Origin of the sequence: Pedobacter steynii (genome assembly GCF_900103665.1) — a bacterium.
Classification (GTDB): domain Bacteria; phylum Bacteroidota; class Bacteroidia; order Sphingobacteriales; family Sphingobacteriaceae; genus Pedobacter; species Pedobacter steynii.
Window position 1 is genome coordinate 230,685 of record NZ_FNGY01000008.1, and the last position, 57,671, is coordinate 288,355.

Annotated in this window: 49 protein-coding genes (1 of these 49 only partly in view); 21 read left to right on the plus strand and 28 right to left on the minus strand. The window is 42.0% G+C overall.

Going from position 1 to position 57,671, the window contains the following annotated elements:
* The 8 genes from BLQ87_RS22365 to BLQ87_RS22400 form a co-directional block, all read left to right on the plus strand.
* Positions 1-4,074, plus strand: the 3' portion of a protein-coding gene (locus tag BLQ87_RS22365) for an efflux RND transporter permease subunit (RefSeq protein WP_074611144.1). 390 nt of this gene lie to the left of the window's left edge; the window shows 4,074 of its 4,464 coding nt (coding positions 391-4,464); its start codon lies beyond the left edge, outside the window; its stop codon occupies positions 4,072-4,074.
* A 97-nt stretch (positions 4,075-4,171) separates the two neighbouring features.
* Positions 4,172-5,227, plus strand: coding sequence for a sensor histidine kinase (locus tag BLQ87_RS22370; RefSeq protein WP_074611145.1), 1,056 nt, complete (start codon positions 4,172-4,174; stop codon positions 5,225-5,227).
* A complete protein-coding gene (locus BLQ87_RS22375) occupies positions 5,214-5,975 on the plus strand; it encodes a LytR/AlgR family response regulator transcription factor (protein WP_074611146.1) in 762 nt (253 codons plus the stop codon). The genes BLQ87_RS22370 and BLQ87_RS22375 overlap by 14 nt, the downstream gene beginning before the upstream one ends.
* A 59-nt stretch (positions 5,976-6,034) precedes the next feature.
* The gene (locus tag BLQ87_RS22380; RefSeq protein WP_074611147.1) at positions 6,035-6,709 is read left to right on the plus strand and encodes a hypothetical protein; all 675 of its coding nucleotides are present in this window, start codon (positions 6,035-6,037) and stop codon (positions 6,707-6,709) included.
* Positions 6,710-6,785: 76 nt separating this feature from the next.
* On the plus strand, positions 6,786-7,352 hold the full coding sequence (locus BLQ87_RS22385) for a Crp/Fnr family transcriptional regulator (RefSeq protein WP_074611148.1): 567 nt from the start codon (positions 6,786-6,788) through the stop codon (positions 7,350-7,352).
* 68 nt (positions 7,353-7,420) lie between these two features.
* Positions 7,421-7,999 carry an NAD(P)H-dependent oxidoreductase gene (locus BLQ87_RS22390; protein WP_074611149.1) on the plus strand — a complete coding sequence of 193 codons (579 nt, stop codon included), beginning with the start codon at positions 7,421-7,423 and terminating at the stop codon, positions 7,997-7,999.
* Positions 8,000-8,028: 29 nt separating this feature from the next.
* The gene (locus tag BLQ87_RS22395; RefSeq protein WP_074611150.1) at positions 8,029-8,640 is read left to right on the plus strand and encodes an ExbD/TolR family protein; all 612 of its coding nucleotides are present in this window, start codon (positions 8,029-8,031) and stop codon (positions 8,638-8,640) included.
* Between the two features lie 177 nt (positions 8,641-8,817).
* Positions 8,818-9,129, plus strand: coding sequence for a hypothetical protein (locus BLQ87_RS22400; protein WP_074611151.1), 312 nt, complete (start codon positions 8,818-8,820; stop codon positions 9,127-9,129).
* A gap of 64 nt (positions 9,130-9,193) precedes the next feature.
* On the opposite strand, the gene BLQ87_RS22405 is transcribed toward BLQ87_RS22400, so the two are convergent.
* A complete protein-coding gene (locus BLQ87_RS22405; protein ID WP_245723905.1) occupies positions 9,194-9,595 on the minus strand; it encodes a GNAT family N-acetyltransferase in 402 nt (133 codons plus the stop codon).
* Between the two features lie 36 nt (positions 9,596-9,631).
* Here BLQ87_RS22405 and BLQ87_RS22410 point away from each other — a divergent pair, with 36 nt between their 5' ends.
* The 4 genes from BLQ87_RS22410 to BLQ87_RS22425 all read left to right on the plus strand — a co-directional run bounded on the left by BLQ87_RS22410 (position 9,632) and on the right by BLQ87_RS22425 (position 13,220).
* A complete protein-coding gene (locus BLQ87_RS22410; RefSeq protein ID WP_245723906.1) occupies positions 9,632-11,155 on the plus strand; it encodes an aminotransferase-like domain-containing protein in 1,524 nt (507 codons plus the stop codon).
* Positions 11,156-11,184: 29 nt separating this feature from the next.
* Positions 11,185-11,658: a hypothetical protein gene (locus BLQ87_RS22415; RefSeq protein ID WP_074611152.1), complete on the plus strand. Its 474-nt coding sequence runs from the start codon at positions 11,185-11,187 to the stop codon at positions 11,656-11,658.
* Positions 11,659-11,830: 172 nt separating this feature from the next.
* Positions 11,831-12,631 carry a metallophosphoesterase family protein gene (locus tag BLQ87_RS22420; RefSeq protein ID WP_074611153.1) on the plus strand — a complete coding sequence of 267 codons (801 nt, stop codon included), beginning with the start codon at positions 11,831-11,833 and terminating at the stop codon, positions 12,629-12,631.
* Positions 12,612-13,220: a hypothetical protein gene (locus BLQ87_RS22425; RefSeq protein WP_245723907.1), complete on the plus strand. Its 609-nt coding sequence runs from the start codon at positions 12,612-12,614 to the stop codon at positions 13,218-13,220. The genes BLQ87_RS22420 and BLQ87_RS22425 overlap by 20 nt, the downstream gene beginning before the upstream one ends.
* Before the next feature lie 40 nt (positions 13,221-13,260).
* On the opposite strand, the gene BLQ87_RS22430 is transcribed toward BLQ87_RS22425, so the two are convergent.
* From BLQ87_RS22430 to BLQ87_RS22445, 4 genes are read right to left on the minus strand one after another with little or no spacing between them, the layout of a single operon-like run.
* Positions 13,261-14,766, minus strand: a complete 1,506-nt coding sequence (locus tag BLQ87_RS22430; protein ID WP_074611154.1) for a helix-hairpin-helix domain-containing protein — start codon at positions 14,764-14,766, stop codon at positions 13,261-13,263.
* A gap of 8 nt (positions 14,767-14,774) precedes the next feature.
* Complete coding sequence (locus tag BLQ87_RS22435) at positions 14,775-16,016, minus strand: PP2C family serine/threonine-protein phosphatase (RefSeq protein ID WP_074611155.1); 1,242 nt, start codon at positions 16,014-16,016, stop codon at positions 14,775-14,777.
* Positions 16,017-16,024: 8 nt separating this feature from the next.
* Positions 16,025-17,077: a TerY-C metal binding domain-containing protein gene (locus BLQ87_RS22440; protein ID WP_074611156.1), complete on the minus strand. Its 1,053-nt coding sequence runs from the start codon at positions 17,075-17,077 to the stop codon at positions 16,025-16,027.
* 14 nt (positions 17,078-17,091) lie between these two features.
* Positions 17,092-17,727, minus strand: coding sequence for a vWA domain-containing protein (locus tag BLQ87_RS22445; protein ID WP_074611157.1), 636 nt, complete (start codon positions 17,725-17,727; stop codon positions 17,092-17,094).
* 199 nt (positions 17,728-17,926) lie between these two features.
* Between BLQ87_RS22445 and BLQ87_RS22450 the strand changes: the two genes are divergently transcribed.
* Positions 17,927-20,545: a sensor histidine kinase gene (locus BLQ87_RS22450; protein ID WP_074611158.1), complete on the plus strand. Its 2,619-nt coding sequence runs from the start codon at positions 17,927-17,929 to the stop codon at positions 20,543-20,545.
* A gap of 7 nt (positions 20,546-20,552) precedes the next feature.
* Here the strand turns inward: BLQ87_RS22450 and BLQ87_RS22455 are convergent, their stop codons facing one another.
* Complete coding sequence (locus BLQ87_RS22455) at positions 20,553-21,128, minus strand: TerD family protein (RefSeq protein WP_074611159.1); 576 nt, start codon at positions 21,126-21,128, stop codon at positions 20,553-20,555.
* An 86-nt stretch (positions 21,129-21,214) separates the two neighbouring features.
* Between BLQ87_RS22455 and BLQ87_RS22460 the strand changes: the two genes are divergently transcribed.
* Positions 21,215-21,940: a class I SAM-dependent methyltransferase gene (locus tag BLQ87_RS22460; protein WP_074611248.1), complete on the plus strand. Its 726-nt coding sequence runs from the start codon at positions 21,215-21,217 to the stop codon at positions 21,938-21,940.
* A 3-nt stretch (positions 21,941-21,943) separates the two neighbouring features.
* Positions 21,944-23,149: an MFS transporter gene (locus BLQ87_RS22465; protein ID WP_074611160.1), complete on the plus strand. Its 1,206-nt coding sequence runs from the start codon at positions 21,944-21,946 to the stop codon at positions 23,147-23,149.
* Positions 23,150-23,155: 6 nt separating this feature from the next.
* On the opposite strand, the gene BLQ87_RS22470 is transcribed toward BLQ87_RS22465, so the two are convergent.
* Complete coding sequence (locus BLQ87_RS22470) at positions 23,156-23,494, minus strand: cupin domain-containing protein (protein WP_074611249.1); 339 nt, start codon at positions 23,492-23,494, stop codon at positions 23,156-23,158.
* 81 nt (positions 23,495-23,575) lie between these two features.
* Complete coding sequence (locus BLQ87_RS22475) at positions 23,576-24,145, minus strand: porin family protein (RefSeq protein ID WP_074611161.1); 570 nt, start codon at positions 24,143-24,145, stop codon at positions 23,576-23,578.
* Positions 24,146-24,795: 650 nt separating this feature from the next.
* On the opposite strand from BLQ87_RS22475, the gene BLQ87_RS22480 reads away from it, so the two are divergent.
* Positions 24,796-25,542 carry a LytR/AlgR family response regulator transcription factor gene (locus BLQ87_RS22480; RefSeq protein ID WP_074611162.1) on the plus strand — a complete coding sequence of 249 codons (747 nt, stop codon included), beginning with the start codon at positions 24,796-24,798 and terminating at the stop codon, positions 25,540-25,542.
* A 22-nt stretch (positions 25,543-25,564) separates the two neighbouring features.
* On the opposite strand, the gene BLQ87_RS33865 is transcribed toward BLQ87_RS22480, so the two are convergent.
* The gene (locus BLQ87_RS33865; protein ID WP_172664944.1) at positions 25,565-25,735 is read right to left on the minus strand and encodes a hypothetical protein; all 171 of its coding nucleotides are present in this window, start codon (positions 25,733-25,735) and stop codon (positions 25,565-25,567) included.
* 81 nt (positions 25,736-25,816) lie between these two features.
* Here BLQ87_RS33865 and BLQ87_RS22485 point away from each other — a divergent pair, with 81 nt between their 5' ends.
* Complete coding sequence (locus BLQ87_RS22485) at positions 25,817-26,911, plus strand: sensor histidine kinase (RefSeq protein ID WP_074611163.1); 1,095 nt, start codon at positions 25,817-25,819, stop codon at positions 26,909-26,911.
* Here the strand turns inward: BLQ87_RS22485 and BLQ87_RS22490 are convergent.
* Positions 26,885-29,689 (minus strand): lantibiotic dehydratase, encoded by a 2,805-nt coding sequence (locus tag BLQ87_RS22490; RefSeq protein ID WP_074611164.1) that lies wholly within the window; start codon positions 29,687-29,689, stop codon positions 26,885-26,887. The genes BLQ87_RS22485 and BLQ87_RS22490 overlap by 27 nt on opposite strands.
* A 377-nt stretch (positions 29,690-30,066) precedes the next feature.
* Here BLQ87_RS22490 and BLQ87_RS22495 point away from each other — a divergent pair, with 377 nt between their 5' ends.
* Together BLQ87_RS22495 and BLQ87_RS22500 are read left to right on the plus strand one after the other, a co-directional pair.
* Complete coding sequence (locus BLQ87_RS22495; RefSeq protein WP_074611165.1) at positions 30,067-30,858, plus strand: murein L,D-transpeptidase catalytic domain family protein; 792 nt, start codon at positions 30,067-30,069, stop codon at positions 30,856-30,858.
* A gap of 297 nt (positions 30,859-31,155) precedes the next feature.
* Positions 31,156-31,602 carry a carboxymuconolactone decarboxylase family protein gene (locus BLQ87_RS22500; protein WP_074611166.1) on the plus strand — a complete coding sequence of 149 codons (447 nt, stop codon included), beginning with the start codon at positions 31,156-31,158 and terminating at the stop codon, positions 31,600-31,602.
* Between the two features lie 68 nt (positions 31,603-31,670).
* On the opposite strand, the gene BLQ87_RS22505 is transcribed toward BLQ87_RS22500, so the two are convergent.
* From BLQ87_RS22505 to BLQ87_RS22565, 13 genes are all read right to left on the minus strand, one after another.
* Positions 31,671-34,208 (minus strand): zinc-dependent metalloprotease, encoded by a 2,538-nt coding sequence (locus BLQ87_RS22505; RefSeq protein ID WP_074611167.1) that lies wholly within the window; start codon positions 34,206-34,208, stop codon positions 31,671-31,673.
* A gap of 145 nt (positions 34,209-34,353) precedes the next feature.
* Positions 34,354-36,039, minus strand: coding sequence for a protein-disulfide reductase DsbD family protein (locus BLQ87_RS22510; protein WP_074611168.1), 1,686 nt, complete (start codon positions 36,037-36,039; stop codon positions 34,354-34,356).
* 7 nt (positions 36,040-36,046) lie between these two features.
* Positions 36,047-36,493, minus strand: a complete 447-nt coding sequence (locus tag BLQ87_RS22515; protein WP_074611169.1) for a protein-disulfide reductase DsbD N-terminal domain-containing protein — start codon at positions 36,491-36,493, stop codon at positions 36,047-36,049.
* A 73-nt stretch (positions 36,494-36,566) separates the two neighbouring features.
* The gene (locus tag BLQ87_RS22520; RefSeq protein ID WP_074611170.1) at positions 36,567-37,766 is read right to left on the minus strand and encodes a FecR family protein; all 1,200 of its coding nucleotides are present in this window, start codon (positions 37,764-37,766) and stop codon (positions 36,567-36,569) included.
* Between the two features lie 57 nt (positions 37,767-37,823).
* Positions 37,824-38,423: an RNA polymerase sigma factor gene (locus BLQ87_RS22525; protein ID WP_074611171.1), complete on the minus strand. Its 600-nt coding sequence runs from the start codon at positions 38,421-38,423 to the stop codon at positions 37,824-37,826.
* Between the two features lie 99 nt (positions 38,424-38,522).
* Positions 38,523-39,932: a TolC family protein gene (locus BLQ87_RS22530; protein WP_074611250.1), complete on the minus strand. Its 1,410-nt coding sequence runs from the start codon at positions 39,930-39,932 to the stop codon at positions 38,523-38,525.
* A gap of 71 nt (positions 39,933-40,003) precedes the next feature.
* Positions 40,004-43,195 (minus strand): efflux RND transporter permease subunit, encoded by a 3,192-nt coding sequence (locus BLQ87_RS22535; protein ID WP_074611172.1) that lies wholly within the window; start codon positions 43,193-43,195, stop codon positions 40,004-40,006.
* Positions 43,196-43,203: 8 nt separating this feature from the next.
* Positions 43,204-44,346, minus strand: coding sequence for an efflux RND transporter periplasmic adaptor subunit (locus BLQ87_RS22540; protein WP_083362012.1), 1,143 nt, complete (start codon positions 44,344-44,346; stop codon positions 43,204-43,206).
* Positions 44,347-44,511: 165 nt separating this feature from the next.
* Positions 44,512-45,111: a TetR/AcrR family transcriptional regulator gene (locus BLQ87_RS22545; RefSeq protein WP_074611174.1), complete on the minus strand. Its 600-nt coding sequence runs from the start codon at positions 45,109-45,111 to the stop codon at positions 44,512-44,514.
* A gap of 148 nt (positions 45,112-45,259) precedes the next feature.
* Positions 45,260-46,588 (minus strand): hypothetical protein, encoded by a 1,329-nt coding sequence (locus BLQ87_RS22550; protein WP_074611175.1) that lies wholly within the window; start codon positions 46,586-46,588, stop codon positions 45,260-45,262.
* Between the two features lie 99 nt (positions 46,589-46,687).
* Positions 46,688-48,742 (minus strand): hypothetical protein, encoded by a 2,055-nt coding sequence (locus tag BLQ87_RS22555; RefSeq protein WP_074611176.1) that lies wholly within the window; start codon positions 48,740-48,742, stop codon positions 46,688-46,690.
* A 37-nt stretch (positions 48,743-48,779) separates the two neighbouring features.
* A complete protein-coding gene (locus tag BLQ87_RS22560) occupies positions 48,780-49,457 on the minus strand; it encodes a hypothetical protein (protein WP_074611177.1) in 678 nt (225 codons plus the stop codon).
* Positions 49,458-49,564: 107 nt separating this feature from the next.
* Entirely contained in the window at positions 49,565-50,677 is a 1,113-nt protein-coding gene (locus BLQ87_RS22565; protein WP_245723908.1) for a glycoside hydrolase family 18 protein, read from the minus strand.
* 301 nt (positions 50,678-50,978) lie between these two features.
* On the opposite strand from BLQ87_RS22565, the gene BLQ87_RS22570 reads away from it, so the two are divergent.
* Positions 50,979-52,013: a LacI family DNA-binding transcriptional regulator gene (locus BLQ87_RS22570; RefSeq protein ID WP_074611178.1), complete on the plus strand. Its 1,035-nt coding sequence runs from the start codon at positions 50,979-50,981 to the stop codon at positions 52,011-52,013.
* Here the strand turns inward: BLQ87_RS22570 and uxuA are convergent.
* The 4 genes from uxuA to BLQ87_RS22595 form a co-directional block, all read right to left on the minus strand.
* Positions 52,010-53,185 (minus strand): mannonate dehydratase, encoded by a 1,176-nt coding sequence (uxuA, locus tag BLQ87_RS22575; RefSeq protein WP_074611252.1) that lies wholly within the window; start codon positions 53,183-53,185, stop codon positions 52,010-52,012. The genes BLQ87_RS22570 and uxuA overlap by 4 nt on opposite strands.
* A gap of 4 nt (positions 53,186-53,189) precedes the next feature.
* The gene (locus BLQ87_RS22580; protein WP_074611179.1) at positions 53,190-54,011 is read right to left on the minus strand and encodes an SDR family oxidoreductase; all 822 of its coding nucleotides are present in this window, start codon (positions 54,009-54,011) and stop codon (positions 53,190-53,192) included.
* Between the two features lie 266 nt (positions 54,012-54,277).
* A complete protein-coding gene (locus BLQ87_RS33585; RefSeq protein WP_143010524.1) occupies positions 54,278-54,391 on the minus strand; it encodes a response regulator transcription factor in 114 nt (37 codons plus the stop codon).
* Between the two features lie 600 nt (positions 54,392-54,991).
* Positions 54,992-55,330 carry a helix-turn-helix domain-containing protein gene (locus BLQ87_RS22595; protein WP_069381434.1) on the minus strand — a complete coding sequence of 113 codons (339 nt, stop codon included), beginning with the start codon at positions 55,328-55,330 and terminating at the stop codon, positions 54,992-54,994.
* Between the two features lie 259 nt (positions 55,331-55,589).
* Between BLQ87_RS22595 and BLQ87_RS22600 the strand changes: the two genes are divergently transcribed.
* Complete coding sequence (locus tag BLQ87_RS22600) at positions 55,590-55,850, plus strand: hypothetical protein (RefSeq protein WP_074611182.1); 261 nt, start codon at positions 55,590-55,592, stop codon at positions 55,848-55,850.
* 157 nt (positions 55,851-56,007) lie between these two features.
* Here BLQ87_RS22600 and BLQ87_RS22605 read toward each other — a convergent pair whose 3' ends face one another.
* Positions 56,008-57,360, minus strand: coding sequence for a Gfo/Idh/MocA family protein (locus tag BLQ87_RS22605; protein ID WP_074611183.1), 1,353 nt, complete (start codon positions 57,358-57,360; stop codon positions 56,008-56,010).
* Positions 57,361-57,671: the final 311 nt, after the last annotated feature.

The following is a 57,671-nucleotide window of genomic DNA, read 5'->3' on the forward strand; positions in this document are numbered from 1 at the left end:
TTTAACATCAACGACCTTCCCGTCCTCCGCCTTGGGATTACCGCAAATATCACGTCCACGGCTTTATATGAGCTGCTTAAGGACAAAATAAAACCGCGTCTTGCACAGCTAAAAAGTGCAGGCAGGATCAGCATACTTGGCGGCGAACAGAAAGAGGTGAAGATTTGGATTGATCCGGATAAAATGGCAAGTTATCAAATTTCCAATGCGGAGCTGGTAGAGACCATCCGGAAGAATAACAATGATTTTCCACTTGGGAATATTAAAGATACTGATGCCGAACTGAGCATCAGAATGGCAGGAAAGATCAGCGATCCTGCGCAGGTTGCAGCATTGCCAATCCGTGTTTTTCCGGATGGCAGCGCGATTCGCGTTAAAGATGTCGCCCGTGTAGAAAATGCGGCTAAAAGTATTGAGGTGGTCAACCGTTTGGACAGAGCCCCCTCTATAGGTTTATTTATCAATAAGCAATCAGGTGCCAATGCGGTTGATGTTTCTGAAAAAGTAAGTGCAGAACTGAAGGTGCTGGAAGAAGAATACAAAAACATTCAGCTGAAATTCGACATCGCCCAGGACAGTAGCGAGTTTACTTTAAATGCGGCCAAAGCTGTTTATACCGATTTCTTTATTGCCATTCTACTGGTTGCACTGGTGATGTTGGTGTTTTTGCATAGTCTCCGGAACGCGGCAATTGTGTTGATTGCCATTCCCACCTCTCTGGTAACGGCCTTTATCATGATGTATCTGATGGATTACTCACTAAACCTGATGACCCTCCTGGCGATGAGCCTGGTGATCGGGATTCTGGTAGACGACAGTATTGTGGTGTTGGAAAACATCTATCGCCATATGGAAATGGGAAAGGGAAAAGTACAGGCTGCTTTGGACGGCAGGAATGAGATTAGTTTTACCGCCCTGTCCATCACCCTGGTAGATGTGGTGGTGTTCTTACCCATGGCACTGGTTCCCGGCCTGGTTGGCAGTCTGGTTAAACAGTTCTCCCTCGTGATTGTCGTCTCTACGCTGACCAGCTTATTTGTTTGTTTTACGCTGACACCCATGCTGGCTTCAAGATTTGCAAAATTAGAACATTTAAGCAGTGCTTCTTTTTTTGGGAAAACCGGACTTTTCTTTGAGCAGCGGATCAATGCCCTGATTCGTTGGTACACTGAGGCACTTAAAGTGTCTTTACAACATAAAATGGCCACGATATTGATTACGGTTGGCTTGTTAATCGCTTCCTTAAGTCTGGTGTTTACCGGAATTGTAGGCGCTGAATTTACACCGGCTACCGATAAAGGAGAGCTTTCCCTATTGATCGATATGCAACCCGGGACGAAACTATTCACTACCGATGAAGCGGTAAAAGCGATTGAAGAAAAATTAAAAGCAGTTCCGGAAATCACTAAAGTATTTACCAATGTCGGTTATCAGTCTGATGGTTTTGGTGAAAACACAAGTGGAAACGTAGCGGCCATAAATATCTCCCTGAAGCCAGCAAAGCAACGGACAAAATCCCTTAACGACCTGAGTCGGGAAATCCGCGCATTGGCGATGGAAGTGGGCGGTGTAAAGGCCCGGGTATCTCCTATCGGATTGTTTGGTGCGAACGACGCGCCGATTCAGATCCTGCTATCCGGAAATGAGCGGGATAGTGTTTTGGTGGCAGCCGGACAGCTCATGGGAATCATGCGTGCAACTGCCGGTGTAGTCAGTCCACGTATGTCCTCTGAGCAAGGGAAGCCTGAAATTGAAATTGAGATCGATCCTGAAAAGGCCGCATTATTGGGGCTGGACATCGGCATAGTCGGTGCGAATATGAGAAGTGCGATTAATGGTTACGATGAACTGAAGTTTAGAGGTACCACAGAGGATACACCTGTACGGATTCAGTTACAGGAAGATCAAAACAACCATACCAGCAGTTTGTCGAAATACAGTTTTACTAATCATCAGGGAGCACTTGTTTACCTGAATCAGTTTGCTAAGGTCGTGCTGAAATCCAGTGCCACCATTCTTCAGAGAAGAGCGAAACAAGCAAGCCTGGTTTTGTTGTCGCAAGTAACAGGAAGACCTGTTGGTGATGTTGGTGAAGACATCAAAACTGCGGTTGCAAAGCTAAAATTCCCCCCGGGGGTTCAGATTTCTTATGAGGGTGATCTGGAAATGCAGGATGATGCCTTTACTCAGCTTGGATTGGCTTTATTGGCCTCTTTCAGCCTGGTTTATCTGATCATGGTGGCTTTGTATAACAATTGGGTATATCCTTTTGTAGTTTTGTTTTCTATTCCGGTAGCTGCTGTAGGCGCGCTTTTAGCACTAGCCTTAACCGCAAAGAGTCTCAATGTCTTTTCTATTCTAGGTCTCATTATGATGATGGGACTGGTGGCTAAAAATGCCATTCTGCTTGTCGACAGAACGAACGAAGCCAGAGCTGAAGGCAAATCACTGACGGATGCCCTGCTCGATGCCGGAAGCACCCGTTTAAGGCCCATTTTGATGACGACACTGGCGATGGTGATTGGGATGCTGCCTCTGGCACTCGCAAAAGGTGCTGCTGCAGAAATGAACAGTGGCCTGGCTTGGGTACTCATTGGCGGATTGAGCAGTTCCATGTTCCTGACCTTATTTGTTGTTCCCGTAATCTACGACCTGATTACGCGTTTCCTGGAAAAATCAGTTGCGGGAAAAGCAGAGAAAAGCAAAGGCGTTGCTGCGCTATCGGGAATGGCTAAAGTAACCGGGGTATTTTTGCTGATGGTGTTTGCGGGGCAGTCTGCGGTGGCGCAGACGCAAAAACTCAGCCTTCAGGAGGCGTTAAATAAAGGTTTGTCTGAAAATATCCAGATTAAGCAAGCAGAACTGGAAGAACTGAAAGCAAAACATTTCCGGGCAGAAAGCAAGGGAAACTTATACCCTAATATTTCTGCCTCCGGAGAATATTACAGGAATGTCAAATCACCGGTGATGTTTTTTCCAACCGTAGGTTTTGATTCAAAAGGCAGCTTATTACTGGACGATAAGAACCTGATGCCCGTAAATGCTGCGGCTAAAAACTCCTATTCCCTGACCGGAACTTTAAGCATGCCTGTTTTCAACAGAGAAATTTATAAAGAAATTGAAGCGTCGAAATGGAATGAGCAACTGGCTAAAGTCAACACCCTGCTTTCTAAAACACAGCTGGCCGATGAGATCAGAAGGGCTTATTATCATGTACTGGCTACAGAAGCAGGAAAAGCACTTGTTGCACAGTCGATTAAGCGGGCGGAATTCAATTTAAGAAATAGCCGGAATTTAGTGAAACAAGGAATGGCAGTACCCGCGGATACCTTGTCGGCATTTGTCAACCTGGAATCTATGAAAATCAATGAGCTGAAGTCAGACAATGAAATCCGGCAATCTAAAAACTTCCTGAAAAACTTAATCCAGCTGCCATTGCAGACCGAAATTCTGCTGAGTGATGAGTTGAAGGTGGGTATTGCTCCATTGACATTAACGGATACTGCTGCGATAACTGCGACTGAAAATCGTCCGGAAATCATCAGGAACAGGATTCATATCGCAGCAGCGATGAATCAGATTGAACTGGAAAAAAGTAAATACCTTCCGAGTCTTAATTTTATCAGTCAGTATCAATTACAGACCCAGTCGGATAATTTTAGGTTTGTCGATTACAGGTGGCCAAACAGTATGTTTGTCGGCCTTCGGTTAAGCGTACCTATCTTTTCGGGGTTTAAGACTAGCAATAGGATAAAACAGGCGCGCGCTACAGCAAAGATCGCGGAATTGGAAAATATTAAATTGAACCAGGACCTCAGTATGGAATTACAAAATGCAAAGAACAACCTGAATACGGCCTGGCTGGAATGGGAACATCAGGGGAAAATTGTCCCTTCGGCAGAGCGGAATCTTCAGCTCATCATCAGTCGATGGCAAAAAGGCGTAGTGAAATACCATGAAGTAGCGGATGCAGAGCTTACGCTGATCCAGGTTAAAAATGGTCAGCTGCAAGCTGCTTATGGTTATTTAATGGCAGAAATTGCCTATTTAAAAGCCAGTAATCAACTTTTGTAAAGTTCATGAAACCGAAATTTAAAATATATTCCGTTCTGTTGTTGATTCTCGTAATTTTGATGATGATCTCGTTTAAAACCATAATTCAGAAATTCTGATGCAAAAACTCACCTATCGGCTGTTCAGATTGTATGGTTACCCCTTTTTGACGGTGATTATTTACCTGTTGTTTTTTTTCATGACCAGCGAGGATCACCTAAAGTCCTACGCTGACTATATTCTTTACGATTATTTTCTGGAGGTCTTTTATCTGAGCTATTTTGTCATTGTGACTATAGAATCAGCGATTCTGATTACGAGGACCCTCAATAAATTCCTGCCCTGGGAAAAATCACCAGTAAACCGTTTTCTCTTGCAGCTGGTTATCCAGATTGTGCTGTTGACGGTGATGTTTTATGGAACGTCTATGTTGATCCAGGCTGTTTCGTTTAGTGCTTTCCAATTCCTGACGGAGTTACTGATTCGTCAGGCCCTTGTGCTCGGTGTACTCATTTCGTTATTGAGTACCGCTGCCTTTACGATAGATTATTTTTTACACAAATGGACGGACGCAGAGCTGGAAGCGATAAAGCTGAAGCAATCCGTTACACAGGCACAATTGGATGCCTTAAAAGCACAAATTGATCCTCATTTTCTTTTCAATAACTTCAGCACGCTGACTGCTTTAATTGAAGAAGATAAGGACATTGCCGTAAAGTTCCTTCAGCAACTTTCTTCCGTATACAGGTACTTGCTGGCCAACCGGAGTCAGAGCGTAATTGCGCTTAAAGAAGAACTGGCTTTTATCAGGTCTTATTTTTTTCTGTATGAAATGCGCTATGGCGATAGTATCGCCCTGCTGATTGAGATACCGGAGGTCATGTATACTTCCGGTATCGCTCCGATCACCCTGCAACTGCTGATTGAAAATGCCATTAAGCACAATGTAGTCAGTGCGTCTGAACCCCTCCATATCCGGATCTATGGATCGGGGGAGTACCTTTTCGTGGAAAATAACATTAACCTGAAAACTCATGTGGAGCCGAGCTCTAAGATGGGCTTAAAAAATATTGAGGAACGTTACCATTTACTCTCTGATCACATTCCTGTCATTGTTCAAAGTCCGGAAACCTTTCAAATAAAAATCCCTTTGTTGCCTTATGACCATAAATAGTTTAATTATAGAAGATGAATTGCCCAATGCCCGGCGATTGGAAAAGCTCCTTAATGAATCTGCTTATCCGGTTCAGATCGTTGGGCGGTTACAAACGGTTAAAGGGGCCATTGCCTGGTTTAAGAGCAACCCCGCTCCTTCCCTTATTTTTATGGACATCAGGTTAAGCGATGGGCTGAGTTTTGAAATTTACAAAAACGTGGAGCTGGAAGCACCAGTGGTCTTTACCACCGCTTACGACGAGTATGCCTTGCAGGCTTTTAAGGTAAACAGCATTGATTATCTGTTAAAGCCTATCGATAAAGCCGCGTTGGAACGGGCACTTGATAAATTCAGCAAGCAGCAGCATAAGTCGAATTATCAGTCTATGGTACAGCTGTTTGGGCAGATCCAATCTCAGCAGGTGATTTACAGGTCGCGGTTCCTGGTGACGTTCAGAGATCAGCTGATTTCTATCCCGGTAGAAGAGATTGCTTATTTTGGCTCTGCCTTTAAAACGACTTTCTTTGTGAGCCATAAAGGCGAAAAACATTATATCAGTCAGACGCTGGAAGAAGTTGAAAAGGAACTGAGCCCGGCATTGTTTTTCAGGGTGACGAGACAATTCCTGGTCTGCACTGCTGCGGTAGCGAAGATTCATCTGTTTTTTAACGGAAAGCTAAAACTGGAATTGTTACCAGCTACAGAAGAGGAAGTTGTGTTGAGCAGGGATAAATCTATTGCTTTTAAAGAGTGGCTGGATAAGTAATTAAATTCTTTTATTCAAAGAGAATAATATCTTTGACGTTACACACAACATGTACCATAATGAAATTCAAAAAAACACTAATCATTGCCGCATTGTTAGGAATGCAGCTGATGGCGAGGTCGCAAACCATTTCTGACCTCCACTTTTTTATTCCGGGAAAAGCAACAGCTTACGCCAGAATGAATGTCGACGACATTACCCTTTACCTCAGTGGAAATGGAAAGATTTCACTGGATGATGTTCAGGAGCTAAATGGGGACATCGACTATTATGACGGACTGAATGATGGCGTAAAAAGAGGAAAGCTCAAATCCATTGGTTCTATGTGGATTGATTACTACGATGGTTTGAATGATGGTTCAAAAACGGGAAAGATTAAATCCGTAGGAAACATTAGGTTTGATTATTATGATGGCCTTAACGATGGGCCGAAAAGAGGAAAAGTCAAGTCTGTTGGTTCCATGTCGGTTGACTATTATGATGGGCTTAATGATGGTGTGAAAACAGAAAAGCTAAAATCTGTAGGCGACACACAAATTAAATATTATGATGGCCTTAATGACGGTGTGAAAGCAGGTTTAATCAAGGCAATTGGCGGGACGCAAATTCAATATTATGATGGGTTAAATGATGGGATTAAAGCCGGAAAAGTTAAGTCTGTAACTGGCAGTAGCCCGGGGATAAAAGTCTCTGTTGGCCAGTTTAACCTTAACATCAATTCTAAAGAAGAGTAAAAATAATACTATTTTCGCGATATATTGTTCCACAGCCCGGTATCATACCGGGCTGTTGGCTTAAATTTTCAGCCCGATGATCAGCAGCTTTCTAAGTTCATTTGACATTTTCACGCCATCAGAGATTGCCGCTTTTGAAGAAAAGACAGTACTAAGGTCAATTAAGAAAGGTAGTTTCTTAATTCAGGAAGGTCAGCTATGTAAGGAGGTTGCCTTTCTTAAAACCGGCATTCTGAGGTCTTTCTTTAGCCCGGAATCCGGAGAGGAAATTACGTATTGTATCACTTTTCCAAATACCTTAACAACCGCGTATTCGTCATTTATAACCGGATTACCTACTTTGGAAAATATTCAGGCGGTGTCGGCAGCAGAGTTGGTTGTCATTCAGAAGGCCGACCTGGACCAGTTATCTCAGTCCAGCCTGAACTGGACCAGGTTCCTCAAGATGATTGCTGAACAGCAATATTTGGAACTGGAAAAGCGGTTATTCCTTTTCCAGAAAGAAAAAGCGAAGAAAAGATACATGGATCTTCTGGAGAATCAGCCTGTATATGTTCAGCAAATTCCTTTACAATACCTGGCCTCCTATCTCGGCATCACGCCAAGGCACCTCAGCCGGTTAAGAAGAGAAGTGGTTTTATAGACAAATGTCCTGTAGCCGGAATCAGCATGGAGATACCTTTGCCCTGAACAAATTAACATCAGGACAAAATGACCAAAATACTTATTATAAACGGACACCCCAACAAGGAAAGTTTCAATCAGGCACTGGCGATAGCTTACGAAGATGGCGCAATAAAATCAGGTGCTGCCGTATCCATGATCCATATCCGGGAACTTCAGTTTAACCCAAACTTACAATTCGGTTATACCAAACGAATGGAGCTGGAGCCGGATTTACTGGACAGTCTCGAGAAAATAAAAGCCGCAGATCACCTCGTTTGGATTCATCCCGTTTGGTGGGGCGGTATGCCAGCCATTATGAAAGGGTTTATTGACCGGCTGTTTCTTCCGGGACTTACTTATCAATACCGTGAAAATTCCATGTGGTGGGACAAACTGCTGAGCGGTAAAACTGCGCGGATCATCACTACACTGGATCAGCCGGGATGGTATTACCGTTTGATGTACGGCAGACCAAGTGTCAATCAATTGAAAAAAAGCACGCTGGAGTTCTGTGGGATCAAGCCCGTAAAGGTGACTTATGTTGGCATCATCAAAACCGCTACACCTGAACAAAGACAAAAGTGGATCAACCAGATTTTTAACTTAGGTCTGCAACAACGCTAATTCTATTATCTACCCGTAAATTTATAATTATGCCAAGAGTAAAAGTGCAAAGAAAGGCGTTGACCATCGATATGACGGCCATGACGGATGTCTCGTTCCTGCTCCTCACCTTTTTTATTTTAACTGCCACCGCAAAACAGCCAGATCCGCTAGATGTAAAAATTCCAACCTCTACGTACACGATTAAGGTGCCCGACAAGGATATTGCCATCCTGACGATTGGGAAAGGAAAGGTTTTCTTTGAGGCTACCGGCCAGGACATCAAAATCGCCATGCTGGAAAAGATTGGCGCGCAATATAAAATCGCGTTTAGCGCTGAGGAAAAAAAAAGATTTAGTGTAATCGGTTCTTTTGGGGTGCCTGTTCAAAGCCTTAAAGCCTACATCATGATGGACGGTACAAAACGAACCGCTTCTGGGCTGGAAACCGGAATCCCTGCTGATTCGGCAAACAACCAGCTTGCAGATTGGGTATTGCATTCCAGGCAAGCGGTCGCTGAATTGCATGCCACCGCGATGAGGGTAAGTGTTAAAGGAGATGCAGAAGAAGAATATCCTTCTGTTAAAAAGATTATTGACGTCCTGCAAAAACAAAAAATCAATAAGTTTAGTCTGCTGACGAACGCAGAAGCTGCTCCATAAATTATAATTATTGCTTCCTTATGCTACAAAGTGTAGAACATCTCTACAGTTAATTTAACTGGTAATTATATAAGTTGCTGTTTATCAGGTGTGTGCCAGGTTGATGTCGTTGTGGCATCATTATTAAACATAGCCTAAACGTAACTAACAAGAATAATAACTGAAATACAATAGCATATGAAAAAGATCATTTTATCAGCAGCATTTTTAGCTTTCGCAGGAATATCAGCAGCAAACGCAACTGAAGTAAAAGCTCCGGTAGCCATTACAGTTAAACAAGATAGTACTACAAAAACTCCTGTAGAATTAAAAGATCTACCTGAAGCAGTAAAAACAACCTTGCAATCAGAACCTGTTAAAGCATGGACTCCAACCGCTGCTTTCCTGGTAACGAATGCAGATAAAACTCAATACTACCAGATTGATGTGAAAAAAGAAGCAGAAACTGCTTCCCTCAAAATTGGTACAGACGGTAAAGTGATTCAATAGATCCCTATTAATCCATCAACATGTATGTTTAAAAAAGGGGTCGGAGCAATCCGGCCCTTTTTTATTATGCCTCTCTTTTTATTATAAAAGCATTGTCAAGATGGTCCATCCCAATTCTGGGATAATACGTCATCGCCGTTGGCGCCGACAACAATAGCAGCATCGACTCCGCTCCTATACATTCTTTGGTTAGTGCAACCAAATGTTTTCCTATTCCACTTTTCTGGTAATCCAGGTGAACAGCAAGGTCTGAAAGATAACAGGAATAACAGAAATCTGTGAGCGACCTGGCAATCCCCACCAATGTTGCTCCATCCCATGCGGTAACTACCAGATTGGAGTTCGCATACATCTTATATATTCTTTCAAAATCACCTGTAGGTCTGTTTAAGCCGGAACTAACGTACAATGCTATGATTTCAGCAGTATCGGGACATAAGTCGGTTTTATAAGTAATGTTCATCATATCGGTTGTTTATTTTTATTCAAAAGTAAGGTGTATATGGACTACCTTTACTGTCCAGATTTAAAAAACAGAGTAGTCCAGATGCTTCCATTTACCACCCTCCTGTCTATCGACAAAGAATCTCCGCAACCGATCTATCTTCAGATCGCGAACAATGTCGTGAACATCATCCGAGAAGGACAGATTAAGCCTGGAACCATGCTCCCGGGCACGCGTGAGCTGGCTAAGCTTTTGAATATTCACAGGAAAACCGTTATTGCTGCTTACGACGAACTTTATGCGCAAAGCTGGATAGACGTGATTCCAAGAAAAGGTGCAATGATTGCACAAAACCTTCCTGATTTGAAGCCACAACGCTGGAATGAACCCAGGTTGAGTTCCTATGGGGAATTTCTGACGGTACCTTTTTATCCAATGGACACCCAAACTCCTGTTTCTTCTGCCCCTGTTTTGAGGCTTCCGGAATTCATCATTGATGAAGGGTACCCGGATTCCAGACTGGCGCCCTTAGACCTACTAAACAGGGAGTATAGGAATCGGGCGAAGCAGGCAGCAGCAAGGAAATGGCTTCCAGGAACTTTAGCCGGGGGATCGCCATTGCTTAGAGAGGCGTTGGTGAGTTATCTTTTGGAAAGCCGTGGGCTAAATATTCAAACGCAGCATACCATGGTTACCCATGGGGCACAAATGAGCATTTACATTGCCGCCAGTTTGTTATTACAAGCCGGAGATCACGTTATCGTAGGTGATCCGAGCTATTTCCTGGCCAATAAGGTGTTCGAGAAGCTGGGCGCGCGTTTGATTAAAGTTCCCGTTGATGCCCATGGAATGGACATGGATGCTGTAGAGCAGGCCTGTAAAAAGCATAAGGTCAATGTGCTTTATGTGATTCCACATCACCATCATCCAACTACAGTCACGTTGAGCCCGGAGCGGCGAATGAGGTTACTGGAACTCTCAAGGAGGTTTGATTTTGCGATTATTGAAGATGATTATGATTACGAATTTCATTACAGCTCTGCACCATATCTTCCTCTGGCGAGTGGCCAGCATGAAGGAAGGGTCATCTATATCGGCTCCTTTTCAAAGTCTATTGCTTCTTCCGTAAGGATCGGCTTTATGATTGCCCCCGCAGACTTTATCCGGCAGGCGATTCAGTTGAGGCTGATGATCGATTTGCGGGGTGACCATATTCTCGAGGACGCGCTTGCAGTATTGATTCAAAACGGAGATGTCGGCCGCTATTTGAAAAAGGCGAACAAGGCCTATTTTGACAGGCTGAATAACATTTGTACGTCCTTACAGGAACTGAAAGGGATCATTGATTTTGAGCGGCCTTCTGGTGGAATGGCAATTTGGGCACGTTTTAATAAAGACTATCCCCTGGCAAAAGTGGCCGATGCTGCTGCTGCAAAGGGTTTGTACATTAGTCGTGGTTTTCAATCTCATGGCAACCTGAGGGATGGCAATTCTATCCGGATGGGTTTTGCGGCAATGAACATCGGGGAGATGAATGCAGCAATTGAAATCCTCAGTAAGGTATTAAAAGCTAAAATATAATGTAGCTTTGGGCTTGCTAAAGGCCAGTTATGAGAACAACGATCAATCAATTGACAAAGGGGAAATATGTATTCTTCGGAGCTCCGGAACAACAGCAGGGAGAGAATCTGCTCGTTCCCTATTTTACGGCCAGTGGATTAAGTATTACTGAGGAAGATGGTGTCTTATCGGGTAAGGTACAGTTGTTTGACATCAGTAACCTCATTTCTAAAAGGTCCGTATATGTGGATAGCCAAAGGTCTATTGAAGCCCATAAACTGTATACCTGGCCTGCAAAACTTGGCGATCCGAATGCCTGGGCGGACAGCAAACGGATATTTTTCGAAGATCATTTGATCGATCACCCTGTTGAAATCCTTTTTGAACTTGGAGAAGATCAGGTAAGCTGGAAGTACATCAGTCCGGAGACATTTTTTGAAGCTTGTTCTGCTGCTTCAACTCCGGCTGAATTTAAAAAAATTGAAGCCACCCTGGATTTAAAACACAAAGTTACGGAACAATAAGGGCCAGATTATCCTCCTGGTCTATCATTTTATCAAGTTCAGTATTGATTTTGGTGTTTAACAGAATTGTTAAATCAATGCCATTTAATGGTTATAGGAATGCCATATCCCGGTTTTTGCCTTTTTACCCGCTGCGGATAGTACTAAGTTTGGCTGAAATAGCAGATTTTAAATGAGAATGTTTTTAGTACCGGCATTAATTACCGTGATGGGATTAATGAGTTGTAACAACTTTGAATATAGTCCCAATCAGGTGTTCGACAAGAATTCGTATAAAGACATCAATGCAGGTAATCTTAAACGCCTGGGCGATGGCCGTAAGGACGATACGGTTCGTTTTATATTGAGCGGTGATACCCAACGATCCCGTGATGAAACGATCAGGTTCACCAAAAAGGCAAACGAAATACCGGGTATAGATTTCGTCGTTGTTGCCGGAGACATTACCGAATATGGTGTATTACAGGAAATGGAATGGATCAGCCGGAGCTTATCAAAGTTAAAAGCACCCTATGTAGCCGTAATTGGAAACCACGACCTCACTTCCCGTGGCAGAGAGGCTTTTATGAATATGTTTGGTCCGCTTAATTATTCCTTTGTCTACGGAGGTGTGAAATTTGTTTGTCATGATACCAATAGCAGGGAGCATAAATTTAATGGGGAAGCGCCTAATATTCCCTGGTTAAAAGCGGAATTGCAGGCACAGGAAGGGGTAAATAATTATATTGCCATTTCCCATGTTCCTCCAAATTCGGCAGATTTCGATCCCAAGCTGATTGCTGACTACACCGCTACTTTTGCCGCAGTTCCAGGTTTTTTGGCTTCCCTGCATGCACATACCCACAGATATGAGCTTTTTTATCCCGATAACTCCGGGATCCCCTACTTCGTTACGAGCGCGATGGGAAATGAAGAGTTTTTATTAATAGAAATCATTAATCATAAATTAAGTTTTGAACGGATTCATTTTTAAAATCATATGCCTCGGCTTATTGCTGCTTGTTGCGGGGACAACGAAAGTCTCTGCCCAACATTTGAAATTTCTGATTCCCGATAATGCCATTGTTCAGTTTGCCGGGAGTATCGGTTATTTTAGTGTGGGTGCCGGTTATGATTTATTCAAAAACAAGCGGGGAATCCTGGATTTCAACTACGGATATGTTCCCGCTTCTAAAGGAGGCGAATTGAATATTGTTACCGCTAAATTTGCCTATAAGGCATATGAGGTCAAGCTCAGGGACTGGGGAAAATTATATCCTTTTAATCCTGGTTTCTTTCTGAGTTATACTTTTCACCCTGAGCTCTCCTATCGTTTTAACAGAAACAGGTATTCTTCTGATTATTACCGTTGGTCTGAAGCCTTAAGGCCACACCTCTCTATTGCTACGGAGATCGAGTTCAACGGTGATAAGCTGATGAAAGGATCAGGAATAAAAGCGGTCAGTTTGTATACAGAATTCAATACCAATGATTATTACCTGATCAATTACATCCAGAATACCTCATCGCTTACCCTTGCAGATATTTTCCAGTTGGGAATAGGACTACGGGTTAAGTTTTAAGGTTCTTTTGTATAATTCAAAGGAAGGAAATTATAACCTTTTATCCAACAATGGTAACCAGTGCGACTCTGCCGCCCTCTTCACTGGAAAATAAGATCTTTTTCCCTGCTGTGAGTTCCACAAAGCCTCCGATAGGGATATCGGCCTGTTCGGTTACATCTCTTAGGGAAGTCAGTGTTTGGTTTACAAGGACCCATTTGTCATTGTGTTTCACAAAATAACCGGCAGGTACTTTATCTGCGGCTGTTAGCTTTTCATTCCTGAGGATGTTCCTGTTCACATGCCATGGAAACAGGTATTGATTGGTATAGACCATTAGTCGGTGCTGTTCGGGGCGGTAAGCGCCCTCAGCAGATTTAAAATACAGGTCCAGTACGGGCAAGCTTCCCGAATGGACTTGTCCGCAGAAGGGACATTTGGGTTGCGTGGTATTGTCAAAAACATACCACTTTTGTACACAGGCAGGATTACTGCAAGGTTGTAACAGGTCGCTTGTTTTCATCAATGCCTGCTCCCAGATGTCTGCTGCCGGCCGCGATGCCGGATGATGCAGTCCTTTGACAAAAGCCTGGTCAAACAATTCAGAAAGGTAAGGTCCGGTAAGGGTGTAAGGTAATTTCGTTACATCTCCCCAGGGTTGCTCCCATTTTGACAGCTGGTTTACTTTGGGCCGGTTGCTCAGGTCTGTCGGATGCTCTATAAATAAGGCATGTGCTCCCATAGCCAGCAGGTTGTCTGTTTCAGGATCAAGGTCATGGACTTTTCCCCCAAGCAGCGGGTGACGGTGCAACAGATACATATAGATCAGTACGGGAAGAGAATGCAGGTCTGTTTCTCTCCTGGGTAGTTTTCTATTGGGATCAGATTTGTTCAGGTGTTTTGTAGCCATTACTTCCGGAGCGATAAATTCGGCAGTGCCGATCACTTCTGCGGGAAACAAACCGGGAACCACCAGGCCATCCAGATCTATCATACATGCCGATTTGCTCACCGGATCTACCAATACATTGTTATAAGACAAGTCGGAATGTGCGAGGCCCATTGCATGCATCTTTTTTACTCCCCGACAAAGGTTTACGCAGATTTGGAGGTAGCTCATCCAATTGCCCAATTCTGAAGCGGCAATTCTTAAAGGGAAATTCGGATTCCTGAACTTAGAGCCGGCAAACCATTTCCCGTTTTTCTCTCCGCCCAAAATGAGGTCATTCTTCTCATATCCTTTGGAAAAGAAGAACTTTGGTGCATATATCGGAACGATGATTCCTGTAAGACCTTTCCATTCTATAACATCTGTAGGCCATCGGTAAACCTCATTGAGGTAATAATCCCCAGCTTCCTTGCTACTGATCTGTTGTAGGTAGTGACCGGTAATTCTTTTTAGCCGTTCTTTTTGATTCTCATCCAGGGGTTCTCTGAAAATGGCCACCACATATTGTTTGTCTACACTAAAGTAAACGTCTTTGAGGCCACCTTTTTTGGGCGCTCCGTTATCATAATACTGGTATCTTTTTTTGGTATATGGAGATTCTACGGTTACAACTGCCATTGCTAAATTTAATAAATGATTACTAAAGTTCGGTCATCATGGTTTCCGGTACTCCAGAAGTCCATCCATTGGGAAAGCGCAGCGCCCAGATCCACCTTTCCCTCTTTAAAGTCCACCCGATGGCTTTCCGGATTGTTTCCCTCCAAATCTGCAATAAGTTGGTTCCACATTGCAGGTTGTGCGAGCTTAAAGGTCGTCTCAAATTTAGCATCATAGATTCCATCGGTCATCATCATGAGGTAAGAGAAATCAGAAACTATTCTGGCTGAGAACCGGCTGGAAAAATCCTGATGTTCGAATATCTCCGGCATCGTGATGAAACGTGTGGCTCCTCCATATGCTCCGGAATCTAACCAGTTTAATAACATAATGTTATTTTTCTCTTTGTCTAATAGTGCTATAGGACAATCACCTACACTAAAAGTTAAGATCAACCAACCTTGTTCGGATTCCTTAATCAGGCATAATGCAAGTGTAGAATGGAGGTCGGAAAGTTCAGCTTCCAGGTTCCCTGCCAATGTTTCCAGTTCGGCATATAGCTGCTGTATGACTGGGCTGAGGAATGTGGTTGCGATTTGCTGAAACTGGTGTTCAGCTGGATTTTCAGTAGTATTACCCGCTTTTTTTAACGCTCCTTCCAGGGCTTCGTAGGCTGAATCCGGTAATTCCTTCAAATGGCTGATTACCGTTTCACAGACCACTTTTGAACCTAGTCTGGACAAGCGGGCACTTCCTGCCCCATCTGATACCGCTAAGATATTCCAGCCTTCAAAACCCGTATTTCCCAGAGCGTAGTGGTCTTCCCGGAACTTGCCGGCATTTGCATGTGCTCTTCCTCTTTTTGAGGCCGCTACAAACTGTTTAGTTCCAAAAGGTTGTTGTATATGCACTTCATCAGCTTTCCACCAGGGATCATTTTTATCACTTTCCAGTGTTTTCCATAAGGAACGCGGATCCGGATTTACTGCAAAAGGAACTTTTTTTTCCATCGTTTCTCCCGCAACAAGAAGATGAAAAACAAGTTTAACATCTGCAGATTCCAAGGGAATTCCACTTAAGGTATTGCTATCTGTAGTGTAGGTTAACCCGATCTGTTCCAGTCCGGTTATAGCTGATATGATCACCTCGTTCCAATCGTCTCCTTCCAGGTCAAGAACCACCTGGTAAGCTTTACCTACCGTGGCATTTGGCAGTACAATACGTTTCTCTTCCAGGCTTTTCCTCCTTTGAAATATTTCCCATTTTTCCATCTTTCTTCCTATCCCTGAGTTCTGCTAATGTCGAAACCACCACCACCTGTTCCATATTGTGCCTTTGTATTGCACCATGGGCAGGTACTGTATTCTTCTTCTCCGATGCAGTGAATTTTACCACAGGAACAGATGGCAAGACCATATTGATTGCCGCAGGAAGGGCATGTCGGTGCGCCGATCAGCTCTTCGCTGTTGATCTTAAAGGAATTGACAGATTGGTCAGAAAGTTCGTAATAAGAATTGTCGACCTGGAATGCACCGTTAAGTTTATAGGCAACAGTTTGAAGGCCAAGGTCAGAGAATGGGGAATCATTTAAAACCTTTCTGTATTTCATCAGGTAAGGTCTTTTGGTATTCTGGCATTTCGCGGCAAGGACTACGTAATTTGGATCAATATATTCCTGAGGCATGGTTTTCTTGCTCAGGTCAATCTTACTGATTACCTGATCATCCAGTTTGGCCAGCTCAAAACCTGAAGTGCTGTTATCTACACTGACACTGCTGGTTTTAATAGAGTCTGTTACCCATTTAAAAAATGCGGTGTATTGTTCTGTGCTGCTATTGTTAAACATCAGCACATGCTCTGTTAGTTCAGTTAACAGAGAAAGATCTGTTTCCTGTCCAAAAGAGATGGCCACCAGATTGGTTGATTTCTGCCAGTTCTGTTTCCACTCCTGAATTGCGGAGCGGGTATCGTCTGTAGGGACTCCGTCGGTAAGCAGGAAGATGATTGGCTTCCAGTCTCCCTTTTGCTCATGGGTGGTTTTAATCACATTTGACCTTAGTTCGTACATCAGGTGGCCCAGCCCCTTACTCAGGGAAGTTCCTCCGCCAATGGGAAACCTGGGTGGGTAGAAATCGGCGATTTCCTGTAGCGGAACAATGGTCTTCGCCTGTCCGGCAAAAACCAATACAGAGACCCAAACCGTTTCTATGGCATATGGGTCTGATTTTAAAGCTTTAATAATGTTGGCCATTCCTTCTTCAACATGTTGAATAGGTTCGCCAATCATGGATTCAGAAATATCGATAAGAAAGTATATAGGAAGTCTTCTCATGTGATGGAATAGGATCAGATAATTAAGTGGATTTCGGACGGCGGCGGTGGCAGGGTAATACTTTCTGTAGTTCCCATAGACTTATTGCCCTGGTCTATGGTATCGGAAACCCATTTAAAGAATTGTTTCAGTGTGCTGCTATCAGCAGTATCCAGGTGAACTACCGTATCTGTTAATTCCTTTAAAATGGAGTCGTCTGCCAGATGTCCGGCAGCGCAGGCCACAATGGAGGCGAAATTTAAGGCTTTGACTTTAGGGATCATCTCTCTGTACAGCTTCAGATCAGAAGGTTTGCCATCGGTAAACAGGAAAAATAAGGGACGCCAGTCTGCACTTTGTTCATCTGTAGCTTTCCGGATTTCAGCCGTTGCTTTTCCATGTAACAATTCCAGTCCCTGGCCCATATGCGTAGGTCCGCTCTGAGGGCACAGGATTTCGGGCAGCTGGAAATGAACCAATTCAGTTAAGGGAACAAGCTCCTTTACTTCTCTATCGAATGTAATGATGCTGATCCATAAGGAATCCAGCGCCTGTGCATCGGTTCTTAAGGTGCTCAGCATTCCGTTTAAAGCATTATTTAACGCTTGAATAGGCTCTCCATACATCGACCCGGATGTATCCAGCAAAAAATAAACAGGTAATCTTCTCATCTAATTTTTCAAAAAGGTAATCAGCTAAACGCTGTGGTATATGTTCTTATGAATAGGTTAAAGTTAATTGGTTTTTTACATATAAAATAATTAATTCAGAGGCCATAGTTGTTTTTCTACTTTAATTAAATACCATTTGTTTTATATTCATATCATAGAATTATGTCTATCTTAATCGGACTCATCAGCTATCATCCTTATGAAAAACATACTGAGAATCCTTCTTTTTGAGGACCCTAAAGAAAATAAAGGGGAAGTTGTTGCTGCATTAAGGCACTCAGGTACTGAGATTAACCTCTTAGAGGTCTATGCGCTGAAAGACTATGCGGAGGCATTGAAAGAATTCTGTCCTGACCTGATATTGGCCTCGTTTTCGGAAGCTGACTCGATCGGACATCGGGCTTTTCAGTTAGGAAAAGCCATTGATCAGCAACTTATTTTTATAGGAATCAGTAGTGTTGAATTTGAAAATGAGGGGCTGAAACTACTGGAGGCCGGAGCTGCGGACTACTTTTTAAGAGACCGGTTGACGCGTCTGCCTTTCGCCATGCTGCAGGCATTGGAAAAAGCAAAGTTAAAAGAGCGGGAAACGCAGCAAGTTCAGTTGCTTCAGAAGATTCCTTCTGCAGTTGCCATTGTGATTGGACCAAAGCATGTATTTCAATTCGCAAATTCCTTTTATCAACAGCTGACTGGAAAAGAAGATGTTCATGGTCAGTGCTTATGCGAGGTCTTTACAGATCCGGGGCAGCAGTTTATTGCAGAGGTTGCCGATCAGGTTTATAAAAGCGGTGAAACTTTTATGGATAAGGAAGTCTTTGTTAAGCTCGACGAAGGGATTGATGGAAATCCGCTTTTGACTACTTTATACATCAATTTTACTATTCAGGCCTTGCGCAATCATAGCGGAGCAATAGAGGGGCTGTTGATTTTTGGAATTGATGTGACCGAACAGGTGCAGTCGCGCAAGGAAACGGAACAGGTAAATCAGGAAATTGACAAGTTGTTTGACGCGGTTAACGAAGGGTTCTACCTGAAAGATATTGTAAATAATAAATATATTCAGCTGTCTGCGGGCTGTCCTAAAATATACGGCTATACGAGTACAGAGTTCCATGAGAACCCTGATTTATGGTATGAGGTGATTTATCCTGAAGACCGGTTTATCGTTGAGCGGGATAATGTATTGCTCCTAAAAGGTGAGCAGGTGAAAAGTCAGTACCGGATTGCCCATAAGGATAAAAGTATGAGGTGGCTGGAGGTCAGGGCTTTGCCAAATCTCGTAAATGGGAAGCTCATCAGTGTCGAGGGGGTGGTGAGCGACATCACCCAACGAAAGTTTTCCGAGGAAAAGATCAGACTGGCAGAGGCTGGTCTTTCTGAAGCTCAGAAGATGGCGCAGATTGGCAGCTGGAATTACGATTTGGTCAGGCAGGAACTCACCTGGTCTGACGGTTTGAAAGAAATCTATTGGGGAGATGAATCCCTTATTCCGGCCAATCAATATTTTGAAAATCTTGTTCATCCTGATGACCGGCTAAGGCTGGAGTACGAAGTCAGTAAACTGAAGCGCAGCGGAAAGAATATGAAGACCAGTTTCAGGATCATCAATTCTAAAGGGAAAGTCAAAATTCTGACTGGTGAGAACCGCATTGAGCTGGATAAGGAAGGTAAGCCCATCCGCCTCTATGGCATCTTACAGGATGTCACTTCGTTGAAAATTGCAGAAGAAACGCTAAAGAAATCAGAAGCCAACCTGCGAACTTTACTGAACCATACCGATGCGGCTTACATTCTGGTAGACCATCAGTTGAAAATTGTTTCTTATAGTCATCTGGCGCAGGAAATCGCCGAATTCAGGGGGTACTCGAAGCCCTATGAAGGCACTCATATTTTCGATTACTTCGTAGAACAGAAGCGCTCTAAGCTGGAGAAAATCATTGAAGAGGTGACCAATGGAAAGAACATCTCTTATGAGATTAAGGTGAAGGAAAAGAGTGAGCAGTACAAATGGTATGCAATTAAATGGGTCGGTGTTAATGATAATGAACATAAAAACTGGGGCTTCATACTTTCGATAAAAGACATTACGCAGGTGAAGATACTGGCGGATCAGCAAAATCTGATCACCTCAGAGCTGATCAGAAGAAATAAAGACCTGGAACAGTTTACCTATGTGGTTTCTCACAACCTGCGTGCTCCCGTTGCCAACATCATCGGGCTTAGTGAATTGATGAGGACTACCGGTTTAGACCAGCAGGGCCAGGCCGAACTGATGCATGGCCTGCAGACTTCGATCAGGAACCTTGATACCGTGATCAAAGATCTCAACTATGTTTTACAGGTGAAAAAAGACGCGCCCGGACGGATCAAGGAGCCTGTTGATATTCGGGTTCTTGTTGATGAAATCAAACAGAGCATCAACCACCTGGTGATGAAAGAGCAAATGGTTTTTGAATGTGACCTTGAAGTTCAGCAGGCCTATACTATACGTGGTTACCTGTACAACATTTTTTATAATCTGATTTTAAACAGTTTAAAGTATCACAGGACAAACCTTCCCCCCTGTCTTCAAATCAAGTCTTATCTGGCCGGAAACCATTTAAACCTGGTCTTCAAGGATAATGGAAAAGGCATAGACCTGCGTAAATATGGGAATCAGCTGTTTGGCCTTTACAAGCGCTTTGACCTGGAAGTGGAAGGCAAAGGAATGGGGTTATTCATGGTAAAAACCCAGATTGAAGATTTAGGCGGAAGTATTCAGGTGGAAAGCGAACTTGAAAAAGGAACGACATTTCACATCATACTTCCGGTATAGGGCTGATTTATTTAATGATGTCTCCAGTGTAATATTTGGCCAGGAAAAAAGCAAGATCTTCCTTGTAGCCTCTCCCTGAAGCTTCGAATTTCCAACTGCCGTTTCTTTTATAAAGGCGGCCGAATTCAATTGCCGTTTCAATAGAGAAGTCTTCATCCAACTCGTATTTGGCAACCTCCTCCTCTGTGGTATCGTCTACGATTCTGATGTAAGAGCTCCTCACCTGTCCGAAGTTTTGTCTTCTGATTTGCGCTTCATGAATGGTCACTACAAACAGCAGTTCCTGAATGCGGTCGTCCACCAGGGAGAGGTCTACTTTGACGATTTCATCGTCTCCGGTCGCACTATTTCCGCCTGTAGGGTCATCTCCTGTATGAAAGAGTGCTCCATCCGGAGATTTATCATTTCCGTAGAAAACGAAAAACTCTTCTGCAGGGATCATTCTGTTCGCATCGACCATGAAAGCAGAAGCATCAAGGTCAAAATCATGTCCTGTTCCATCATTAGGGTCCCATCCCAGTCCCACACTAATCTTTGATAAACCAATATTAATTTTTTCGCCTTTACGTAAGTTAATTGCCATTTTTTCTCGATTTGAACTTTTTAAAGTTAGCAGGTTTTGCGGGAATGGCAATTCTATTTTTTTATCTTGGCACAAATTTTACAAGTGTGAGCGCAAAAGACTATTCAGCGAAAGCTACCAACCAGGAAATAGAAAACAGATTTGATCAGGATGTGGAACGTTTTTCCAATCTGGACACCGGACAACTGACTACACTGGATGCACCCTTAACCATGGAATTGTGTACTGATGCCGCGAAATATGTGAATCCTGAAGCGAAAGAATTGCTGGATATTGGCTGCGGTGCAGGTAACTATACCCTGAAGATGCTGAGCAAAATTCCAAACCTGAACTGCACTTTAAATGACCTGAGTTTGCCAATGCTGGAAAAGGCAAAGGAAAGGGTAACTGCAGAAACACAGGGAACCGTGACTACGATTCAGTTAGACATGAGGCTCCTGGAACTGGAAGCGCAGCAGTATGACATTATCCTTGCAGCGGCAACTTTGCATCACCTCAGAGGAGATGAAGAGTGGAAGCAGCTGTTTCAGAAGCTATACCATGCACTGAAACCTGGCGGCAGCTTTTGGATTTCCGACCTGATTACACATGATGCCCCTCATTTGAATGCTTTATTCCAACAGAAATATGGCAGTTATCTGGAAAGCCTCGGCGGACCGGAATACCGGGAAAAGGTTTTCGATTATATTGCCTATGAAGATACCCCCCGTTCTATCGGGTATCAGTTGGGGTTAATGGAAGAGGTTGGCTTTAAACATGTGGAAGTGTTGCATAAAAATCTTTGTTTCGCAGCTTTTGGAGGGGTAAAATAAAATATGTCTTTGCTTCAAACTATTGCCGGGAACTATAAAAGGTCGTTCTCCGGATTGAGCCGTGAAACCTGGATTCTGAGTATCGTGATGCTCATTAACCGAAGTGGGTATATGGCAGTACCTTTTATGGGTTTGTATGTGACCCAATCGCTCCACCGTTCTGCGTCTGATGCGGGCTTTATCATCACGCTTTTTGGCCTGGGTTCTATCCTTGGTTCGGCGGCTGGCGGTAAGCTGACTGATGTGATCGGGTTCCGGCCTGTTCAGATCTTTTCGGCAATTATTGGCGGCACATTTTTTCTGTTCTTTGCCAGTATCACCCATTTTCACACACTTTGCATCCTTGCGGTGGTGATTAGTTTCTTTGCGGAAGCTTTTCGTCCCGCCAACTTTGCTGCGATTGCTGCTTATGCTAAACCCGGACTGGAAACCCGGTCTTATTCTTTGAACCGTCTGGCAACCAATATTGGATGGGCATTTGGGGTAAGTATGGGCGGATTGATTGCTTCTTATAACTACAGTTTACTTTTTTATGTAGATGGAATGGTGAGCATTTTTGCAGGATTGAGTATCTTATTTTTCCTGCCAAAGATAAAGGCTTATAGAAAAACAATCAAAGAAAAAGTAAAGGGAATTGTAGTGCGTAAGCCATGGGAAGATGGTCTGTTTATCAGGTTCATCCTGTTGAGCATGATTTTTATCATCTGTTTTTTCCTGATGTTCAGGGTGGTTCCGGTCTTCTTTAAAGAATCCTGGAAGATCAATGAGTTTATGATTGGTCTGATCCTGGGCCTGAATGGGGTAATTATCGCTTTGTTTGAGATGGTGATGGTACACCGGATAGAAGGAAAAAGATCTCCTGTATTTTTCATTACCGTTGGGGTGTTGTTTATTGCGGCATCTTTCCTTGTGCTGATGATCCCATTCGGTTCTCCAGTTTTACTGGGAACTTTATGCATCGTATTTTTTACGGTGGGAGAAATGTTTGCCCTCCCCTTTGTGAACACTTTTGTGATGAGCAGGGCAAACGAGTTTAACAGAGGACAGTACGCTGCCGGTTATATGCTGGTTTGGTCTGTTGCACAAGTGGTGGGACCAACAGCGGGGTTTTACATTGCCGAACACCATGGTTATAATGTACTTTGGCTGATCTTAACTGCTTTATTACTGGCCTGTGCTTATCTGTATAAATTTATGAAAACGGAATAGTCGTTTTTATGCGTTCAGAAAATCTTCACGATGAGGTGTAAAAGCGTCAATCAGGATTCCCGGCTCCAGACAAACACAACCATGAATGGCGTGTGGAGGTACATAAAAGCCATCTCCTTTTCTGATGATTTTCTTTTCTGAGCCAATGGTCATTTCAAATACGCCGCTGTCTACATAAGTAACCTGGGTATGGTGATGTTCGTGTAATGTGCCGATGGCTCCCGCTTCGAATTTCGCTTTGACCAGCATCACCCGTTCGTCATATCCAAAAACCTGTCTTTGAATGCCATTACCAAGATCTTCCCAGGGCATTTCGTTTTCTATTTGAAACAATTCACTTTGCATGTTGAAATAATTATAGCCAAATATAAATAAAGGGGCCAATGAATAATCACCGGCCCCCATTATTTTGTTACGAAAGAAGAATTAGAAAATTTTGAAACCTACAGATAAGTTGTAAATGCCTGTTTTTTCCTGTAATCCTTTGTTGATCTTTGTGAATCCTCTGGTGTAGCGGGCGTCTATGGTTAAACTTCCCAGGTCCACTCCTGCGTTAATTACCCCACCAATATTGAATTTCTTATAATCAAATGAGGTCGGTGAATTTGGTTTATTCAGGGTATAGCTGAAATCTGGCCCTGCGGATACATGCAGGTTAAAGGCCTCAGTATTGATGATTTTATAACCGACCATTAATGGAATGTTCATTTGTTTGAAATTAGGCTTGTAAGTAGATCCGCCATAGCTGTACTCACTTTTAAATGAAGTGTAGTTAATTTCAGGCTGAAAATAAAGGGTTTTACCAATCCTTGCAAATGCACCGATATTGAATCCCATTTTCCCTTTTTCATTAGACAGGCCTTTGAAATCAGAATGTAGGTTTGCAAAGTTTGCTCCTGCTTTAATCCCAAAGTTCAATCCCGGAACTTGTGCCTTAACGGAATTCATACTAAAAATGCTTACAGTAATGATAAGTAGATACTTGATTGTTTTCATTTTGTTGTTCTTTTAAATAATTGATCAATTAATTTGTTGATGATTTACAGGTAAGACAACGAAATCAGAAGATACCCCTACGTCCTTTAAAAAAAAATCCCGGAGTAGCTCCGGGATAGGATGATCTTTCTTTTTGAAAAAAGAATGAAATGAATTATTAAAATGAGTTACTGTTCATTGAAGAAAGGGGAATACTCCCCTTTTTGAATTAACAAACTATATGAGAACGCGAGATGTTTTAGTTCAATTACCTTTAGGGCAGTAATTTGAATAAAAATCCCCGATGCACCTCCATGCATCAGGAATTTTCGTTTTATAGGGGGGATGTCATAAAAGTAGGTAAGATCAGTGATACTGCGAATTCTTTTACGCCAATGAGTGCTTTTACGTGGTGAATAATATGAATTACATGGTGAATGAAAAAGTGACCTTCAAAATCCGTTAAAATCATCCATAACTTGGTGTAAACGCAATAAATCCTAGACTTCTGCATAGAAAATTATAGTTTTATCCCTGAATTTGATTTAACTTTACACATTCTTAATAAAATTCATGAAATAATAAAAAGTATTACGCCAAGGACCTGTTTTGCGTTGTGAATATTTTTAGGTTAGATTTATTAATATTATTCCAATTATAGGAGGAGATCAATGGACAAGAAATTAAACTGCGTAATTATTGACGATGAGAAACACGCTGTAGAACTCCTGGTAGATTATATCAATACCATGCCCAACCTGCAACTTGTAAAATACTTTACAAATCCATTGCAGGCTTTGATGGAAATTTCGGCCAATGACCAGATTGATATTGTGTTTATGGACATGGATATGCCGGGGATGTCAGGAATAGATCTTTCCATTGCCATAAGAGACAAGACTAAGTACCTGGTGGTCACTACCGGGCATTCGAAGTATGCTTATGAAGCGTTTGGTGTTCAGGCCAACGAGTATCTCCTGAAGCCGATTTCCATGAGTAAATTCGCTTTAATGATCAAGAGGCTCCTGAATTCGGAACTTGCCGTAAAAAATACGGTTGCAGCAGATGATTTCTTTTTCATCAAAACAGATCAGGTTCAGAAATATACTAAAATCAATATCAGAGACATCATCATGATTGAGGGTTTAAACAACTATGTGAAGATACATACGGTGAACGAAACGCATGTGGCTTATTTGACGATGAAGGAGTTGGAAACAAAGTTGCAGGACAATCCTAACTTTGTAAGGGTGCAAAGGTCTTTTATCGTATCCATGAATTACATCACTAAAGTAGAGGGATATACGATTATTCTAAGTAATAAAATGGAGGTTCCATTGGGGACGACTTATAAAAAGCAGTTTTTAGTCTTTCTGGGGGAAAAGACAATGAAATCCAAGCGGAATGTGCCCGATTAGATTTCATTGTCTTAAGGCCTCACTAGTGTGCTCCATATCCGGCTATACCACTGGTATGCGATGTTGCACTGGTATTGGTAGGATCGGTATACGTTTTAAAAGTATCAGTATAGTAACCTGATTTACCTTTTTTTGATTTGAACACAAATAATGTGCTTTTCTTTAGATTGATTGCTGTTAGTTCTTTTTTCATGTTCTGTTTTTTTCGGAAAATTAGGCAGGATAACAGGCTTCATGAAAAGTATTACGTTAACACTGACTTCTTTTACACGAAATGAAAATAACACCTGATAATTTCAAGGACTTTTTATACCGATACCGGATCCATTTTATAGGCTGGTTCCTCTTTATATTCTATGAAGTGGTGATTATGGGCGTGATCCGCGGGGCCTTTGCAACGTTTGGAAATTATGCACTTTTCTATGCGTTTAATGTCATGCTGTTTTATTTTCATGCGCTGGTGGTGATGCCTGCAGCAAAAATGAAGAGCATTCAGGCACTCTGGAGATTGCCTTTATTCATTTCGCTGGAAGTGGTCCTCTATATTCCACTCGTTCTTCATGCTGCCAATTTCTTTAACCGCTATGGTTATCTGGAGCTGATTGAACCGATACAGTTTACCTTCAGGGCACATACGAATGTGGCTTATCGGGCGATTTATTTCATTCTGTTTGCCACCGGATACGATTATATCCTCAATTACTTCAAGGAAAGAAAACGGGCAGAAGAACAGGAAAAGGAGCGGCTGCTGGTCATTATCGAAAACCAAAGGATTTATTCCGATCTGATTAAATCGCAACATGCCCATCTTAAAGCGCAAATCAATCCGCATTTCCTGTTTAATACCTTAAATTTTATTTATACAAGCACAAGGAAGACTGCTCCTGAAGCTGCAGAAGCTATTATGGCCTTATCAGAAATGATGAGGTATTCTATTGAGGAAGTGAAGGACCATGCGCAATCTGCGTTGTCGGGAGAACTGGAGCAGGTAGAAAACCTGATTAAGCTCCATCAGATTAAGGCAGGTCATGGTTTATACATTTCCCTGAATTATATGGAAGATGTGGAGTACATTCAGGTCATTCCCCTACTCATCATGACACTCGTGGAAAATATGTTTAAACATGGGGAACTTCGGCAGGCCAATCATCCGGCAAGCATTGACATCAGCTGTTCCGGCGGATTGCTCCAGGTCAGTACGAAAAACCTGATTAACTTACAGCCAGCATATACCAGTCACCATATAGGCCTCAGTAACATAAAGAAACGGTTAAAGTCTGCTTATGGCAACAAAGCCGCTCTTCATACTGCTGTTACTGAGGATCATTATTTTCAGGCTACTTTAACGATCGAGCTTAACCAGGCGTAAATGCTGTTTTTCAAGTTGCAGCAGTTTGTACAGAAAGCTGTAAATGATGGTTTCATGGGCTCTTGGCTGATGGGCAAATAACCTGTTGATGTGCATGTGAAAAAGACTACAGAATAAGGCTTTCCGGTTTTCAGCAGCAGTTTCAGCTAAAGTAAAGTTAAAGGAATGGATCAGTTCATTCGGGATGGTATGAAGTACATGATCCAGGCTTCCAAACGGGTATTCTTCCAGGAAAAGACTCCATTCCCTGTTTACCTTTTTGAATTCAGTGCTGGTCATGCGGTGTTCTTTCTCAAATGATTGCTGAATATTTCGGATAAAGAGCGCCCTGTCTCCCTGGTCAAGGCCAAGTGTCTCCAGTACTGTTTTCATTAGTACCGTGCAACTGGCATATTTATTAAACAGATCAGCATTGTTTTCGATGAGGCTTAAGGCATAATTACTATCGATGGTAAAATGACGCTCTGTAAGTGTCATCTGTGCCACTCCATAACGTTCCGTTTCCCGGTGATAGGTTTTTAGTTGAACGTCTGTAATGATCCCGTCTGATAAATCCTCATCAAGTATTTCCATTAACCTGCTGATGTAAAAATAACCATCTTCTTCCTGATTCAATTGTAATCTTAATCTCAGGTGCGGAGCCGGATCGTTGTACCGGATAAAGAACCAGGTTTTAAAATTCCGGGAATAGCTTTCTATGAATTTTCCGATCAACGCTGCAAGGATGAAGTCTGTCCGTTCCTCATGACAGTAGATCTCAAAATAAAGCCAGTCTTTCCCCGGAACAATGACCCTTTCGATGTCCTTATATTTTGTTTTTTTTATCGGCGTATGCCCGGGATACAATAATTCATCATGATTTAGCGTGAGGAGAATCTGGCTGAAGTAATTCTTCTTTAATTCATCTTTAAATATCTGACTACTAGTGATGATACATTCACTTATAACGAAATCGTTGTATTGGTTTATGTAGTGTTTAAAGTGAAAAAGATCGGTTTCATTTTCTTTATCAAAGCATAAAGTCTGGTCTCCGTTTCCTGCAGAAAAATACCTGCTTACCCCCATTTTGTTCAACAGAGAAAGGATTGGCTCCTGCCCCGGATCTGATGCTTTGATCCTCCATTTTGCCGTAGATAAAACCAGGTTTTTGTATTGCACTCTGGGATAGAAATCCAGTCCGGGTAGTAGCGATTGAATGTCAAATAAGATTTGTGTCTGGAGTTGTTGATGTTGTAAATCACATAGAAAGCGGTAAACGGACAGATCAGACCTGCTGTAGTTATAGGCAGAAGCAAGTCTTGGGATCAGACGTTTTTCATATTTGGCAGAAAGAAGGATGATTTCTCCGTTCTTAACTGTAACCAGCAGGTCATTCAAAGAAATGAGCTCCTTCGCACAGGAGTAGTTTAAAATGGGAAGCTCATATTCATAAATGCCCTTTCTTCGGTTTACATTGTCGACCCTCCCTTCGGCCATATAGCCCAGATCGAAGAAGATTACCTCTGGATTTGCTGCCGATTCTGCCGCGGCAATCTGCTTACAATGTAATTCTACGGCCTCGCTGGCCATGGTAAACCTACCAGCCAGCGCATTGCCTGTGCAACCTCCCATTTGCTCCAGGATCACGAGATCATCCGCAAATCTTGCTAAAGCGCTAAAGCTGTTGGCGGGCTTTATCTTATTATGAGACTGAGGATTGTTTTTTACATTCTCCAAAGTAATGACCTGTTTTCTATCTCCATTTAACATTTCTTTGAGTAAAGACCACGCAAAGGCTCCGGGATGAGCTTGTGCTGGCGCGGTGCTGCCGATCGATTCACTCAGTTCATTTGCGAGATCCCCTGTAGTAACAGTCCCCACAAAATCTCCGTAACCGATTCCCAACTCCGGATCCAGAACCATCATCAAAGGTAATTCCTGAGATTCGAAGCGCCTTTGGAATTCGGATGAGAAAGATTTAAGGCCTTGATTTTCTGTCGTTGAGCTAATTGTTGTTAAATAATCTATACATGAGGGCAGGTGCGCTAAGGCGGCTTTATCGATACCACCTGAAAATACCCTGCGCTCTGCAATCAGGTATTGTTCCTCTGTTTCGCTGAAGGGCTGGTTGTTCCGGTCAAAGTAATCTGGTCCGATGATATTCGGATTCAGGTCTGTGAAAAGCAGCTGTAAATCAAGCATCGCTTTGAGGATCCCTGTAAGTACTTCTTCGGAGACGGCGCTTTCTGTGGCGAAATCACATATGGCGGCATATGTTGCCTTTTTGCTGCAAAAATCCAGCAACTCTGTGATGAACGCGCTTTTTTCAATTTCAGCCAATTCAAAGACCTGTTCCTGCAATGAAATGAAGCGAATATTCCTGGAGGTTGAATAGGTGCTTGAATTTGAGAAATAGAGACGATCTGCGGAGGTTAAGTCCTCAATTGAGGTTTGTATGTCATTGCGGTAAGACCAGTCTTTAAAACGATGCAAATGCTGCTTCTGTGAAAAGATGACTTCCTTTGCATCTGCTGTCAATTCAGCTACTGCAAAACCTGCAAAGCTGCCATATGGTGTCCCCCGGTATTTGGACCGGTTGAAATACTTCCATATCGTAAACTGTGCTTTCGGATCTAAAGCAGCCAGTTCATGGGCTTTAACTGTTTTAATTTTCTCATAGAAAGCGCTGGAAGAAAAGCTAATAGCTATTTTTAGTTCCTCCCATACTTCAACTAGTTGATCTGTAATGGAGAATGCCGGAATTCTTAAAAGAACGACAGGGCTGATGGTTGTTTTCATACTTACAAATTCCTACAGAATACAGGAGGAACAAAATCTATTACGTAAACGAGCTGATCTATTACACGAATCTTTCAGCTGTTTTTAAACCTTTTGCCCTTATTTGGGTCTTTATAGGAGGTCATAAAGATAGAGCGGATTTAAGCCGCTGATGAATTGGAAAAAAAACATCATAATTATTAAGAGGAACATCAGTTCCGGCAATTTGACATGACGATAATACACTATTAAGATAGTTAAGTCATGAAAAAGTAATAGCCCATTAAAAATAAATCTAAACATCAATTAATCAATATATTAGCGTTTAAAAATCAAGCCTATAGCAGAAAAATACTTAAATAACAATTCAATTATTCATAGCACTAAACCCAAATTCTATGATGAAATACCTTTTTGGTGGAGCAGGATTTATTACGATGACGGTGGCCTTCACCATGATAAACCGGGAGCCGGTAACTCCCCAGATTAATCCGGTTGTAATTCCAACTGAAGATAGCCTGTACAACAGGCATGTCAGTAACATTTACCATTCCGCACATCTTGCCGAAAGCGGGTTAACCCCATTAGTTTTTGAAAAAGCCCTTACCGGTTTTTACAATCTTAAGAAGTCCGGGCAGGTATCTGCCGGCAAATCCATTTTAACCATTGCAGATTTTGATCAGAACAGCACGAGTAAACGTCTGTGGATCATTGATCTGGAGAAAAAGAAGCTCTTACTGAATACCTGGGTTGCACACGGTCAGCGTAGCGGAAATGACAAAGCAACCCGTTTTTCTAACGTTAATGATTCCTTTCAAAGTAGCATAGGATTTTACTTAACTGCCGAAATTTATAACGGACAACATGGTAAATCATTGCGTCTTGATGGAATGGACGAAGGTTTTAATTCCAATGCCCGCAAACGCTCCATTGTTGTTCATGGAGCAGATTACGTGAGTCAGGGGACGATTAATGCACTTGGGCGACTCGGGCGGAGTCAGGGCTGCCCTGCAGTAGCACCGGAACTGGCAAATACCGTGATTAATACCATCGAAGGAGGAACGGTTTTATTTATCAATGTGACCGATCATTATTATACTTCCAGGTATCTGAATGAACATATTGCAGCGCAATATGCGGCAGCAGATACGATTGATCATGAGCTGTTGCACAATGCTTTGAGTATTTAAACCTCATTAAATACATTATAAAAAAGAAGCAGGCTGAATTGTCCTGCTTCTTTTCATCTTAAAAGCCGGAAGCCTGAATTTCTAAGTAAAGTCCGGGGCATGAAGCTGAAAATAATTTCTAAAACCAGGTTAAGTTTTTTAGACTTTTAATACCGAAATTTGAACTATGCAGGTGATTGCTTCATGTCCAAAAAGAAATAATTATATACTTATGAAAGCATCATAAGCATACCACTTACAAAAAGCAATGAATATGCGTATGATAGCTTCATAACCGATAAAAACAATTATATACTTATGAAAGATAGAATCAATATTCAAAAGACCAACCCAAAAGCTTATCAGGCCATGTTCGCATTGGAAAGTTTTTTAGACGAAAGTTCCCTCAGCAAATCTCATAAAGAGTTGATTAAGATCAGGGCTTCACAAATCAATGGCTGTGCCTTTTGTCTGGATATGCATACCAGAGATGCCCGGAAAAATGGAGAAACGGAGCAGCGGATTTATACCCTGAGTGCCTGGAGGGAGACCTCATTTTTTACTGAAGAAGAAATGGCTATTCTTGCTTTAACAGAAGAAGTTACGTTAATTCCTTCCGGAGTGTCGGAACAAACCTATCAGCGTGCCGCTGAATTGTTTTCCGACTTGCAGCTGTCTGAAATTATTATGGCAGTGGTGACCATCAATGCCTGGAACAGGATTGCGGTCAGTACCCATAAAAAACCAGAATTGGATCGGGTTTAGAAAAAGAAAGCCCCCTCCTGGTTTGTATAGCACAAATCCGGAGGGGGCTTTTTAATGCGGTAAATAATTTACGATTTCGGATTCAATGCATTGTTGATGCGCACCAATAGATCCTGTAAATGATATTTACTCAAACCTGTCGCTGCAGGAATGGCAAGACGGACATCTTTGGCTAAACTGGCCATGTGCGCGCGGCTAATACTGGATACATCTGAACTAGTAGGATCAGATGACCTCATCCCAGGGAAACCACCCGGAGCAGCCGATGATGGCGCTACCATTAGCTTACTTAGGTTGTCTATGTAAGCTTTTTGAAGGTTTCTTCTGTACACATCGATGTTCTTATTGCTGTACAATTCAGACCATATTCCGCTTTTAAGGTCGGCAAACAGATGCTCTGCAGTGTAGGCTTTGGCACCACTCATCACCTCTGCATTGATTAGTTTGCCAATGGTATTGGCATTCAGGAATCTGGATAATGTACTTTTCTGAATCCCCTGAAAAACATCTACAGCATTAATTCCCGTACGTTCTATCAATTCTTTGTTGATTAACCAGGTTGGACTGGTAAATAATTGTGCATTTAAAAAGGTCATTGCCTCCTTTTGTGTAACATAAGGAACGGCAACAAATGAAGCGCCGCTTTCTTCCACCGTTTTAGGTGTAGAATAGATTCCTCCAATGTTTTTTGCCACATGTCCCATGTAACGGCCATATTGACCTACCAGTTCGCCATACAAAGTTTTTGCATTTTGATAACCTTCATTTGGTTCTTTGCTCCAGGTTAAGAGGTTCGGCAAAATGCGCTTTAAGTTCTTAATTCCATAAGCAGAAGCCAGCATCGCATTGTCACCAAGGTCTTCATTCTGGTTGCGGGGATCGTTGGGATCACTCTCGGTTCCGAAGATCAGGCGTTTACTTCCGGAGATTTTGCTGATGATGTTTTTGTTAGAACTCGCCAGTTCCTCTTGTGGTCCTTTAAACTCAGGCGTCCATTTGTAACCCCATTCGATTGCCCATAAATCATAATCACCGATTCTTGGGAAAATTCCTTTGGAACTGATGTTATCTTCCGGTTGAGCAACATAGTTGAAACGGGCATAGTCCATGATTGATGGCGTATGTCCATTTTTTTCTACCCATTGTTTGTCTCTTAATTTTTCTACCGGTACAGTTGCTGAAGATCCGAAATTATGACGTAATCCCAGTGTATGTCCGATTTCATGAGAAGACACAAAACGGATCAGTTCACCCATCAGCTTGTCATCGAAGGTCATTTTGCGCGCCGCAGGGTCAACTGCTGCCGCCTGGATCAGGTACCAGTTTCTAAGAATCAACATCACATTGTGATACCAGTTCACGTGCGTTTCCAGGATTTCTCCGGTACGTGGATCATGAACATGTGGTCCACTTGCATTTGGAATGTCTGAAGGTTTGTATACAATTACGTTATGTCTGGCATCTTCAAGGCTCCATGCAGGATCTGAAGGCGCTTCTTTAGCTACAATTGCATTTTTAAATCCAGCTTTCTCGAAGGCCGCCTGCCAATCATTTACTCCTTGAATCAGGTAAGGCACCCATTTTTTCGGTGTTGCAGGATCGATATAATAGACGATTTGCTTCTTAGGCTCTACCAATTCACCTCTTTTATATTTTTCGATGTCTTCCGCTTTAGGTTCTAATCTCCATCTCGTGATCAGGGAAAGGTTTTTCACTCCCTGAGGGTTGGAGTCAAAATCTACGAAACCAGTAGCAAAATAACCCACACGCGGATCAAAATACCTTGCTTTCATTTGTGAGGAAGGCAATAAGACCATAGAGCTGTTCAGTTCATAGGTGGCCGGACTTGCACTCGGTGCCCCACCCATTCCACCAGGCATTTGAGGTGCCGATTTTGCATAGGTTTTTAAGGTACGGATTTCAATGTTCATCGGGTAAGCTTTGATCTCTTTGATGTAACTTCTGTCGTTCATCATTCCGGTTAGGTTTAATGCTTTTTTCACGGAAGGATCGAAAAAGAAAATCTCATTGTCGCCATTCATGTAATCTGTGACATCAATGACTACGCCTTTAGCACCCGAAACGGAATCTTTAGCAAATGCCTTAATGTCAAATGAAGCGACCAAGGGCTGAACATTCGAGTTCATGACCGATTTATATAAACCTTGTGCAGTCGTATCCTGTGAACGTTCTCCAAAAGAAATGCTCTTTAAGAATAATTTGTTAGCAGGTCCTTTCTGGAAGGAAATGACATTATCGCCAATCTGGTCTCCGCCATAACCCATCATTTGTGAACGGTTGCCGGCAGCAGCCTTGCTGATTCTGTTGACAATAAGAATCTCCCTATCCAGCAAAGAATCCGGGATTTCAAAGAAGTAACGGTCTTCGATGGTGTGTACTTTAAACAGTCCTTTATCTGTTTTTGCCTTGGCGGTGATCACTTCGGCATAAGGCTTAGGCCCGTTTGGCGCAGCTGGGCGGTTAACCGCATTCGGATTTGCAGCGGGACTTACCGAAGCCGCATTTTTCTTTGGGTTTTTCTGTTGAGCAAAACCTTGAAAACCGGCACCTAAGAGTACCAGCGTGATCAAACTTAATCTTTTCATTAGTTATAATTGGTTTTTAGATCTATTCGTTCCTTTATACCGGAACAGGCTATTTGTGGTATTTAATTTTGGATGACATTTTAAAACGATGGCCAGCATCCACCAACCATCGTTTTTACTATTAACTATTAACCTAAATTTTCAATTATTTATTGAAAGTCTTTAAGCCACTATTGAGGAATTCAAGGTATTCCCCGGCATTGTAATTTGCACCTGTAGGTGGCGCCAGCAATTGCCCGTCGTTACCAAGTAAGACGTAGAATGGCTGTGAGTTGGAGTTAAAGCGGGCGGCCTGAAAGTCGCTCCATTTATTTCCAATAGTATTTACAGCTTTGCCGCTGAATTTAGATTTGAATTTTTCGTTTTCTGCGAGTTCAGTCTTATCATCAACATATAGCTGAATGATGACATAGTCATTGCTCAGCTTGCTGAATACGGCCTTATCCGGCCAGACATTCGCTTCCATCTGCCGACAATTGACACAAGCATGGCCAGTGAAATCAATCATGACGGGTTTCTTCACTTTCTTTGCATAGGCCATTCCCTCTTCGTAATCGAAAAATACGTTGAGGTTTAAAGGAGCATGAAAGATCTCCGAATATTTATGAGGACCCTCCTCATGTTTTACCGCAGGACCATTGGATGCACCTGTTAAGGTTGAGGTATACAAGTCGAAATCCTGAGTCGCCTGAGGCGGCAGAAATGCAGATACCGATTTCAAAGGTGCTCCCCATAATCCGGGAATCATATATACAGTAAATGATAAAACCACTATAGCGATCAATAGCCTCGGAACAGAAATAGCGTTTACGGGGCTGTCATGGGAGAATTTGAGCTTCCCAAGCAAATAGAGCCCCATCAATCCAAAGATCACGATCCAAAGCACAAGGAAAACCTCCCTGTCAAACCAGTTCCAGTGATAAGCAAGGTCTACATTGCTTAAAAATTTCATCGCCAATGCGAGCTCCAAAAAGCCAAGAACCACCTTCACACTGTTTAACCAGCCGCCGGATTTAGGTAAAGCACTTAACCAGGATGGGAACATGGCAAACAAAGCAAAAGGAATGGCCAGGGCGAATGAAAAACCAAACATGCCTATTGCCGGCCCTAATAATGCACCACTTGTAGCTGCCTGAACAAGTAAAGTCCCGATAATCGGCCCCGTGCAGGAGAAAGAAACCAGCGCAAGCGTACCTGCCATGAAGAACAAGCCCGCAAGGCCTCCTTTATCAGAGTTGGCATCCATTTTATTAACCCATGAAGAAGGAAGGGTAATTTCAAATGCACCCAGGAAAGATATGGCAAAGATCAGTAGTAAAATAAAGAACAAGAAGTTAAAGATTCCGTTTGTGGACAAGCTATTGAGTGCGTCTGGCCCAAAAAGGACCGTTACCAATAACCCCAATACCACATAAATAACAATAATGGATAAACCATAAAACATTGCCCGGCTTACTGCTTTGCTTTTCGTCTGACTTCCTTTAGTAAAAAAGCTGACGGTTAGCGGAAGCATCGGAAAAATACATGGCATCAGCAATGCAGCCAGACCTCCAATGAAACCTGCGATAAAGATGGCAATCAGCCCCTGCTTTTCTTCCTTCTTTACCACAGGGGTAGCCGGATTTGTAGTCGGGGTGCTATCCTTTTCCGGACTAACGACGGTAGCGGTGATGCTATCTTTGTGTGTACTATCTGGCTTAATTTCGGTGAATTCTATGTCGCTGAATGCGGTATCCGCTTCCTGAGCGAAGACCGCAGTAACCGACCCAAAAAACATGAGTATTCCCATGACGAGCATTTTTATGCTCGTCTGATTGTATTTTAAAGTCATTTTCTGCTTACTTTACCGGGATGGAGAATTCAACAGTTTCCGGAGGAAGGCATTGAGAATCATCACATACCATAAACTCCAAAGTGCCTTTAACCGTAGCATTTGCGCCAGTTAATTTGATTTTTTGCTGGAAGATCACAGAGTTCTCAAAATAGCCAACGTTCATGTCAAACGCTTTTTCAAACTTTACGATTGGTTTTGGTTCTGTAGTTTTACCATTCAGTTTGTACGTTTTTGCTGGTGTAAACTTGAAAGAAGTTTTTACAGGTCCACCGTCTGGTATATTCTGTGAATACAGGTGCCATCCTTCTTCCACACTCGCTTTCAGGTACAAGGTAGCTTCTGTTTTTGAAGTCTTTTTTGCCGCGTAACTCCATTTTACGGGTTTTAGAATCTGGCTGCTAGCGGTCATGCTGAAAAGTAAAGCGACAGCAAATAAGAATAGGTTTTTCATGTTGTTGTTTTTTTATGTGTTAGCAAACTTATATATTAGGTGATATATGGTGGTTATTTTTCTTAACTAATAGTTATTGCTTACTGGCCATTTCCGCATAGGGCATGACAATAATTTTGTTTCCTTCTACCTTAAACTGGATTGATTTTGTGAGTTCCATAATCCGGAGTACCTGTGATAAATTCTTCATCCTCGATACTTGTCCGCCGAAACGGATATTGCTCACATCTCCCCTATATTCTACGTCAATATTATACCACCTTGAAAACTGGCGCATGATGCTAAAAATGCTTTCATCATTAAACCAAAATAAGCCTTGTTTCCAATCGATTACCGAACTGGCATCTACCTGGCTTACCTTAATATCAGTTAAGACATCAGATTGATCTCCGGGTTTAAGCACAGTTGATTTATTAGAAGGGAGCTTCACTTTTACGCTTCCTTCAATCAGGGTGGTTTTTACGCCATTTTCATCCTCATAAGCATTGATGTTGAAATGAGTACCCAGCACTTCTACTTCCTGTTTGCTGGTTTTCACCATAAAAGGCATGTGTTTGTTTTTTGCTACCTCGAAATAAGCTTCACCGGTAAGTTCTACATTTCGCGCTTTACCTGTAAATGCTGATGGATATTTCAGGGAAGAAGCTGCATTTAACCAAACCATGGTGCCGTCGGGAAGGGCAATTCTATATTGTCCACCTTTTGGTGTCGCGATGGTATTATAGCCCACTTTTACATGGCTTAATCCCGGACGTGCTGTATATAACAACCTTCCATCTGCGGTTTTTGTGATCTGAACACCAGATTCTTTAGCAATCTCTCCATTCGCCACATCATCGAGCGCAATATGGGAACCATCGGAAAGGGTAAGCACAGCCTTATTGCCACCGGGTTTAATGTACTCCCCCTTTTGTCCGGCAAATTCCAAAGGAAGGACTGTTTTGTTGTATTTTGAATTCAGGTAATAAGCACCAAAGGCCATGGAGAAGAATACCACCGCTGCCGCTGTCCATCTTAATGCAGGGCGGAATGAAATTATTCCCGGTTCCTGTATGGTTGTTTGTAGCTTCACGCGTTCATAAATCATATCCAGTTCTTCTTTTGTGGCTGTGGCCGGAAAATCCTCCGAAGAAAAGTCTTCCGTAAAAAGACTTTCCAGTTCCCCACGGTACTCCGGATGATGCAAAAGCGATAAAAGCTGTTGCTTTTCGGGTACAGTTAAGGTTCCTGAACGGTGACCTGCTAAAAGTGATTTGAATATTTCTGGTGTCATTACATTTATATAGACAGTTAAAAAGAAAAGTTGTGGGGGTGGGTATTTAATATTTTTTTATTGATGCCTGGAAAACAGCCATAACAATACCATATAGCGGTAATTATTTTCTAAAAAAATGCGGAGGTTCTTCAGGGCCTTGCTCATATGTTCCCTTACGACATCATAGGAAATAGACAGTTGTTCGGCAATTTGCTTGTGACTTAAACCGTCTTCCCTGCTTAATCTATAAATCTGTTGTTGTCGCGGGGAAAGACTTTCTACCCCTTTTTTGATGAGTTGTTCCAACTCCCGGAAATCAATGTCATTACCGGAAACTGCTGCCAGCCCCTGCTGCTCGCCGGGATGGAATTCTTCCAGTGTCTCCATGGGAACCTGTTTCTGAAGGTCATTGATGAGTTGATTTCTGGAAATGGTGCTGAGCCAGGCGGGGAAGTTTTTTACATAGGGCAGTTCCCCTCTGTTGTTCCATACTTTTACAAAGATTTCCTGTACGGCATCCTGTGCCAGAAAAGGGGATTTGAGGTATTTCATGCCCATAGCATACACCTTACCTGCATACTTCTCGTACAACAGATTGAATGCGGATTCGTTGCCCCCTGCAACTTCTTCCAGCAATTCCAGCTCGGTATAACCTTCGGGTCTATTAAATAACACGGCCTTTATAAAGGATCATATAAAGGCCAATGTTAAATAATTAAAACTTTAGTTTTATCATTTCGCGATGTAAATTTTACAATACTATCGCTGTCAGGATTAGAAACCCCCTCCCAAAGAACGGTAAAGTTCTACTGAAGCATTCAGCTGTGCTGTTTTAATGCTGGCCAGTTCCAATTCACTTTGAAGAGAATTGCTTTGTGCTGTGATTACTTCCAGGTAATTGGCCATGCCATTTTTAAACAACAGATTGGCGTTTTTTACCGCTTGTTGTAAAGTACCCACCCTGCTTTGTGCAATGGTATACTGTTGTTTCAGTTTTTCAATTTTCACCAGTTCATCAGAAACTTCTCCTACTGCGTTCAATACAGATTGTCTGAATTCAATCACTGTTTTTTCACGATCGATCTTTGCCCTTTCATATTGTGTTCTCAACTGTTTGCGCTGAAAAATCGGCTGTGTGATCCCTCCTGCCACCGTTCCAAATAAGGAAGCCGGAATGTTGAACCAGTTGCTTGCTTTAAAGGCATTGAGCCCTCCGCTGGCAGTAATGCTTAAAGATGGATATAAACCTGCTTTGGCAATTCCCACCTGGGCATTGGAGATATTTAAAGAAAGCTCTGCACTTTTTACATCCGGTCTTCTGCTCACCATGGCTGATGGAAATCCTGCTGAAAGTTGTTCCGGAAAGGATATTTTGTTCAAGTTTGCTGTTCTTGCGATGGCTTTAGGAAGCTGTCCCGCTAAAATACTCAGTGCATTTTCCTGAATGCTGATGTTCTGCTCCAGTTCCGGGATCAGCTGCGCAGCCACCAATTGCTGCGCCTGTGCCTGTTGAATGGCCAGAGAGGTCACCTGCCCTGCATCAAACTGCATGTGGATGATCCTTAAAGTGCTATCGCTCAGGGCCAGGTTTCTTTTGGCAACTGCCATTTGTTCGTCCATCATTAACAAGCGGTAATAACCCTGTGCTACGTTTGCGATTAAACGTGTTTGCACAGCTTTTTTAGCTTCCGCGGTCTGCAGGTAAGTGGCCAGTGCCGCTTGTTTCTGACTTCTGATTTTTCCCCAGATGTCGGCTTCCCAGCTCAGACCAAGGTTTGCATTGTAATCCTCGATATGTTTGGTTTTTAAAAACTGACCTGCACTCAGGCCGTTCAGACTATTGTCTGAAGGACGGTTGGTGTTGGCCGTAATGTTCAGGTTCAGCTGTGGCAGATTTCCCAGTTTGGACTGTCTGAATAATAAATCAGCGGATTCCATATTCTTCAGGGCTATTTGCAAATCGTAATTTCTAAGCAGCGCTGTATCCAGCAAATTCTGAAGAGTCTGGTCTGTAAAAAACTGTTTGACCGTAAGGCCGGCGATACTGGTCGAATCTGCAGATGCTGCATTTCTGAACTGCTCCGGAATGCTGGCTTTAGGGATTACGACATCTTTTGAAACCTTACAACCGGCAAGTAAGATCAGGATCACTATCGGCGCAAGTCTGTTTATATATGTTCTCATTAGTTCTGTTGTTATTGTTGATGGTTCCTGAATGAACATTAAGCCCATTCAGAAACCATTTATTAAATCAATTAAGAGTAGATGATGTTGGCTTCAGGATTTACGGTCACCCCATGGCCGACTTCTTCTGCTACCGGTGGTTTGCCACTTACTTTTTCCTGAAGGTATTGGAAGATCACAAACAATACCGGAATGATAAACAAGCCTAGAATTACACCGGAGATCATCCCTCCTGCTGCACCAATACTGATCGAGTGATTACCCAGTGCTGATGGCCCTGTGGCAGTCATCATCGGGATTAACCCTACAATAAATGCCAGTGAGGTCATGATGATCGGACGTAAACGCAATTTCGCGGCTTCTAAAGCAGCAGCGATCAGGGTTTTTCCGGCTTTTCTACGCTGTACCGCATATTCTACAATCAAGATTGCATTTTTTGCGAGTAAACCGATCAGCATCACCAATGCGACCTGCACATAAATGTTATTTTCAATTCCTGTAAGTCCGATGGCTACAAATACCCCAAATACACCTGCCGGAATGGAAAGTACGACTGCTAAAGGCAGGATATAACTTTCATATTGTGCAGATAACAGGAAGTAAACAAACACAAGACACAACATAAAGATGATGGTCGATTGTCCGCCTGAAGAAATTTCCTCTTTCGTTAAACCGGAGAATTCGAAGGAATAACCTGAAGGAAGGTGTTTCTGAGCTACTTCTTCTACTGCTTTAATCGCATCACCAGAGCTGTATCCAGGTTTGGCAATGGCATTCACCCCAATCGAGTTGAACAGGTTATACCTGGAAGCAGTTTCTGCACCATATACCCTCGACAATGTAGCTACCGTACTAATCGGAACCATTTCACCTTGTTTGTTTTTAACATAGACCGCATCCATCGCCGAAGCATCTGAACGGTCGGCAATATCCGCTTGTACCATCACCCTGTAATACTTACCAAAGCGGTTGAAATCTGAAGCTTGTGCACTTCCGAAATAAGCCTGCATGGTTTGCAGGATGTCTTTGGTATTGATACCGAGTTGTTCTGCTTTCTCGTCGTCAATTTTAAGTTCCAACTGAGGATAATCGGCTTTAAAGGTGGTAAAGGCCACAGCGATTTCTTTGCGTTTCATCAGTTCGCCGATGAAGTTATAGGCAATACCGCTGAATTTATCCAGTTTACCTCCGCTTTTATCTTGTAATACAAGGTCTAAACCGTCCACGTTACTGAAACCAGGAACCGTAGGGAACGTGAAGACAAAGAAATTGGCTCCTTTTACAGTAGATAATTTAGCCCTGATGTCGTTCATGATGTCATTGATCCCTTTTAATTTGCCACGTTCTTCCGTAGGTTTCAGCAAGACGAAAGCAACCCCGGCCGATGGACTGGTACTTTGTGTCATGATGTTAAAACCGGAAAGTACGTTTAACAGGCGGTTCGACTCTAAAGGCATCAGTATCTTTTCTGCTTCTTTCAATGCTTCAGTGGTACGCTCCAAAGAGGCGCCAGCAGGCATAGACAGGGCAATAGCAATAAAGCCTTGATCTTCAGAGGGAATAAATCCAGTAGGTGTTTTCTTAACCATCCAGATGGTCGACAGGGTGATGATGATCAAACCTGCAATACCTACCCATTTAAAACGGATCAGGAACCTTAAACTACCAATGTATTTATTGGTTAAGCTGTTAAATCCACTGTTAAAGCCGATGAAGAAACGTTCTTTAAAGGTGGTCTTTGTAGCTTCGTGTTTATTGGCATGTGGGTTTTTAAGGAACAATGCACAAAGTGCAGGGCTTAACGTCAATGCGTTTACAGCAGAAATCACAATGGCGATGGCCAGGGTAAAAGCAAACTGTCTGTAGAATACGCCTGTAGAACCTTCCATAAATCCTACCGGTAAGAATACCGCCGACATTACCAAAGTAATGGAGATGATGGCTCCGGTAATTTCCTGCATCGCAGAAGCTGTCGCCGCTTTTGGAGACAAATTATGGTGTTCCATTTTGGCATGCACCGCTTCCACCACTACGATCGCATCATCGACCACAATACCAATGGCGAGTACGAGGGCGAATAAGGTCAGGAGGTTAATAGAAAAACCAAAGAGCTGCATGAAGAAGAATGTTCCTATGATCGCAACCGGTACGGCAATTGCCGGAATCAGGGTGGAACGGAAATCCTGAAGGAAAATAAATACCACGATAAATACCAGGATAAAGGCTTCAATCAGGGTGTGTTTTACCTGATCAATAGATTGGTCCAGAGATACTTTAGTACTGTACAGTACATCATATTTTACTCCTTTAGGGAAATCTTTCTCTGCTTTTTTCATGAAATCCTGAATCTTAATCTGGATTTCATTGGCATTGGAACCTGCCAGTTGCAAAATCCCCACATCAATTCCGGGTTTTCCATTGATACGGGTTAAACTTCCGTAAGTATAAGCACCGAACTCTACTCTCGCTACATCTTTAAGTCTTAATATAGAACCGTCTGCATTGGAACGGATCACCATATTTTCATAATCCTTAGGCTGGTTCAGCTTGCCTTTATATTTGATCACGTATTCAAAAGCATTCTTGCTGCTCTCTCCGAATTTTCCGGGAGCCGCTTCTACGTTTTTGTTTTGGATGGCGGCCATTACTTCATTAGGCATCAGGTTGTAACTGGCCATCTGCGCCGGATTTAACCAAACCCTCATAGAGTAATCCTTGTTTCCACCAAAGATGCTGGCAGAACCTACACCCGGGATCCTTTTGATCTCCGGGATCAGGTTAATCTGCGCATAGTTGGCCAGAAAAGTCTGATCATAATCCGATTCTTTATCGGTGTACATATCCAGTACCATGATCAGACTGTTCTGTTGTTTGGCAGTGGTGACACCGGCTTGTACCACTTCAGCCGGAAGCTGACTGGTTGCCTGTGCCACCCTGTTTTGTACGTTTACAGCAGCCTGATCGGGATTGGTTCCCAGCTTAAAGTAAACGGTGATCACGAGTGATCCGTCATTACTGGCAGTAGAGCTCATGTAACTCATTCCCTCTACCCCATTGATGGATTCTTCCAGGGAAGGTGCTACTGAACGCAATACCGTTTCCGCATTTGCACCCGGATATAGTGCCATTACCTGTACGGCCGGCGGCGCAATATCAGGGAATTGTTGGAGTGGTAATTTTGAGAGTCCGAGCACTCCAAAGATCACTAACAGAATAGAGATCACGGTTGCAAGGACCGGTCTTTGTATGAATATCTTAAACATGACTGGTTTTAATTAGCGGCAATTTTTAATGTTTTTTCTTCTTTTGATACTTCAGGAGTGATGGCATCTCCGTCTTTCAGGATTTCCATTCCTTTGGAAACAATCCTGTCTCCGGATTTCAAACCATCTTTGATCAGGTAATTTGTACCACTGATTCCGATGACTTTGATCGGCTGTTTAGCCACTTTATTGTCTTTACCTACGGCGTATACGAACACTTTGTCCTGTACTTCTACGGTGGCCGACTGAGGAACCATCATGGCGTCCTGATGTTGCAGGCTTAACCTTACTTTACCTGTATTTCCAGATCTCAATAAACCGGAAGCATTAGGAAAGCTCGCTCTTAAAGTGATGGAACCTGTAGTTTTATCAAACTGCCCGTCGATCATATCGATTTTGCCTTTTTCTGCATACGTACCATTGTCGGATAATACGAGCTCTACCGGAGGAAGATTTTTCAATTTTCCGGCAGCAGTTGCGGAAGGATACTTCTCTTTGAAACTGATGAAATCAGCCTCCCCTAAAGAAAAATAAACGTGTACCTCATGTACATCAGAAAGGTTGGTTAAAGGCAAAACATCTGAAGGGGAAACGAGGCTTCCCTGTTTCTTCGGCAAACGGCCAATATATCCACTTACCGGAGCTTTGATTAAGGTATAACCTAAATTGATCTGTGCAGTACCTACACTTGCTTTTGCCTGTGCAACATTGGCTACAGCGATCTGATGCGCCGTTTTTGCCGTCTTTAGCTGAATGTCGGAAACCACCTTGTTTTGTACCAGGGGAACCAGTTTATCCACTTCAAGCTGCGCATTTAATACAGCGGCTTCTGCGGCGCGTTGATTTGCTTTGGCATTGTTCAGCTGCTCTGTAAAAGGAAGCGAGTTGATTTTGAATAAAGGTTGTCCTGCTTTAACTAAGGCACCTTCATTTACAAGAACCTGCTCTAAAACACCACCCACCTGAGGACGGATTTCCAGATCTATCGCACCTTGTACAGATGCCGGGTATTCCTGATAAGTGGTTTCTGCGCTCTTAGTGATAGAGATCACTGGCAATGAAGGCGCAGGTGCTGTACTGGCAACCTGCATCGGTTCGCTGGAACAGCCAAAAAGAAATATTGCGGTGGAAAGTAAAATTATTGTTTTCATAACGTTAGTAGATCGTTTAACAGTGTTAAGTGATTGCGGGAAGTTGGGGTAATATTTCATGATATGTTTGATTTAAAGAGGGTGTAACGTGGATAAGTAATTTAACAGTGTTAAGTAACTGTTAATAAAAAAACGGATAATGATTTAAAACCCGTTTGCAATGATTTAATCGTTGATGTATTTTATGATTCCTTTAAGTGCATCTCTCAGTATATGTTGATTTGTTTCATTGTCGGTGCCTTTTCTTACAAAGTTGATGGAGATCAAGCCATGTACAACAGACCAGAAGGTGAAGTATTTTCTACAGACCAGGTCATCATTGATAGGATCTGCCGTCATCAGCGCTTTAATGGTATCGCAAATGATGTTCGTGGTTCCTTCCGCTTCCGGAAAGGCCTTCATCATTTCGCAGCAGTTCATATCTACGCCATACATGAGCTGATACAATTCCTTATATTTAAAGGCAAAATTCCAATAGGCCAGCCACATGCCTTCCAGTTGATCTTCGGGAAGCGTATGTTTGTTTTTTTCCGCTTTCAATTCCTGCAATAAAATAATGTATCCTTTTCTGGTTAATTCCAGGAGGATTCCTTCTTTATTGGCAAAGTATTCGTAGATGATGGGTGCTGTATATTCTATTTTATCCGCAATCTTTCTCATACTGAGTGATTGCCAGCCATCTTCTTTCACGATTTCCAGAGCTGCATCTAGTATATTGAGTCTTGTTTCCTCTTTCAACCGCTGTATGCGTTCTTTACTTCCCATTGGTTTAGAAAATTGAATAGTGTAAATAATTTAACACTGTTAAGCAAATGTACAGCGCATTTGGAATATTAATATCATCACTTTGTCAAATACAATAAAAAGGCCTTTCAGGTATATCTGAAAGGCCTTTTTATATTTGTGTTTTTCCTTACTTAATCAATTGAGAAAAGGAATTGACATTTTTTTTCTTGAAATCTATTTGTCCCTGGAGCCTCCCCTTTTCGGTATCGAGCTTAGTTGCGGTCAATTTCAAATGAGTAAATGGTTCAATAAAGGAATTTAACAAAGGGAATTGTTTTTGTGCTTTAATCCGGTTGATGTCTGCTTCAGCATAGAAGAAATACGGGCTTTTTATCAACACCGTCTGGAAGTCATCTTCTTCTTTAGTGCTCAACTGCCAGCCATCGTCCTGTCTGGAACTAAAAACCTGGTACAATGGAAACAGTTCCCTGTTCAATTGATTGGCATCGGTAATGATGTTTTTCATTTTCAGATACTTTAGCATCGGATCAGGATTGCCATTAAAGCTGAGTTTAAAATGAGGTACTGCTGTTGTTTTGAGCGTGGTCTGTGCGACTTTCTCAAAGTCGTCATTGTATTCGTAAGTGATCACTGACTCTTGCTGAGTAATGTTCTTCCTCAGTTCCAGCGAAACGTAAGCCCCGTAAGACTTCAGTAAACTGTCGGACTGCAAATTGAAGCTCTTGAAATTAAATTCCTGATGTGCTAAGAAGGAAGTCAGTCCTGCATTCAGCCAGATCTTTAAAGCGGCATCTTTAGCGAAACTATTTCTATAAGCTGTTTGTTCCGGAATTTCCAGGTCCGAAATCGGGAAAGTACAGTCAACGAGCGCCTGCCCGTCTTTGAAATCGAGGCTTCCCGAATACTTGTTGAAGTTCCAGCTCAGGTGTCCTGTTGCTTTTTTCAAATCCACCATTTCCGGAGCGCCGGGATCCATCATATTCTTTTGTTCGAGTAAATCATTCAGAATGCCGGTTACCGATTCTTTTCTAAAACTATAGGCCATGGCAAGATCGTTCGCGTTGTAAACGACAGTCAGCTTTTGATCTGCTGAGCTTCCTGTTATGGTTCCGTTTGCGTTTCTTAGAAAGGTTTTTAGTTTAAAGACACGTTTCAGGTATGGCCTGAGTGCCGCACTGTCGGCCACCGGTAAAGCACAGAAATAAGTGCCGGCAGATTTAGAACGAAGTGTATAAACAAAGATATTTGCAGGTAAAGAAATTCCCCTTGGGCTACTTCCCTCCTTTTTGCTTTCGCTTAAATAATAGCCAGGGTTGCTCATAAAATCTGCCGACATGGTTTGAAAGATGCCATCAAGATTAATCTTGAAAATCAGATTTGCATCTTTATGAATCTTGTTCTGATAAGAACGGTATTCCCGGAATTGCAAATACCCATAAACGGAAATCAGCAGCAATATGACTATTGCTGCTGATATTTTTAATATTCTTTTCATCAGTATATCATTTGATTTTTATCGGTTATGAAGCTATCATAAGCATGTTCACTGTTTTTTTTGGCATGCTTATGATGGTTTCATTGGTAAGTCTTTTGACTACTTCAGATTTTCAATCACTGAAAACAGATATTTCAATGAATTTTTTTGATCTGCAGGAGTATCCATACTGATTTCTCCGGCAAAGGTATTGCCATTCATCGGATAAGACCTGATATAGATATCCCCCAGAGAATTCAGTGTTTTATTCGCTTTCTCGATTTTAGCAGGGCTTCCAAGTTCTTCTGCAGGTATTTTTCCTGCCAGTCTTTTCGGACTGAAATAAGCAGCATAGTTATTCCCTAACAATGCGCTTTTATGTCTGCCGGAAACCTTAGCCTGATAAGTATTACTCACGATTTGCTCCATTTCCGTTGCGTCGGTACCTAAGAAAATAATACCTTCCTTTATGGTGAAATATAAAGCGAGCGGGCTTTTAGGAATGGTCACTTCATAATAGCTGTTTTTGCTTTTTACCACTTCTTTTTTTACACCATAAGCAATCAGTTTGTTGATCAGGCGGGTATCCTCGGTAGAGATCATTGCAAGGAAGTCAGGCAAAGTCTCTTTTTTTGTTTTCATGACTTCAGTAGTCTCAAAGTTTTCTTCGTTATAGTCGTAAGATTTATAAGAAACTTCTTTTTGTGACAGCCCGTTGAAAATAAAGATTCCATCACCTTTGATCACTTTACTGATGGCTTCTTCATCTAATACTAAAGAGAAAAGGTCTGTTGCCATTCCGATTTCGTCCGAATAAAGTGAACCGTAGATCTTAGAAACCAGTTTAGGGTATTCCTGCAGATAAGATTTGGTATCCATTGAATAAGCCATGTAACCAATCAATTTATCTTCATTTACATATTTTAAAAAGGCTTTGTTCAGCTTTCTCTGGTGTACTTTCCTCAATACGCTGCCCATTTCTTCACCAAAAGTCATTGCAGAACTGATGCGAATAGATTTTTCTTCCAGATACAATTTCGCGTTTGCCGTTCCATAACCGCTAAGGAAATTGAAATCCTTCAGGTACGGAGTAGAGGGCATAAATGCTTTTCCTAATTTCTCTACGCCTGCAACCCAAATGGTAGCTTCAGCTTTTTGGTCGATATTTTTAGTGAAATCTGCATTTTTCAAGATGGAATTCTGGTCGGTACCGGTAAAAGCATCATCTATCATTTTAACAGTCCAACGCGCTACTACCGCTGTTTTAACCTTCTTGTCTTTGTAATACGGTGAGTTTTTATCGTCGTAATAAGAATAAGCAGTGTCTACTACAGCTGCTGCGCTATCAACTGCTGCTGCTGCACTGGCTGCGGCCTCTGCAGCATCCATATATACCTCTTCTGCAGGCTGAACTTTAACCGGTTTCTTTTTATAAGATTTTTTGGCTGACTTCTTTCCTTTTAATTTGGTTTTTCTGGACTTCGCAGCATGACTGCTTTTCTTTTTAGATCTTACGCGCGGTTTAGGTTCCTCTACCATTACCTCACTGGCATCCATCACCCCATCGCTGGCAGCTGCAACATCCGTCACTTCAACTGCATCCGTTACTGTGGCAGCGGTATCTGCAGAAACCTCAGCCTGAGGTATTTCAATAGCCGACATCCCGAAACGTTCACGAATCTCCGGGCGGTCAAAATAAGCGCTTCTTCCGTCTGCCAATACCATCAGCAACATTTCATCATTCCAACGCATGATCTTCGAAGAATCTGCATTGAAAAATGTTCTCTGTTTGCCGTTGATACTAAACTTCTTACCTGATTGCTCAAATACTTTGTCCAGCTGAGCCAGATTTTTTACCGGAGCAAGAAAGCAGTTGTAACTAACGCTGTCGTTCGTTTGGTTGTAATAATAGAAGGACGAGGATAGGTTAAATCCGAAATCTTCCACACTATTGTAATTGTTGTTTTGCTCCTTTGCCAGTTTGCTGAACATTTCCTTTCCGATAAAAGTATTGTTGAACTCCTCGGCGGACATCAGTTCAAGAAAGTTGTTTCCCTTAATGGTCATCACTGCCATGGCATCAGCTGGTATTTTACGGGAAAGGTCCTGGGCATTAACTGTCAGTGTACCTAGTAGAAAAGCACTGGTAACTGCAGATTTAAAATAGTAATTCATGCGTAGATTGATAATTTAGATAGGTAAAAATGGAGATTTATTTAGATAAAATAATTTTATTGGAAATATTGGTTTTCCCGTTGATCAGCCCCAGCATGCCGGTATTCAGCATCACTGCTTTCTTTGTCTTGGATACTTTAGCCAATGGGTTTGAACAGGTGCTTACCGGTTTTTCAAAACGGTAAATGCTGGTATAACTCGCTTCTTTAAATACGTTTTTAACTTCCGGCTTTAGCTTATTATATTCGGTCAGTGTTTCTTTGGTATGTGTGTAGTTTCGTTGAAAGGTATTTGTTTCGGGACTATAGCTGTAAGAGGAGTTGCTCACGGCCTTAATTTTCATTTTCTTCAGCACATTCTGATTGACATTATTGATATTGGAAATGTTTTTGAATGCAAAGCTGACACTTGCAATATAATTTTCCAGGTCCACGGTTTTTTTTATATTGCTGATGCCTGGAGAATTTTTCAGGTAAGCAACTACCTCATCCATCTCTTTCTGAATCTTTTGCTTTGAGGGTACTTTGTAACCGTTCACACTGTCTAAGAGCATGATAGAGGCTGCTTTCGTTTTGCTTGCACTCAAATTTACCGTTAAATTTACGGTGCCTGAGCCATTCGCAGCCACATTAATCTCTTCTATAATCTGAAAACAGGAAGAAAAAACACATGCCAATAGTATTAATATAAAGTACCCCAAATTTCTCTTTATCATGTGCGCTTCGACAATATTAAAAATATATAATTTCGCAAAGATATAATTTAGTCCTTTAATATTTAGGATGAATATGAGTTAACCATGCATCTGTTTCTTTTTGTATACTACCTCAGCGACTTAGCAATTTCATTTAACAAATATTCTTTAGGATCCGACGCGTATTCCCAAAACATAACCCCAGCCATCCCCTGATTTGTTACATATTTGCATTTTTCCCTCACCGACCACTCATCATCATAAGTAATTAAAGTATTGCTATCTGCATTGAAAAGATAAGAGGCTTTTGCATCCTGGTCCTTAAACTCTTTAAAACCTTTTTTATTGATCAGACTGTCTTTAATTTTACTAAAGCCACTTCCGAACTCCCCGGTAACATAACCGGCACCCAATCCGGTAGTACTTCCGGCTGCTACTTTGGAATTTCTTCCGTAAAAGGCAATGCCCATCACCAGCTTCGAGGCAGGTACTCCGGCAGCAATATAAGCACTGATGGCTTTATCGGCGGAGTTTTCTGTCGGGTAAAGCTTTGAAGGATATAAATTGGTATGGTGTCCGGCGATCTTTCCCGAATAAAAATCATAAGTCATAAGGTTGATGTAATCCAGATAAGCAGCTGCTTTATCCATTTCTGTATGTTTTAGAAAATCAGGAAAGCCGCCAACAGCGGTGGTCAGTAACTTCTTCATACCACTTTCTTTCTCCAACACATCAAGCTCCTTTCTCAACGCTTCAAACATAAGGGTGAAATTCTGTTTATCCTCTGGCCTGACCACATTTCCCGCTTCTCCGGGCTGGGCCGGGTATTCCCAATCAATATCTACCCCATCTAAATGGTGCTTTCTGATAATGTCTACCGCACTTAATGCAAAAGCAGCCCTGGAAGTATCTGTCAGCATGGCGTCTGAAAAGTTTTCACTCCATGCCCAACCACCTATAGAAATCAAAATTTTTAAAGCCGGATTTTTCTTTTTTAACTGTAAGAGCTTGCGGAAATTAACGGTATCTGTTTTTTCGTTGGTTAGAAATGCCCGGTTCCGCTGGACATCCACAAAAGCATAATTGATATGTGTCAGTTTCTTCGCAGCGATCAAATCGGTATTAACAAGACCTCTGAAGCCACCTACATAGCCAATAACGACTTTCTGAGGTGTTTCTTTCTTCATAGCCCCAAACAATATGACCAACAGGAATAAAACCAGTGTTCTTTTCATCTTCATAAAATCAGTGTTAATTTCATTTCCATTAAAGATATAAAACATTATGGTAAAATGAAACCGGATACAGTAGATAATGTATTGATAAACAAAGTCTAACCGAGGCTAAGGCACGCATTATCCCTGCCCGGTTGAAACTGTTTCCTGAAAAACCAGACAAAAAGGACGATACACACCAAGCCCTGGCAAATGCCGTTTAGATAAGAACGACGGTCTGGTGTAATTAAAGAATTACCAAAATATAAAAAAAAATGAGCCTTATCTCCCCTAATAATTGCAATTTAGGCATCAAAATGAAACCGGCATGAACAACAGTATCACCTTAAAGGATATTGCGAAAGCGCTCCATCTGTCTACTTCCACGATATCCAAAGCTCTTAACGACAGTTACGAAATTGGTGAAGAGACCAAGAAAAGAGTGGTGGCTTATGCCAGGGAGCATCATTATGTCCCAAACCGCATGGCTAAGGGGTTAAAACAAGGAAAAAGCAGGTCTATTGGGGTCGTTGTCTGTTCACTGGATAACAATGTGATTGCGCAAATGCTCGATGGGATTGATAAAGTTAGCACAGGCAAGTCTTATCAGATTATCATTATGCAAAGTAAGGAATCTCAGGCCCAGGAGATGGCCTGTATAGATTTATTATATGCCGGAGGGATAGACGGTCTGCTTATTTCTCCTGCCTGTGAGACCATTGATTTCAGCTACCTTAAAGCTTTACAGGCCTCGGGTTTGCCGGTGGTACTTTTCGACCGGCTGACGGATCAGATGGAAACCCATAAGGTTGGGGCAGATAATTTTAAAGGAGCTTATGATGCAACCCTGCATTTAATTGAAAACGGATATAAGCGTATTGCCCATTTAAACACCAATACCAACCTGAGCATTTCTATCGATCGTCTCAATGGATATAAAGCCGCATTGGCCGATCAGAAAATCGACTTTAAAGCGGCGTATCTGAGGTCTTGTGATTATACGGATACGAACAGGCTCAATGCCGATCTGGAGCAGGCAATCAAATATTATATGTCCTTACCGGAACCGCCGGATGCGATTTTTACCACAACAGATCAAATTACCACCAGGTGTGTAACCTTACTGAATAAATTAGGCTATCGCATCCCCGGGGATGTTGCTTTGATCGGATTCACCAATACAGAACTGGCCGATGCCATGAACCCTGCATTGAGTACCATACATCAGCCAGCTTTTGAAATCGGACAGCTTGCTGCCGAAAAGTTGATTTCTTTAATTGAGCGGAAGCACCTGGAAGAGGATTTTGAAACCATTAAGTTAAAAACCCAGATTCTGGTGAGGTCGTCCAGTCAGAAGAACTAATAATTTCCTGTAATGCCCAATTCCAGTCCACGCAACTCTGCAAGACCGCGTAAGCGTCCTATCGCGGAATAACCGGGATTGGTTTGTTTGTTGAGGTCATCCAGCATTTGGTGACCATGATCAGGACGGAAAGGAATCGGTGTTGCCCTAACTGCATTTTCTTTCACTATTGCCTTCATTACTTCGTACATGTTCACATCGCCACCCAGATGGTCTGCTTCATAGAAGTTTCCTTCTTCATCTTTGGTCACATTTCTAAGGTGTAGAAAATGTACCCGCTCTTTTACCGCTTCAAAGATTTCAGGCAGGTTATTGTCCATCCCTGCTCCCAGGGAGCCGGTACAAAAGCAAATGCCATTAAATTCCTGGTTTACACTGTTGATGATGTGAAGCAGATCAGCCTTGGTACTCGCAATTCTCGGAAGCCCCAGTATCGGATAAGGAGGGTCGTCAGGATGAATGGTCATTTTGATGCCCTCTTCTTCACAGACTCCGGAGATCCCGTTCAGAAACCAGATCAGGTTTTCTTTAAGTCCTTCGGTACCGATTGCCTTATATTCATCAATGCTGTTGCGCAAAGCATCCAGCTCTATTTCTTTTTCATTCGGAATGCCCATCAGTACATTGATTCTGAGCAGCTCCAGTTCTGATACACTTAGTGCTGTATAACGTTGTTCCGCCTTAATGCGAATCTTTTCCTCATAATCAGCTGCTGCCCCTTCCCTTTTTAAAATGAACAGGTCAAAAACGGCGAGGTCTGTCCAGTTAAAATAAAGTGCTTTGGAACCATCTTCCATCACCAGGTCCAACTGTGTACGCGTCCAGTCCAGTACAGGCATGAAGTTATAACATACAGTTTTGATTCCGCAGGAAGCCAGATTTTTTAAGCTTGTCTTGTAGTTCTCTATATACTGACCTGCATCTGCGCGTCTGGTTTTAATGGCTTCATGAACAGGGACACTTTCCACTACTGCCCAGTTTAGTCCGGCAGCTTCAATAATTGATTTGCGTTCCTGAATATCAGCCAATGGCCATACTTCACCATGTGGGATATGATGTAGTGCGCTGACAATCCCTGTTGCTCCCGCCTGTTTTACATCCTGCAGGCTTACCGGATCAGATGGCCCGTACCAGCGCCAGGTCTGAACTAATTTATGATTCTTTTTATCCATTGTTTTATACGCCGCTATAGGCATTAAATCCACCATCAACTAATATTGTTTCTCCGTTCACAAAGGCCGAAGCATCGCTAAGCAAATAAATCAGTGTTCCATTGAGCTCTTCCGGATTCCCCAGTCTGCCGAAAGGCGTATGGTTTACGAAACGTTGTGCCCGATCTGTATAAGAACCGTCTGTATTCGTTAACAAAGAGCGGTTTTGCTCCGTTAAAAAGACGCCAGGTGCCAGCGCATTCACCCTGACACGGTCGCCGTAACGCTGCGCCAGTTCTACCGCCATCCATTTGGTATACCCTTCTATTGCTGTTTTCCCCATAGTATAGCCCAGTACTCTTGTCAATGGCCTTTGTGCAGCCAGTGAAGAAATATTTACGATAGAACCTTTACCTTTTTCGGCGATGACTCTTCCAAAAACATGAGTTGGAAGTACCGTTCCGAAAAGATTGAGCTCTACCGCTTTTTGGGTATCTGCAATATTGATATCAAATATATTCTGATCCGGGGCAATTGTTGCGCCCGGAATATTTCCTCCGGCTGCATTCACAAGGCCATCAATGGTCCCCCAGGCGTTTAAAATTTGTGTTCTTGCTGCAATCAGGGCCTCTTCATTCAGCACATCGGTGATTACTGCGATGGCTTCACCCCCATTTAAGGTGATGGCTTTCACCCTTTCATTTGCTTTTTCTTCATTTCTGCCCAAAATGGCCACTTTAGCTCCTGCAGCAGCGACTGCCAGTGCAAATGACTCTCCCAGTACACCGGTAGCTCCGGTGATTACAATCACCTTATTTTCTAATGAAAACAGATCTTTGCCATTCATAATTTAAGTTTATATAGGTTAAATACTTCATTCAATGTTAATGAAATTTAGCCTCGTATAACCACGATTCTCTTTAAATATTTACGATAACGTTTGCGTTTTCCTTATCTGCTGAGCTCAAAATTACCTGCTTCCAGTCCCTTGTCTGCCAGCATGCGGAGAGAAAGCTGATGATAAAAGAATGTTTTTCATTTTCATACTGATAGCTCGCCACCAGGGAGACTGAGATCGAGTAAGATACAATCGTAACTGTAAAGATTGGTCTTTTACATTGCGGCATGATAGTCGCAGGCTATTTCACAGATATTTCCTTCCGCACTAAAATAAGCAAGGATACTTTCCCGAAGTGACTGCTCATCTTCAACTAATAGTAATTTCATCGGACAAAGGTTTCTGTAGGTGTTTCAATTTAACAATTATTATTGATGACTTCATATGTATACCCCAGATAATCTACCGCAATAACATTAAACCGGCTCTCAAATTTCTGTCGTAAAGTAAGCCGGGTAAAGAAAGAAGATATGACCATAATGAGCATTAAAAGCAGGCCGGTATAGCTTAAGAAACAATGGAGCCAGGACTTGATAAAGTACTGTGGCAGAAGAAATAAAATATAGTGTAAGAGAGTGCCAGAAAGGCTGATACACCAAGGTCGTAAAGCAGACCCTGAGCAAATATCCGGAGGATGGAAAGAAAGAAAAAGTCTGTTTTTTCAATTGCAGCTGTCACCAGTCCGGGACGAATCAGGAACGACTCGGATATAAAGACAGCTACAAATGAAAAAATACACTGTACCTGTTTTTGAACAAAAAAGTAACGTTCATAAGACCGTAAATATACCGTCAAATGTACCTTCCTATTCTGAAGAAAAACTGAAGTTAAACAGCTCTTTCTACCTAGCGTATAGGTGAAAGACTGGTCGATCATAAGCTTCAAATTAAGAAATGAAAAAGCTGTTGACCGACCAGGTATTTTAAAGTTTAGGCAATTTTGTTGCGCTGATCTTCCTTATCATATAAGTCGATCAGTTTACTTTGCAAACGTATTACAGAACTCTCCAACTGACTGATTTTTTCCTTCAGTTGTTCAATAATCTGAATGTGTTCACTTACCCCTTCTTCCCCAACATCGAGAAACTCTCTTAAACTTAATCCGTGTACTTCAGCGATCTGATTGATGCGGCTAAAGTTTGGATCAGTAATACTCGTTTCTAATTTTGAGTACGCTGGAATTGAAATGTCCAGCAGATCGGCCATCGCTTTTTGGTTGACCCCTTTTTTTTGTCTTAAAATTCTAAATTTCTCCCCTAATGTTTTCATAATGAATATTATTATTTGTAATAACCCCTAATTGAAATAAATTTAAGAAATATTAAATATAATATTATCATATTATTACAAAATTTTGAAATTAATAATCAAAACTGACTTTTTGACCCCAAGTTTTAGGCCTAAAAAGCATAAAAAAAGGGCATAAAAACTCACAATTTTTTCTGTGATTTTTGCCCTTAATCCAATCATAGGAAACGATTTTTCGCATTTCCCTGATGTCACCACTTTTACCCATAATTACCTGTTTATGAGCAAAATAAATAATGATTATTTTTTAGTTTGCCTTAATATAAAGGCCCCTAACATGATCGCTACAGCCAATCCCGAAAACCCTGGGAAGAGGATAAATAAATATAAAACTCCGGCGACAAGGACTAAAGCGACAATAAATAAAAAACCTTGTAAAAAAGTCTCCATTTTGAACGCTGCGATGAGTGCAAACCCTAAAAAGGCTAAAGCAAGAATGGTTAAAAACATATACAAAGATGCATTTCCAATGTTAAGTTAACGTTAAGAAATAAGATTTGACTCTTTTTTTTCAAAAAAAATAACAATATAATCCTCAAAAATGACCGGTCATGAAGCCAGATATTATGGAAAGGTTATAAAAAAAAGACCAGCATGAAAAAACATACTGGTCTTTTTTTGAAACTAAAGTTCGGCGATTAATAATCGTCGTTTAGTGCGAAGATTGGTTTTCTCTTCATCCAGCTTCCACTGGTAAAATCAGGGAAGTCGATGGTTTCATTCCCAAGCTCTATAGATTGCTCACTCAATGGTGTAATCGCGCTCCATGCTGCAGCATCATATACATCCAATGGAGTTGGCTCATTTCGTTTCGCCGCTTCAATAAAAGCGTGGATGACGAAGAAGTCCATGCCACCGTGGCCTGCGCCTTGTGCATCATTACCGTATTTCTTCCAAAGTGGGTGATCATATTTATCTAACCACTCTTTTGCAGGATCCCAGGCGTGTGGTTTGCTCACTCCTTCTACATATATACTCTTGTTTACATCCATCCATAATCCTTTTGTTCCCTGAACGCGGAAACCTAATGAATATGGTCTTGGCAAATTGGTATCGTGCTGCAAAATAATAGTTTCTCCGTTTGCACAGTCGATCGTAGTGGTCACGATATCTCCTAAACGGAAGTTTACTTTCGCATTTGGATGACTTTCTCCACCTTTCTCTACGATATAGTTATGTAGTCCTCTTGATTTGGTTGCAAAAGAGTTCAGCTTTAAAAACTTATTACCTCTGTTGATGTTCACACATTGTGCAACCGGACCTATTCCGTGAGTCGGATATAAATCACCGTTACGGTGTACAGAGTGATTGGTTCTCCATTTTGCTTCTGAGAAACCTTTTTCATTAAATTCTACACCGCCACCATAAGGTTTTATGCCATCGTTGAATTTTACTTCTCTCAGGTCATGCTGGTAACCGCCCTGTAAATGCATGATTTCTCCAAACACACCCTGACGTACCATATTTAAGGCAGCCAATACATCTCTTCTGTAACATACGTTTTCCAACATCATTACATGTCCATTGTATTTTTCTGTTGCCTGTACCACATCCCAATGGTCCTGCAAGGTAATGCCCAACATCACTTCAGTTGCTACGTATTTAATACCAGCCTCTAAAGATTTGATGATCATTGGTTTGTGTAATTCCCATGGTGTAGCAATAACAATTGCTTTCAAACCTTTTGTTTCCAGTAGTTTCTTCCAGGCATTTTCGTCGCCAGTATAGATTTTAGGCATCGGCTTACCGCTTTTAGCGATCATCGCTTTAGCCGAATTCAGCATTCTCTCTTCTACATCGCAGATGGCTACCAATTCTACATCATCTCTTTTCAGTAAAAGATCAAGATGATTCTGGCCTCTCAATCCAACTCCAATCATGGCAACCTTGATCTTTTCTGCTTTAGTACCTGCAAAAATGGATTGCTCCGGTAAAACAGTCAGGGCTGCCGCAGTGATGCCACTACTTCTCACAAATTGTCTTCTGTTCATAATTTATTTAGTTCATTAATATGTTCGGTTCAGATTAAAACCTCTGGTCAGGCATAACCAGGATGATTAATCGAATACAATATATATACTATATCAGCAACCCGACAAACTGACGATTAAAAAAAAGCACGCAAACGTTTGATATTTCACCTTTCCTTGAAATTCCTAAATATCCGGGACATTTAATAATTACATTATTGACTATTGTAACAATTGTATGGCTATTTTGACCAAAATACTTGCATAATTTGCAAAAACAGCGATATTTTGTTCGGTAAAACCTGTTTTTTATCCGAAAAATATCGCTTGAA

Coding starts and splice junctions, on each gene's coding strand:
- uxuA (WP_074611252.1), bottom strand. CDS start 53,185: ATGGATAAAAAGAATCATAAATTAGTTCAGACCTGGCGCTGGTACGGG.
- BLQ87_RS22420 (WP_074611153.1), top strand. CDS start 11,831: ATGAGAATGTTTTTAGTACCGGCATTAATTACCGTGATGGGATTAATG.
- BLQ87_RS22550 (WP_074611175.1), bottom strand. CDS start 46,588: ATGAAAAGAATATTAAAAATATCAGCAGCAATAGTCATATTGCTGCTG.
- BLQ87_RS22495 (WP_074611165.1), top strand. CDS start 30,067: ATGATGAAATACCTTTTTGGTGGAGCAGGATTTATTACGATGACGGTG.
- BLQ87_RS22565 (WP_245723908.1), bottom strand. CDS start 50,677: ATGAAGATGAAAAGAACACTGGTTTTATTCCTGTTGGTCATATTGTTT.
- BLQ87_RS33585 (WP_143010524.1), bottom strand. CDS start 54,391: ATGAAATTACTATTAGTTGAAGATGAGCAGTCACTTCGGGAAAGTATC.
- BLQ87_RS22475 (WP_074611161.1), bottom strand. CDS start 24,145: ATGAAAACAATCAAGTATCTACTTATCATTACTGTAAGCATTTTTAGT.
- BLQ87_RS22445 (WP_074611157.1), bottom strand. CDS start 17,727: ATGAGAAGATTACCTGTTTATTTTTTGCTGGATACATCCGGGTCGATG.
- BLQ87_RS22455 (WP_074611159.1), bottom strand. CDS start 21,128: ATGGCAATTAACTTACGTAAAGGCGAAAAAATTAATATTGGTTTATCA.
- BLQ87_RS22570 (WP_074611178.1), top strand. CDS start 50,979: ATGAACAACAGTATCACCTTAAAGGATATTGCGAAAGCGCTCCATCTG.
- BLQ87_RS22440 (WP_074611156.1), bottom strand. CDS start 17,077: ATGAGAAGACTTCCTATATACTTTCTTATCGATATTTCTGAATCCATG.
- BLQ87_RS22395 (WP_074611150.1), top strand. CDS start 8,029: ATGCCAAGAGTAAAAGTGCAAAGAAAGGCGTTGACCATCGATATGACG.
- BLQ87_RS22485 (WP_074611163.1), top strand. CDS start 25,817: ATGAAAATAACACCTGATAATTTCAAGGACTTTTTATACCGATACCGG.
- BLQ87_RS22580 (WP_074611179.1), bottom strand. CDS start 54,011: ATGAATGGCAAAGATCTGTTTTCATTAGAAAATAAGGTGATTGTAATC.
- BLQ87_RS22480 (WP_074611162.1), top strand. CDS start 24,796: ATGGACAAGAAATTAAACTGCGTAATTATTGACGATGAGAAACACGCT.
- BLQ87_RS22520 (WP_074611170.1), bottom strand. CDS start 37,766: ATGACACCAGAAATATTCAAATCACTTTTAGCAGGTCACCGTTCAGGA.
- BLQ87_RS22390 (WP_074611149.1), top strand. CDS start 7,421: ATGACCAAAATACTTATTATAAACGGACACCCCAACAAGGAAAGTTTC.
- BLQ87_RS22595 (WP_069381434.1), bottom strand. CDS start 55,330: ATGAAAACATTAGGGGAGAAATTTAGAATTTTAAGACAAAAAAAAGGG.
- BLQ87_RS22505 (WP_074611167.1), bottom strand. CDS start 34,208: ATGAAAAGATTAAGTTTGATCACGCTGGTACTCTTAGGTGCCGGTTTT.
- BLQ87_RS22510 (WP_074611168.1), bottom strand. CDS start 36,039: ATGACTTTAAAATACAATCAGACGAGCATAAAAATGCTCGTCATGGGA.
- BLQ87_RS33865 (WP_172664944.1), bottom strand. CDS start 25,735: ATGAAAAAAGAACTAACAGCAATCAATCTAAAGAAAAGCACATTATTT.
- BLQ87_RS22465 (WP_074611160.1), top strand. CDS start 21,944: ATGTCTTTGCTTCAAACTATTGCCGGGAACTATAAAAGGTCGTTCTCC.
- BLQ87_RS22405 (WP_245723905.1), bottom strand. CDS start 9,595: ATGATGAACATTACTTATAAAACCGACTTATGTCCCGATACTGCTGAA.
- BLQ87_RS22370 (WP_074611145.1), top strand. CDS start 4,172: ATGCAAAAACTCACCTATCGGCTGTTCAGATTGTATGGTTACCCCTTT.
- BLQ87_RS22515 (WP_074611169.1), bottom strand. CDS start 36,493: ATGAAAAACCTATTCTTATTTGCTGTCGCTTTACTTTTCAGCATGACC.
- BLQ87_RS22385 (WP_074611148.1), top strand. CDS start 6,786: ATGATCAGCAGCTTTCTAAGTTCATTTGACATTTTCACGCCATCAGAG.
- BLQ87_RS22560 (WP_074611177.1), bottom strand. CDS start 49,457: ATGATAAAGAGAAATTTGGGGTACTTTATATTAATACTATTGGCATGT.
- BLQ87_RS22600 (WP_074611182.1), top strand. CDS start 55,590: ATGAGCAAAATAAATAATGATTATTTTTTAGTTTGCCTTAATATAAAG.
- BLQ87_RS22555 (WP_074611176.1), bottom strand. CDS start 48,742: ATGAATTACTATTTTAAATCTGCAGTTACCAGTGCTTTTCTACTAGGT.
- BLQ87_RS22540 (WP_083362012.1), bottom strand. CDS start 44,346: ATGAAAACAATAATTTTACTTTCCACCGCAATATTTCTTTTTGGCTGT.
- BLQ87_RS22435 (WP_074611155.1), bottom strand. CDS start 16,016: ATGGAAAAATGGGAAATATTTCAAAGGAGGAAAAGCCTGGAAGAGAAA.
- BLQ87_RS22605 (WP_074611183.1), bottom strand. CDS start 57,360: ATGAACAGAAGACAATTTGTGAGAAGTAGTGGCATCACTGCGGCAGCC.
- BLQ87_RS22380 (WP_074611147.1), top strand. CDS start 6,035: ATGAAATTCAAAAAAACACTAATCATTGCCGCATTGTTAGGAATGCAG.
- BLQ87_RS22410 (WP_245723906.1), top strand. CDS start 9,632: ATGGACTACCTTTACTGTCCAGATTTAAAAAACAGAGTAGTCCAGATG.
- BLQ87_RS22415 (WP_074611152.1), top strand. CDS start 11,185: ATGAGAACAACGATCAATCAATTGACAAAGGGGAAATATGTATTCTTC.
- BLQ87_RS22500 (WP_074611166.1), top strand. CDS start 31,156: ATGAAAGATAGAATCAATATTCAAAAGACCAACCCAAAAGCTTATCAG.
- BLQ87_RS22400 (WP_074611151.1), top strand. CDS start 8,818: ATGAAAAAGATCATTTTATCAGCAGCATTTTTAGCTTTCGCAGGAATA.
- BLQ87_RS22470 (WP_074611249.1), bottom strand. CDS start 23,494: ATGCAAAGTGAATTGTTTCAAATAGAAAACGAAATGCCCTGGGAAGAT.
- BLQ87_RS22490 (WP_074611164.1), bottom strand. CDS start 29,689: ATGAAAACAACCATCAGCCCTGTCGTTCTTTTAAGAATTCCGGCATTC.
- BLQ87_RS22530 (WP_074611250.1), bottom strand. CDS start 39,932: ATGAGAACATATATAAACAGACTTGCGCCGATAGTGATCCTGATCTTA.
- BLQ87_RS22545 (WP_074611174.1), bottom strand. CDS start 45,111: ATGGGAAGTAAAGAACGCATACAGCGGTTGAAAGAGGAAACAAGACTC.
- BLQ87_RS22535 (WP_074611172.1), bottom strand. CDS start 43,195: ATGTTTAAGATATTCATACAAAGACCGGTCCTTGCAACCGTGATCTCT.
- BLQ87_RS22430 (WP_074611154.1), bottom strand. CDS start 14,766: ATGGCAGTTGTAACCGTAGAATCTCCATATACCAAAAAAAGATACCAG.
- BLQ87_RS22450 (WP_074611158.1), top strand. CDS start 17,927: ATGAAAAACATACTGAGAATCCTTCTTTTTGAGGACCCTAAAGAAAAT.
- BLQ87_RS22375 (WP_074611146.1), top strand. CDS start 5,214: ATGACCATAAATAGTTTAATTATAGAAGATGAATTGCCCAATGCCCGG.